The sequence below is a fragment of the Roseomonas sp. CAU 1739 genome (genome assembly GCF_039839775.1).
In the GTDB taxonomy this organism is placed as follows: Bacteria; Pseudomonadota; Alphaproteobacteria; order Acetobacterales; family Acetobacteraceae; genus Neoroseomonas.
The window spans coordinates 164,395-206,298 of record NZ_JBDOQQ010000010.1 but is presented as its reverse complement, the minus strand read 5'-3'; the positions used below and the strand labels follow the sequence as shown (position 1 = coordinate 206,298).

General features: G+C 69.6%; 38 protein-coding genes and 2 pseudogenes (1 of these 40 only partly in view). 21 read left to right on the top strand and 19 right to left on the bottom strand.

The window, feature by feature from the left end; genetic code table 11:
* Nucleotides 1-117 precede the first annotated feature (117 nt).
* A complete protein-coding gene (locus tag AAFN86_RS17630) occupies nucleotides 118-1,194 on the bottom strand; it encodes an amidohydrolase family protein (protein WP_347544693.1) in 1,077 nt (358 codons plus the stop codon).
* A gap of 105 nt (nucleotides 1,195-1,299) precedes the next feature.
* On the opposite strand from AAFN86_RS17630, the gene AAFN86_RS17625 reads away from it, so the two are divergent.
* From AAFN86_RS17625 to AAFN86_RS17610, 4 genes are all read left to right on the top strand, one after another.
* A complete protein-coding gene (locus AAFN86_RS17625) occupies nucleotides 1,300-1,617 on the top strand; it encodes a hypothetical protein (protein ID WP_347544692.1) in 318 nt (105 codons plus the stop codon).
* Nucleotides 1,618-1,847: 230 nt separating this feature from the next.
* A complete protein-coding gene (locus AAFN86_RS17620; RefSeq protein ID WP_347544691.1) occupies nucleotides 1,848-2,753 on the top strand; it encodes a LysR family transcriptional regulator in 906 nt (301 codons plus the stop codon).
* Nucleotides 2,754-2,833: 80 nt separating this feature from the next.
* The gene (locus AAFN86_RS17615; RefSeq protein ID WP_347544690.1) at nucleotides 2,834-3,694 is read left to right on the top strand and encodes a TauD/TfdA family dioxygenase; all 861 of its coding nucleotides are present in this window, start codon (nucleotides 2,834-2,836) and stop codon (nucleotides 3,692-3,694) included.
* Nucleotides 3,691-5,307, top strand: a complete 1,617-nt coding sequence (locus AAFN86_RS17610; RefSeq protein ID WP_347544688.1) for a GMC family oxidoreductase N-terminal domain-containing protein — start codon at nucleotides 3,691-3,693, stop codon at nucleotides 5,305-5,307. The genes AAFN86_RS17615 and AAFN86_RS17610 overlap by 4 nt, the downstream gene beginning before the upstream one ends.
* A 185-nt stretch (nucleotides 5,308-5,492) precedes the next feature.
* Here AAFN86_RS17610 and AAFN86_RS29595 read toward each other — a convergent pair.
* A pseudogene (locus AAFN86_RS29595) lies at nucleotides 5,493-5,750 on the bottom strand (helix-turn-helix domain-containing protein); the annotation flags it as partial.
* A 268-nt stretch (nucleotides 5,751-6,018) separates the two neighbouring features.
* Between AAFN86_RS29595 and AAFN86_RS17600 the strand changes: the two are divergent.
* The 4 genes and pseudogenes from AAFN86_RS17600 to AAFN86_RS17590 all read left to right on the top strand — a co-directional run bounded on the left by AAFN86_RS17600 (nucleotide 6,019) and on the right by AAFN86_RS17590 (nucleotide 13,114).
* Nucleotides 6,019-7,605, top strand: coding sequence for an ABC transporter substrate-binding protein (locus tag AAFN86_RS17600; protein ID WP_347544686.1), 1,587 nt, complete (start codon nucleotides 6,019-6,021; stop codon nucleotides 7,603-7,605).
* 223 nt (nucleotides 7,606-7,828) lie between these two features.
* Complete coding sequence (locus AAFN86_RS17595) at nucleotides 7,829-8,239, top strand: LysR family transcriptional regulator (RefSeq protein WP_347544706.1); 411 nt, start codon at nucleotides 7,829-7,831, stop codon at nucleotides 8,237-8,239.
* Nucleotides 8,240-8,635: 396 nt separating this feature from the next.
* Nucleotides 8,636-9,514 (top strand): annotated as a pseudogene (locus AAFN86_RS29590) (calcium-binding protein); the annotation flags it as partial.
* A 9-nt stretch (nucleotides 9,515-9,523) separates the two neighbouring features.
* Nucleotides 9,524-13,114, top strand: coding sequence for a hypothetical protein (locus AAFN86_RS17590; protein WP_408906611.1), 3,591 nt, complete (start codon nucleotides 9,524-9,526; stop codon nucleotides 13,112-13,114).
* A 281-nt stretch (nucleotides 13,115-13,395) separates the two neighbouring features.
* Here AAFN86_RS17590 and AAFN86_RS17585 read toward each other — a convergent pair whose 3' ends face one another.
* Genes AAFN86_RS17585 through AAFN86_RS17575 form a run of 3 tightly spaced genes read right to left on the bottom strand, consistent with a single transcriptional unit; the run spans nucleotide 13,396 to nucleotide 16,146 of the window.
* Nucleotides 13,396-14,064 (bottom strand): GntR family transcriptional regulator, encoded by a 669-nt coding sequence (locus AAFN86_RS17585; RefSeq protein ID WP_347544685.1) that lies wholly within the window; start codon nucleotides 14,062-14,064, stop codon nucleotides 13,396-13,398.
* Nucleotides 14,048-15,499: a dihydroorotase family protein gene (locus tag AAFN86_RS17580; RefSeq protein ID WP_347544684.1), complete on the bottom strand. Its 1,452-nt coding sequence runs from the start codon at nucleotides 15,497-15,499 to the stop codon at nucleotides 14,048-14,050. Before AAFN86_RS17580 ends, AAFN86_RS17585 begins: the two co-directional genes overlap by 17 nt.
* Nucleotides 15,460-16,146, bottom strand: a complete 687-nt coding sequence (locus AAFN86_RS17575; RefSeq protein ID WP_347544682.1) for an isochorismatase family protein — start codon at nucleotides 16,144-16,146, stop codon at nucleotides 15,460-15,462. The genes AAFN86_RS17580 and AAFN86_RS17575 overlap by 40 nt, the downstream gene beginning before the upstream one ends.
* Before the next feature lie 273 nt (nucleotides 16,147-16,419).
* Between AAFN86_RS17575 and AAFN86_RS17570 the strand changes: the two genes are divergently transcribed.
* Nucleotides 16,420-17,388, top strand: coding sequence for a tripartite tricarboxylate transporter substrate binding protein (locus tag AAFN86_RS17570; RefSeq protein ID WP_347544681.1), 969 nt, complete (start codon nucleotides 16,420-16,422; stop codon nucleotides 17,386-17,388).
* A gap of 243 nt (nucleotides 17,389-17,631) precedes the next feature.
* On the opposite strand, the gene AAFN86_RS17565 is transcribed toward AAFN86_RS17570, so the two are convergent.
* The 9 genes from AAFN86_RS17565 to AAFN86_RS17525 all read right to left on the bottom strand — a co-directional run bounded on the left by AAFN86_RS17565 (nucleotide 17,632) and on the right by AAFN86_RS17525 (nucleotide 27,499).
* Complete coding sequence (locus AAFN86_RS17565; protein ID WP_347544679.1) at nucleotides 17,632-18,342, bottom strand: hypothetical protein; 711 nt, start codon at nucleotides 18,340-18,342, stop codon at nucleotides 17,632-17,634.
* Nucleotides 18,339-19,673, bottom strand: coding sequence for an MFS transporter (locus AAFN86_RS17560; protein ID WP_347544677.1), 1,335 nt, complete (start codon nucleotides 19,671-19,673; stop codon nucleotides 18,339-18,341). Before AAFN86_RS17560 ends, AAFN86_RS17565 begins: the two co-directional genes overlap by 4 nt.
* Nucleotides 19,670-20,551, bottom strand: coding sequence for a dienelactone hydrolase family protein (locus AAFN86_RS17555; RefSeq protein ID WP_347544676.1), 882 nt, complete (start codon nucleotides 20,549-20,551; stop codon nucleotides 19,670-19,672). Before AAFN86_RS17555 ends, AAFN86_RS17560 begins: the two co-directional genes overlap by 4 nt.
* 819 nt (nucleotides 20,552-21,370) lie before the next feature.
* Nucleotides 21,371-22,702, bottom strand: a complete 1,332-nt coding sequence (locus AAFN86_RS17550; RefSeq protein ID WP_347544675.1) for a winged helix-turn-helix domain-containing protein — start codon at nucleotides 22,700-22,702, stop codon at nucleotides 21,371-21,373.
* 388 nt (nucleotides 22,703-23,090) lie between these two features.
* A complete protein-coding gene (locus AAFN86_RS17545) occupies nucleotides 23,091-23,525 on the bottom strand; it encodes a DUF2177 family protein (RefSeq protein WP_347544673.1) in 435 nt (144 codons plus the stop codon).
* Nucleotides 23,525-24,166 carry a DUF6134 family protein gene (locus AAFN86_RS17540; RefSeq protein ID WP_347544671.1) on the bottom strand — a complete coding sequence of 214 codons (642 nt, stop codon included), beginning with the start codon at nucleotides 24,164-24,166 and terminating at the stop codon, nucleotides 23,525-23,527. Before AAFN86_RS17540 ends, AAFN86_RS17545 begins: the two co-directional genes overlap by 1 nt.
* Entirely contained in the window at nucleotides 24,163-25,404 is a 1,242-nt protein-coding gene (locus AAFN86_RS17535; protein WP_347544669.1) for a cyclopropane-fatty-acyl-phospholipid synthase family protein, read from the bottom strand. The genes AAFN86_RS17540 and AAFN86_RS17535 overlap by 4 nt, the downstream gene beginning before the upstream one ends.
* On the bottom strand, nucleotides 25,401-26,183 hold the full coding sequence (locus tag AAFN86_RS17530; protein ID WP_347544668.1) for a DUF1365 family protein: 783 nt from the start codon (nucleotides 26,181-26,183) through the stop codon (nucleotides 25,401-25,403). Before AAFN86_RS17530 ends, AAFN86_RS17535 begins: the two co-directional genes overlap by 4 nt.
* On the bottom strand, nucleotides 26,180-27,499 hold the full coding sequence (locus AAFN86_RS17525) for an FAD-dependent oxidoreductase (protein ID WP_347544667.1): 1,320 nt from the start codon (nucleotides 27,497-27,499) through the stop codon (nucleotides 26,180-26,182). Before AAFN86_RS17525 ends, AAFN86_RS17530 begins: the two co-directional genes overlap by 4 nt.
* 114 nt (nucleotides 27,500-27,613) lie before the next feature.
* Here AAFN86_RS17525 and AAFN86_RS17520 point away from each other — a divergent pair, with 114 nt between their 5' ends.
* Genes AAFN86_RS17520 through AAFN86_RS17495 form a run of 6 tightly spaced genes read left to right on the top strand, consistent with a single transcriptional unit; the run spans nucleotide 27,614 to nucleotide 32,048 of the window.
* On the top strand, nucleotides 27,614-28,243 hold the full coding sequence (locus AAFN86_RS17520; protein WP_347544666.1) for a sigma-70 family RNA polymerase sigma factor: 630 nt from the start codon (nucleotides 27,614-27,616) through the stop codon (nucleotides 28,241-28,243).
* Nucleotides 28,240-28,857 (top strand): ChrR family anti-sigma-E factor, encoded by a 618-nt coding sequence (locus AAFN86_RS17515; RefSeq protein ID WP_347544665.1) that lies wholly within the window; start codon nucleotides 28,240-28,242, stop codon nucleotides 28,855-28,857. The genes AAFN86_RS17520 and AAFN86_RS17515 overlap by 4 nt, the downstream gene beginning before the upstream one ends.
* A 2-nt stretch (nucleotides 28,858-28,859) precedes the next feature.
* A complete protein-coding gene (locus AAFN86_RS17510; protein ID WP_347544663.1) occupies nucleotides 28,860-29,711 on the top strand; it encodes an alpha/beta hydrolase in 852 nt (283 codons plus the stop codon).
* Nucleotides 29,708-30,475, top strand: coding sequence for a DUF1295 domain-containing protein (locus tag AAFN86_RS17505; RefSeq protein ID WP_347544662.1), 768 nt, complete (start codon nucleotides 29,708-29,710; stop codon nucleotides 30,473-30,475). The genes AAFN86_RS17510 and AAFN86_RS17505 overlap by 4 nt, the downstream gene beginning before the upstream one ends.
* Nucleotides 30,472-31,497, top strand: a complete 1,026-nt coding sequence (locus AAFN86_RS17500) for a cyclopropane-fatty-acyl-phospholipid synthase family protein (RefSeq protein ID WP_347544661.1) — start codon at nucleotides 30,472-30,474, stop codon at nucleotides 31,495-31,497. The genes AAFN86_RS17505 and AAFN86_RS17500 overlap by 4 nt, the downstream gene beginning before the upstream one ends.
* 2 nt (nucleotides 31,498-31,499) lie before the next feature.
* Nucleotides 31,500-32,048 carry a hypothetical protein gene (locus tag AAFN86_RS17495; protein ID WP_347544660.1) on the top strand — a complete coding sequence of 183 codons (549 nt, stop codon included), beginning with the start codon at nucleotides 31,500-31,502 and terminating at the stop codon, nucleotides 32,046-32,048.
* A gap of 113 nt (nucleotides 32,049-32,161) precedes the next feature.
* Here the strand turns inward: AAFN86_RS17495 and AAFN86_RS17490 are convergent, their stop codons facing one another.
* Entirely contained in the window at nucleotides 32,162-32,686 is a 525-nt protein-coding gene (locus AAFN86_RS17490; RefSeq protein WP_347544659.1) for a hypothetical protein, read from the bottom strand.
* Between the two features lie 336 nt (nucleotides 32,687-33,022).
* Here AAFN86_RS17490 and AAFN86_RS17485 point away from each other — a divergent pair, with 336 nt between their 5' ends.
* Nucleotides 33,023-33,880 (top strand): alpha/beta hydrolase, encoded by an 858-nt coding sequence (locus AAFN86_RS17485; protein ID WP_347544658.1) that lies wholly within the window; start codon nucleotides 33,023-33,025, stop codon nucleotides 33,878-33,880.
* A 34-nt stretch (nucleotides 33,881-33,914) separates the two neighbouring features.
* Here the strand turns inward: AAFN86_RS17485 and AAFN86_RS17480 are convergent, their stop codons facing one another.
* Complete coding sequence (locus AAFN86_RS17480; protein ID WP_347544657.1) at nucleotides 33,915-34,244, bottom strand: hypothetical protein; 330 nt, start codon at nucleotides 34,242-34,244, stop codon at nucleotides 33,915-33,917.
* Between the two features lie 268 nt (nucleotides 34,245-34,512).
* Here AAFN86_RS17480 and AAFN86_RS17475 point away from each other — a divergent pair, with 268 nt between their 5' ends.
* The gene (locus AAFN86_RS17475) at nucleotides 34,513-35,046 is read left to right on the top strand and encodes a DUF5943 domain-containing protein (RefSeq protein WP_347544656.1); all 534 of its coding nucleotides are present in this window, start codon (nucleotides 34,513-34,515) and stop codon (nucleotides 35,044-35,046) included.
* A 136-nt stretch (nucleotides 35,047-35,182) separates the two neighbouring features.
* Here the strand turns inward: AAFN86_RS17475 and AAFN86_RS17470 are convergent, their stop codons facing one another.
* Together AAFN86_RS17470 and AAFN86_RS17465 are read right to left on the bottom strand one after the other, a co-directional pair.
* Nucleotides 35,183-35,590, bottom strand: a complete 408-nt coding sequence (locus tag AAFN86_RS17470) for a VOC family protein (RefSeq protein WP_347544655.1) — start codon at nucleotides 35,588-35,590, stop codon at nucleotides 35,183-35,185.
* Nucleotides 35,591-35,607: 17 nt separating this feature from the next.
* Complete coding sequence (locus AAFN86_RS17465; RefSeq protein ID WP_347544653.1) at nucleotides 35,608-36,813, bottom strand: acyl-CoA dehydrogenase family protein; 1,206 nt, start codon at nucleotides 36,811-36,813, stop codon at nucleotides 35,608-35,610.
* Between the two features lie 161 nt (nucleotides 36,814-36,974).
* Here AAFN86_RS17465 and AAFN86_RS17460 point away from each other — a divergent pair, with 161 nt between their 5' ends.
* Nucleotides 36,975-37,949 (top strand): tripartite tricarboxylate transporter substrate binding protein, encoded by a 975-nt coding sequence (locus AAFN86_RS17460; protein ID WP_347544652.1) that lies wholly within the window; start codon nucleotides 36,975-36,977, stop codon nucleotides 37,947-37,949.
* Nucleotides 37,950-38,177: 228 nt separating this feature from the next.
* On the opposite strand, the gene AAFN86_RS17455 is transcribed toward AAFN86_RS17460, so the two are convergent.
* Complete coding sequence (locus AAFN86_RS17455; protein WP_347544651.1) at nucleotides 38,178-39,125, bottom strand: LysR substrate-binding domain-containing protein; 948 nt, start codon at nucleotides 39,123-39,125, stop codon at nucleotides 38,178-38,180.
* Between the two features lie 79 nt (nucleotides 39,126-39,204).
* Here AAFN86_RS17455 and AAFN86_RS17450 point away from each other — a divergent pair, with 79 nt between their 5' ends.
* The 3 genes in view from AAFN86_RS17450 to AAFN86_RS17440 are tightly spaced (at most 1 nt apart) and all read left to right on the top strand, a layout consistent with a single transcriptional unit that may run on beyond the window.
* Nucleotides 39,205-40,854 (top strand): hydantoinase B/oxoprolinase family protein, encoded by a 1,650-nt coding sequence (locus AAFN86_RS17450; RefSeq protein WP_347544650.1) that lies wholly within the window; start codon nucleotides 39,205-39,207, stop codon nucleotides 40,852-40,854.
* A 1-nt stretch (nucleotide 40,855) separates the two neighbouring features.
* Complete coding sequence (locus AAFN86_RS17445; protein WP_347544648.1) at nucleotides 40,856-41,815, top strand: tripartite tricarboxylate transporter substrate binding protein; 960 nt, start codon at nucleotides 40,856-40,858, stop codon at nucleotides 41,813-41,815.
* On the top strand, nucleotides 41,812-41,904 hold the 5' end (the start) of the coding sequence (locus AAFN86_RS17440) for a hydantoinase/oxoprolinase family protein (protein ID WP_347544647.1). 1,989 nt of this gene lie beyond the right edge of the window; the window shows 93 of its 2,082 coding nt (coding positions 1-93); the start codon lies at nucleotides 41,812-41,814; the stop codon falls past the right edge of the window. Before AAFN86_RS17445 ends, AAFN86_RS17440 begins: the two co-directional genes overlap by 4 nt.

The window sequence follows — 41,904 nt, the reverse complement described above, 5'->3', positions numbered from 1 at the left end:
CCGCGCCCACGCCGCGTCATCCAGGATCAACCGATCCAGCACGCCCATCCGCCGCCTCCAAAAGGCAGCTTTGAATCATGCTTCCATCAGCCAGGGAATCCCTAGAGTCCACATGACCTAGGGGCGCAGCGCCTCGCAGCCCGGCGCCTCGTGCAGGCGATAGACGCGCGTCGCCGTGCCGACGAAGAGGGCGGCGCGCTCCGCCTCCCCCGCGCCGGCCGCGAGGCGCTTGAAGGCATTCCACAGCACGCCGTAGCCACACATCCCCTTGTCCACGGGGAAGTTGCTCTCGAACATGCAGCGGCCGGCGCCATAGGCCTCGATCAAGGTGTGGACGACCGGTCGCCAGGCCTGCTCCAGTTCGACCGAGCCCGGCGGCAGTTCGCGCAGGTGGAAGTCGTGGCCGCCCACCTCCATGGCGAGGCCACCGAGCTTCATCACCGTGTTCGGCAGGGCGGCGAGCGCCAGCACCTCGCGGCGCCACTCTGCGAAGCCTTCCTCGCGACGCCCGGCATAGGGCCCGACGCCGAGCGGGCCGCCGCAGTGATTCACGACCACGGTCAGGTCCGGCACGGCGCGCGCGACCGCCGCAACCAGCGGCAGCTGCGTCTGGTAGGCCCAGATGTCGAGCACGAGGCCGTGCGCGGCGAGCCGGCGTGCGCCGTCGACGAAGCGCGGATCCTCGAGCGGTCCCGGTGGCGGTCCGAGCAGGTTCGAGCGAACCGCGGGCGAGGGATGCCAGGCGGTGCGGTTGCGCACGCCCCGGAAGCGGGCGCTCGCCGTCGCGACATGCGCTTCGAGCAGAGGCGCCACGCGGTCGCCGAGGGTCAGGTCCACGAAGCCAATGATGCCTGCGCAGGCGCGTACCGGCCCGTAGGTGCCGCTGGCACTCGCCGCCGCGATACCGTTGACGAATTCCGTCTCGCCAAGGGAACGCGCTTCCTCGGGGCCGCTCGCGCGGTACATGGCGCCGCACTGGATGAAGACCGTCGCGCGCACGTCGTGGCCCTCGGCGGTGTCGCGCAGCAGGTCGTCGAGGAGGTAGCACTCGGCTTCCCGATCCCAGAGGTGATGGTGCGGATCCACGATCGGCAGCGCCGGGTCCAGCGGTTCCTCCCGCCGCTGCGCGAGCCATGCGGGACGAACGGCGATCTGGCGTGACGGTGTGAAGTCTGGGGCGGCGGGGGAGGTCATGAGGTGGAGAGTGCCTGCCGTCGGGAGAGCAGGGCAAGCCGAGGCTTGCCGGGAACGGGGTTCTTACCCTGTGTTGCACTCGGGCACCGGAAGCACGCGGCGCGAGTGGCTGTTTTTGGGCTCGGGCCGATCTTCCTCTCTGCACTTGCGGAAGCGGGCATCGGGCTGTTCTTCGGCGGTGTGGTGGTGACAATGATGCCCATGATCGTTGGACTTTATTTTGGACGCTACGAGCTGAGGATGAACCCAATCCTGCTCCTCGGGGGGCTCGCCGGTGCACAGACCATGACGGCGACAATGGCTGCAGTGCAGGAACGCTCAGGCAGTCCGGTCGCGGTTCTCGGCTACACGCCGGCGGTGCCGATCGGGCACATCCTGCTAACCACTAGGGGAACCGTTATCGTCGGCGTCATCGCTTTGTGACCAGTCCGAACTGGATGCGTCTGGGCCACCAGAAAATCCTGACCGCAATCTCGCCCATGCCGCCCCGGTGCCCGGCATGTTCCGCGGCGCTCAGCTCGCGTCGCTGCATGTGCAGCATCGTCAGGGGGCGGCCCCAAGGCGTCCGGATGGCTGGCCACTCGGCACACCCCGGGGCCGCGTTGCGATCAACCCCGCTTCCGGCGCAGGCGTGGCCGCCCTAGCGTTGCACCATGGACCGGCTGACCACTCTCCGGCTTTTCCTGCGCACCCTCGATCGGGGCGGCATCGCCGCGGCGGGTCGCTCGCTCGGACTGTCGGCAACGGCCGCATCGCGGGCGCTGCGGGAACTGGAGGAAGATCTCGCGCTGCGGCTGTTCGACCGCACGACGCGCCATGTCGCGCCGACCGAGGCGGGGGGGCGCCTGGCAGCCCGTATCACGCCCCTGCTTGAGGGCCTCGACGCCGCGATGATCGAGGCGCGCGAGATGCACGAGGAAGCGACCGGCACGCTGCGCATCGTCGCGCGGCGCTCCTATGCGCTGCGTCATGTGGTGCCGCATCTCGCCGGCTTCCGCGCCGCGCATCCGCGGGTCGAGATCGACCTGGAACTGACCGAGCAGACCGGACTGGTGCCGGCGCATGGGGTGGACCTCGTCATCCGCCTCGGCATGCCGGCCGGAAAGTCGTTCACCGGGCACCGGTTGGCATCCGGCCGGCGAATCCTGTGCGCCAGCCCCGGCTACATCGCCCGGCACGGCGCCCCGGCCACGCCCGATGCCGTGCTGCACCACCCCTGCCTGACCTATCGCGAGGCCGATGAGGCGCCGGTCTGGGTCTTCACCACCACCGACGGCGCGCGGCAGGATTTCGCGGTGGCCGGGCCGTTCCGCTCCAACAGCGGGGAGGCGCTGCGCCAGGCCGCGCTGGACAGCATGGGCCTGGTGCTGCTGCCCGAATGGATGCTCGGCGAGGACGTCGCCACCGGCCGCCTGACGCCGCTGCTGCCCGGCCTTCCGGCCTGGCCCGGGCGCTACCAGGCCGAGATCCTTGCCGTGCATGCCCGTGCCGATCGCCTTCCGGCCAAGATCGCGGCCTTCGTCATGCATCTGCTGGCCGTCGCGGATCCTGCCGCCTGACGGCAGAGTGTTTTGCGAAGATGCCGGCTGGCGCGGGAATACAACGCGGCGCCAAGGTGGGCGCAGGAGGAAATGCACCCATGATCGAGACAACCCCACTCACCCCCGTTCTAGGTGCCCGCATCGCCGGCATCGACATCGCCCGCGGCGTGGACGCGGTGCAGATGGCCGGACTGCGGGACGCGCTCGATCGCTTCTCGGTGCTGGTCTTCCCCGACCAACAGATCGACGACGCGGCGCAGATCGCCTTCAGCGAGGGGTTCGGGCCGCTGGAACGCACCCGCGCCGGCGCCCCAGGGGCGGGCAGTCCGGTCATCATCCTGTCCAATATCGGCCCGGACGGCACGATCACGCCGCCCACCGACAAGCAGGTGCTGAACAACAAGGCGAACCGGTTCTGGCACCATGATTCCTCCTTCAAGCCGATGCCGGCGCGGACCTCGCTGCTGTCGGCGCGGGAGATTCCCTCGGCCGGCGGGGATACCGAATTCGCCTCCATGCGCGCGGCCTTCGCGGCGCTCGACCAGGCCGAGCAGGACGCATTGCGGGGTCGCGTCGCCATCCATGACTTCGGCTGGTCGCGCAGCCGCGTCGATCCGGCGCTGGTGACCGAGGCCGAACGCCACCAGCACCCGCCGGTGCGCCAGGCGCTGGTGCTTGAGGAGAACCCCTATGGCCCGGCCCTGTATCTCGGCGCGCATGCCCGCAGCATCGAGGGGATGGGCGAGGCGGAGTCGCGTGCGCTGATCGATCGGCTGATGGCGCTGGCGATGCAGTCTGCCTTCACCTACGCGCACAAATGGCGGCCGCATGACCTGGTCATGTGGGACAATCGTGCCGTGCTGCATCGGGCCACCCCCTTCGCGACGACGACGGAACGCCGCACCATGGTGCGCACCTGCGTCGCCGGCACGGCACCGACCATCGCCGTGGCGGCATGACGGCGGAGACTTTCGAGGGCGACTGGGACCACATCATCGTCGGCGCGGGCAGCGCCGGCTGCGTGCTGGCCAACCGCCTTTCGGCCGATCCGCGCCGCCGCGTGTTGCTGCTGGAAGCGGGCGGGGAGGCACGGCATCCGTACCTTCGTGTGCCCGCCGGCTTTCTCAAGACCTTCCGCGACCCGCGCTTCAACTGGAACTTCGTCACCGAGCCCGGCCCCGGCGTGGACGGGCGGGCGATCCATACGCCACGCGGGCGGGTGCTCGGCGGGTCCTCGGCGATCAACGGGCATCTGTGGGTGCGCGGATCGGCGCGGGATTTCGACGATTGGGCGCAGGCTGGCTGCCGGGGCTGGTCGCATGCGGATGTGCTGCCGCATTTCCGCGGCCTCGAGGACTACCGCGACGATGCGCATCGCGGCGCCGGGGGGGCGCAGCATGTCTCCGACATCCCCGCGCTGCATCCGATCGTCGCCGACTTCCTGGAGGGCGGCGCCGAATGCGGCCTCGCGCGCAACCTTGACTACAACGGTGCGGCGCAGGAGGGCGTCTTCACCTACCAGCGCAGCATCCGCCGCGGCAGTCGCTTCAGCGCGGCGAGCGCTTTCCTCGCACCGGTGCGTCGCCGCGCCAATCTGCGCATCGTCACCGACGCGACGGTGCTGCGCATCGAGACGGCTGCGGGGCGCGCCAACGGCGTCACCTTCGCCCGTGACGGCCGTACGCTGACGGCGCATGCGAAGGGCGACATCGTGCTGGCCGCGGGCGCGATCGGGACGCCGCACCTGCTGCAGGTCTCGGGCCTGGGTCCGGCGGCGCTGTCGCGGGCGCTCGGCCTGCCGGTCATCGCCGATAATCCGGGTGTCGGCGAGAACCTGCAGGACCACTACGCCATGCGGGTGGTCCATCGCGTCACCCGTCCCGTCACGCTGAACGAGCAGGCGCGGCCGCCGCGCCTGTGGTGGGAGATGGCGCGCTGGCTGCTGACGCGGCGCGGCATGCTCGCCTTCAGCCCGGCCCATGCCGGCGCCTTCGCCCGGTCGCGCGACACGCTCGACGAGCCCGACCTGCAATTCGTCTTCACCCCCGCCTCCTATTCCGAGGAAGGCGTGACGGGGCGCCTGCAGGACGTGCCGGGCATGACCATCGGCGTCTGGCAGTGCCGGCCGGAAAGCCGTGGTTCCGTGCGTGCCACCAGCGCTGATCCGCGCCAGGCGCCGGCCATCCAGCCGAGCTACCTGATGGCGCCGGAGGATCGCGCAGCGGCCATCGCCGGGCTGCGCATGGCGCGGCAACTGCTGGGCACGCGCGCCCTCGCGCCGTGGTCGGCGGGAGAGACCGCACCTGGTGCGGAGCAGGTCAGCGACGATGCGCTGCTGGCCTATGCGCAGGCGAAGGGATCGACCGTCTATCACCTGTGCGGCACGTGCCGCATGGGTGGCGACGGTGCGCCGGTGACGCCGGAGCTTCGGTTGCGCGGCATCGACGCGTTGCGCGTGGCCGATGCCTCGGTCATGCCGCGGATCGTCTCCGCCAATACGAATGCGACGACGATGATGATCGCTGCGAAGGCTGCGGCGATGATGCTTGATCAGTCCACCACGAAGCCGTAGGTCAGGCACACGCCGCCGACGCTGCGCAGGCGGGCCGATTTGCCGATGCGGGTGGGCCTGGGTGTGCAGTCTGACCGTACTCTGCTTGATCGGGGCGTCCGAGTCCGCTGGCCGGCTCGGGCAAAGCCATCGCCCGAGCAGCGCCCAGCGAGAGTTGGTCTCCGGTTCCCAGCGCTGCTACCATCGGTCAGCAACGGCGAGGGGCCGGGCCCCCTGCGGTCGCGCAGCCCCGCCGGCCCCTCGGCGTTGAAGCGCACCACCCAGTCCCTGACGATCTGCAGGGTGACATTGCCGATCCGCGCCGCCTCTGAGCGCGTGCCGTCATCATAGATCGCCGCCAGCGCCGGCAGGCGCCTGGCCTGGGCCGCATCCTTGCTCCGCCGCGCCAGGCGGCGCAGCTCGGCAGCGCTGAAGTCGTAACGCAGGGCGATGGCACGTGCCATGGTGAGCCTCCGATGCTCACCAGTTTGAATCACATCGCCGCCGCGTCGGGGAATCCCGCTCGTGAGCCACCGATCATGGGAGTTGGTATGAGCTCGGATGGGGTCACTCCCGCACGCCCGGCGAAGGCATCGGCGATGATCCCCTCAGCCAGAACCAGCCGATCAGGCGGTGCGCGATGGGCCTCTGCTACCATACGCGCATTTGACCCGGGCTCACCGAGGCTCATACGCTTTCGGCCAAGCTGCGAGCACAAGAACAGGAAACGCCATGAAACGTCGCACTTTTCTGCAGGCCGCCGCCGCCGGCACCTTCGCCGCCGCGGCACCCGCCGTCGCCCAGCCGGCCCGCACGGCGACGCTGCGCTTCGTGCCGCAGGCCAACCTCACCGCGCTCGATCCGATCTGGACCAGCGCGATCGTCACGCAGATGCATGGCTACCACGTCTACGACACGCTCTACGCCGTGGACGGGAACCAGCAGCCGCGTCCGCAGATGGCCGAAGGCCACACCGTCAGCCCGGATGGCCGCGTCTGGACCATCCGCCTGCGGGAAGGCCTTCGCTTCCACGACGGCGAACCCGTCCGTGCACAGGATTGTGCCGCAAGCCTCGAGCGATGGTCGAAGCGCGACGCCTTCGGGCAGATCCTCGCCGCGGTGGTCGATCGCTGGGCCGCGACCGACGACCGCACGCTCGAGATCCGCCTGAAGCGCCCCTTCCCCTTGCTGCTCGACGCGCTCGCCAAGCCGGACGCCAACGTCCCCTTCATCATGCCCGAGCGCCTGGCCCGGACCGACGCCAATACGCAGGTGGCCGAGGTGGTCGGCTCCGGCCCCTATCGCTTCCTGCGCGACGAGTTCGTCTCCGGCAGCCGCGTCGTCTATGCGAAGAACGATGCCTATGTGCCGCGGCAGGAAGCCTCGGACTGGGCCTCGGGCGGCAAGGTCGCGCATTTCCCGCGCATCGAGTGGCACATCCTGCCCGACCCTGCGACCGCCGCCGCGGCGTTGCAGAGCGGGGAGATCGACTGGCTCGAGCAGCCGCTATCGGACCTCATCCCGACGCTGCAGCGCAATCGCAACATCGCGGTGGACATCCTGAACCCCGCGGGCCTGCTCTCCATCATGCGGCTCAATCACCTGCAGGCGCCGTTCAATGATGTGAAGACGCGCCAGGCGGTTGCGCTCTCGGTCGACCAGCCGGAATACATGCAGGCGACGCTCGGCACCGATCGGTCGGTCTGGCGGGAATGCCGCAGCCTGTTTCCCTGCGGCACGCCTCTCGGCGTCGAGGACCTGTCGGAGTTCAACAGCCCGCCGCGCAGCCTCGACCGCGCGCGCGCCGCGCTGCAGGCTTCGGGCTACAAGGGCGAGAAGGTCGTCATCATCAACCCGACGGACTTCCCGCTGATCGGCCCGCATGGCCAGGTCACGGCGGACCGCCTGCGGCGCATCGGCATGAATGTCGAACTGGCCGACACCGACTGGGGCACCGTGGTGCAGCGCCGCGTGCGGCGCGAACCGGTGGAGCAGGGCGGCTGGAGCATCTTCCACACCTACGGCTCCTCGCTCGCCTACCTGAATCCGGGGGTGTCCTCCCTGGTCAAGGGACCGGGTGCGAGCGGCTGGTTCGGCTGGTACACGAGCCCGCGGGCGGAAGAACTGGTCCAGGCGTGGCTTGATGCGGCGGAACCGGAGCGGCAGCGCAGCCTGGCGAACGAGATCAACAAGCTTGCGCAGGACGACGTCGCGACCATTCCGCTCGGCCAGTTCTTCATCCGCACGGCGCACCGGCGGAGCATCACCGGTTTGGCAAAAGGGAGCATGCCGTACCCCTGGGGCGTGCGTCCGTCCTGACGGTGAGGCGGGTGGCGCCGGCTATGCCATGCCGTCAGGCCTTCGGTTGTACAGGCCTGGCGTGTGGGGCGTGGCGACCGCACCGAAGGTTGTCCGGAGCAGGGCGCGTACTGCCTTTCGCAGGGGGCGTGACGCATGATGGAAGCTCCGGCAACTTCTCCGCGGAGGAGAGCCGCCATCGTAGGATCGCATAGGCTCGAGTTGAGCCGCTCTCGGCCTCGATCTGGTCACGCTGCGGTCCTTCGCCGCGGCTGCCGGAGAGTGCAGGCTCGCTCGTGCGGCGGAGCGCGAGCACATCGCGCAGTCGGCCGTCAGTCGGCGCATCGCGACGCTCGAGGCCTGCGCGGGCGTGCAACTGCTGCGCCGGCACGACCGCGGCGTGGAACCGAGTGAACCGCCCCGGCTTCGTCGGAGACTCCAACTCTTGAGAGGCTGGAGCGGTGACGATCAAGACGACGAACAGGTCTTCGCCACCTACTCCCCGTTTCGCCCCGGACCATTCGCTCTCGGCTGGCGCGCAGCGAAACGAAGGCGGCTATCATCCCGCTGCTTTGTCCCGCGTTCACCGAGATCGGCATCGTCGGTCACTGCTGGCAGATTGAAGTTGCGGCACGCGGCCCTGCGGCCTGCCTGAAGATGCGTAGGCGGTGCTCTGCGGCTGCCCCTAGATGCCGGTGGGGGCGCGGACGCTCGCGGTGGAGACCAGTTGGGACCTGTCGAACCCTTGCCCCGGCGCGACGGCCGGGTCGTGGTGTTCGACCAGCCGATCCGCCGAGGCGATGGGGACGCACGGTTCACGCCCGGACCTTGGGCGCGGGAGCAGCCATGGGACTTGCCCATTGTATGCAAATTGGCGTCACTATGAATTGACTCGTAACCGCTTGGTGGTTCCGGGGCCAAGGTCGCCGGACCTGCTTGACGCGTCGGGGGTATGTATCCTGGTCGTGGATTGATCACTGAGGCCTGGCATCGCCTGGGACTCAACGCGCTTCGGAGGCCGCAGATGGCTCTGTTCTAGGGTGATAGCTTCAAAAACACCCTGGTCGGCGGCGCGGACGCCGATATGGTCGTCGGCTATGCCGGCGCCGACAGCCTGTTGGGCGGAGCCGGCAACGACTCGATCTTCGGCGGCATCCTGGACCCGCTCAGTGATGCCGCAACGGGCCCCTATGCCGATTTTCTGTTCGGGCAGGACGGCAACGACCTGATCTTTGGCGGCTTCGGCGGCGACCGGATCGACGGCGGTGCCGATAACGACACGATCTATGGCGACCTGCAGGTCTTCGTCACGCCGCCCAACAACATCAGTTCGAACGACACGCTGCTCGGCGCTGCGGGCGACGACGTGATCCATGGCGGCATCGGCAATGACCTGCTGGTCGGCGAGGCCGGCTCGGACGCGCTGTATGGTGGCGATGGCAACGACACGCTGAAGGCGGCCGGCGCCGTGGTGGAGACCACGGCGAACACGCTTGACGGCGGGGCCGGTCATGACCTGCTGGAAGGGTCGAACGGCAACGACGCGATCTACGCGCTGGTCGGCGGCGACACGGTCTACGTCTTCGCCGGCAACGATACCGTCTCCATCTCGGATCAATCATTGTCGTCGGTGACAAACGTCGGCAACTATGATGGCGGTGATGGCCGGGACGCGCTCAGCGCCATCAATGTCGCGACGGTTGGCCTCGACATCGAGCAGATCGGGCGCGAATACGATAACGCCTACCTGGCGGATGCGGAATTCCATCTGGCCCTCGCCGCCGTGATCAAGTCGATCGAGGACTTCGAGGGCACGAACGCCGCCGATTTCCTTCAGCTGTTCAACGATGTGAACAATGCTGTCCTGGCTGCCGGCGGCGATGACACGGTCACCGCGTCCGGGGGCAGCGACACGCTGGTGGGCGGTGAGGGCCAGGATATGGTCCGGCTCGACTGGAACATCGGGGTGGAGCGTGTCGATGTGCGGATCAGCGCCGGCAAGACGGGCTCCGCCAAGAAATACGACGCGCTTGGCGCGACGATCGGCACCGATCTGCTGGCGCAATTCGAAACCTACTACCTGACCAATGGCAACGACACCTTCATCGGCGGCAGTTCGGCCGACACCACCGACCCTTCGCTGTTCGGAGAGATCGCCTTCGGCGCTGGCGGCCAGGACAGCATGCAGGGCGGGTCCGGGGCGGATTCGCTGCATGGCGGTGCCGGCAACGACACGATCTGGGGCGGCGCGGCCGGCACCCAGGTCGATGGGCGCGACATGCTGTTTGGCGATGCCGGCAACGACACCATCTCCGGCAACCAGGATGGCGACACGCTGTATGGCGGCGCCGACAATGACTGGCTGGTCGGCGGCGACAGCGGTGCGGCGACGGTGGGCAGCGGTACCCGCGTCGACGGCGCAGACCTGCTGTTTGGCGAGGCCGGCGCCGACACGCTGATCGGCGACGACGACGCTGACACACTCGATGGCGGCAGCGAGGCGGATTCGCTGCTCGGCGGCGCCGGGGCTGATTCCCTGCTCGGCGCGGCTGGCGCCGACACGCTGCTGGGCGGCGACGACGCGGACACGCTCGATGGTGACCAGGATGCGGATTCGCTGCTGGGCGGTGCCGGCACGGATTTCCTGCTCGGCGGGGCTGGCGTGGACACGCTGCTGGGCGGCGACGAAACCGATATCCTCGACGGCGGCAGCGAGAATGATTCGCTACTCGGCGGCGGCGGCGACGATTCCCTATTCGGCGGCGCGGGCGCGGATACGATCGATGGCGGCGCCGGCAGCGACATCGTCGAGGGTGGCGCTGGCGCCGACAGCCTGCTGGGCGGCAGCGAGGACGTCCTCTCCTATACCAACGACACGGGGGGTGTGACGATCGACCTCGCGGCGCGCAGCGCCGCCGGCGGCGCTGCGCTGGGCGACACCTTCAGTGCCGGCTTCGACAGCGTCACCGGCGGCTCCGGCAACGATGTCCTGCGCGGCGACGGGGACGCCAACAACCTCACCGGCGGGGAGGGCAATGACCTCATCGAGGGTCGCGCCGGCGCCAGTGACCAGCTCAACGGCGGGGGCGGCGAGGACACCGCCTCCTATGTCGGTTCGACCGCCGGGGTGACGGTGGATCTCGCCACCGCGGACACCACGCCGGGCTTCACCTTCGGCAAGGTCGCCGGGCATGGCGGCGACGCCGAAGGCGACGTGCTGTCGCAGTTCGAGCATCTGGAAGGGTCCTCCCTCGGCGACTGGCTGGGTGGCGACACGCTCGACAACGCGCTCTATGGCCTGGCGGGCAACGACACGCTGACCGGCGGCGGCGGCAACGACACGCTGGTCGGCGGCACCGGCGCGAACAGCCTGCTCGGCGGCGACGGTGCCGATTCGATCCTCGCCGGCGGGGACAACGACACCATCGACGGCGGCACCGGCAACGACACGATCGACGGCGACAAGGGCGACAACAGCCTGTCGGGCGGCGACGGTGCGGACTTCATCCACTCCGGCAGCGGCAACGACACCGTGCTGGGCGGTGCCGGCAACGACACGCTGACCGCCGTCGCGGGCGCCAACAGCGTCATGGGCGGCAACGGTGCGGATCGCATCGTCAGCGGTGGCGGGAATGACAGCATCGATGGCGGCGCGGACGACGACACGATCGACGCCGGCTATGGCGCGAATGGCATCCTCGGCGGCGACGGCGCCGATTCCATCGTCGCGGGCACGGGCAACGACACGGTGCAGGGCGGCGCCGGCAATGACACGCTGACCGACAGCGGGGGCGCGAACAGCCTGGCTGGCGGCGACGGCGCGGACCGCATCACTACGGGGTCCGGCAACGACACCATCGATGGCGGCGCCGACGACGACCGCATCACGGCCGGAGCGGGGGCGAACAGCGTCATCGGCGGCACTGGCGACGACACCATCATCCTCGCCGCCGGCAATGATACCGCCGATGCCGGGTCCGGCCAGGACAGCATCGTCGCCGCGGGCGGAACCGCGCGCATCCTGGCCGGGGCTGGCGACGACACCATCGTCGGCGGCACCGGCGCCATGACAGTCGACGGCGGTGCCGGTGCGGACCGCTTCAGCGATACGGGCGGGACCGACTGGTTGTCCTACGCCGGCGACACCGCTGGCGTGACGGTATCCCTGGCCGGCGGCACGGGCATCGGCGGCGATGCCGCGGGCGATGTCGTCGGCGCGGGGTTCGAGGTGCTGCAGGGCGGCACGGGCCATGACTCACTGACAGGCGGGCTCGGCAATGACACCATCATCGGCGGCGCCGGGCGCGACACCATCACCGGCGGCGCGGGCGGTGCGGACAGCCTGGCCGGCGGCGCCGACAACGACTTCTACATCGTCAACGACGCCGCCGACGCGGTGTTCGAGGATGCCGCGGGCGGCATCGACATGGTGCGCACGACGCTCGCGGCCTACGCGCTCGGCGCCAATGTCGAGAACGTCACCGCCGGCAATGCCGTGGCGCACAACTTCACCGGCAATGCGCTGAACAACCTGATGACCGGCGCGCTGGGTGCCGACACGCTGGTTGGCGGGGAAGGCAACGACCAGTTGAACGGCCTCGGCGGTGCCGACAGCCTGGTGGGCGGCGGCGGCAACGACATCTACTTCGTCGACAATGCCGGCGACGTGGTGGTGGAACTGGCCGGTGGCGGCACGGCCGATGTGGTGCGGACGACGCTCGCCAGCTTCTCCCTCGCGGCGCTGGCGCAGGTCGAGAACCTGATCGACCAGGACAGCATCGCCAGCGCGCTGACCGGCAATGACCTCGCCAACCTGATCACCGGCAACCTGGGCGACGACACGCTGGTGGGTGCGGGCGGGGCCGATACGCTGATCGGCGGCGACGGCAATGACAGCCTGTATGGCGGCGCGGATGCCGACCGGATGAATGGCGGCGACGGCAACGATTCCTATCTGGTCGACAGCGCGGGCGACATCATCACCGAGTTCGCCAATGATGGCATCGACACACTGCGCACCACGCTCGCCTCGCAGATCCTCGCCGCCAATGTGGAACATCTGATCGGCCTGAACGGCACGGGCCAGGCGCTGGTGGGCAATGGCCTCGACAACAGCATCATCGGCGGTGGGGGTGCGGACACCATCACGGCCGGCGACGGCCGCGACACGATCGATGGCGGCGGCGGGGGCGGACCAGTTCCGTCTGGGCGCCGTGTCGGACAGCACGCCCGGGCAGCGGGATGTGGTGCTGGACTTCACCTTCGATGCGACGAACGGCTTCGACCGCGTGGACCTGCGGCTGATCGACACGGACCCGGTCGCACCGCTGGACCAGGGTTTCACCTATATCGGCGGTGCTGCCTTCGGTGCGACCGGTGTGGCGCAGCTGCGGGTGACGGCGGTCGCAGCGGGCGTGCAGTTGGCCGAAGGCGATTTGAATGGCGACGGCACAACGGACCTCGCGGTCGAGATCCATGCAGCCGCCACACCCGTCGCGGGGTGGTTCCTGTTGTGACGTCGCACCACTGAGCGAAGCGTGGGCGCAACTGCGGCGGAAGGGGGGAGACGGTTCGAATCCGGGCGCGCTCCTTCCGCCACCGTTTGCCGCCAAGTCCACTGACCGACAATGGCGTCCCCATCACGCCCCGGCACGGACCACGGCGCGCCGTGTCCGAGACTGAACCGGCCGGTCCCGGTTCCATGCGGCGGTAAAGCAGATCGCGCCCGATGGACTCATCTGGACGCGCGAAGATGCTCTCAAGACAATAGGCTGGAGCATGTGGCGTGAGCGAAAGCGAACGGACCCTGCTCTACGCGCTCAAGCCGGTTGGCAGGACCGCCGCCAACGCCATGTCGCGGTCGGCGCGCAGGTGCTCGCGCATCAGAACCTCGGCCGTCGCACCGTCCCGCGCGAGGATCGCGACGATGATCCCGCCATGTTCCTCCAGCGCGCGTGGCGCGCGGCCGTGGCGCAGAGTCATCAGGCCGAAGCGGTGCACCTGGTCACCGAGTTGGCTCATGAACCTGGCAAGTCGCGCATTGCGGGTCAGCGCGATGATGTGGGTGTGCAGCCGGACGGAGGCCTCGTAGGCTGCCTGAAGGCGCCCGGCGGCGGCATGAGCCAGCGCCTCGGTGTGGTCGGCCGTGAGGGTCTGCGCATCGGCAGGCGTCAGGTGCTCGGCTGCCAGCCGCGCGGCGAAGCATTCAAGCTGCTCGCGCAGCTGGTACACCTCGACGATGTCCTGGACCGACGGTTCCGACACCACGACGCCCCGCTGTGGCAGGATGCGGACCAGCCCGCCGGCGGCGAGCTCGCGCAGCGCCTCGCGGATCGGCGTCCGGCTGATGCCGAGCTCCTCCGCAAGTTGGTTCTCTGAAAGCAGACTGCCGGGCGGGTATCGCAGGTCGAGGATGCGCTCCCGGATCGTGTCGAGCGCCTGCTCCCGGAGGTTGCCGGCCGGCCTACGCGCGCGCCCCATGCCTCAACCTGCGTCGTACGTATTGTCCGATCCCAACGGCGGAATCGTCGAATGCGCCATCGCGCATGACGAAGCGTCCGCGCACGAGCGTGTGGATCACGCGCCCCGTCAGCTCCCAGCCCTCATAGATCGAGTAGCCGGCCGAACTCACGACCGACTCCCGCGTGACGGTCCAGCGCGCGGCAGGGTCCACGATAGCGAAGTCGGCATCCATGCCGGGCACGATGGCGCCCTTCGCGTGCGCCAGTCCCATGGCACGCGCCGGATTGGTCGCCGTCAGCGCCGCGATGCGCGCAAGGCTGAGACCGCGCTTCGCATGCCCCTCGCTCAGCAGCACGGGCAGCATCGTCTCCATCCCGGGACAGCCGGGCGATGCGGACCAGATGTCGCCGTCCTTCGAGGTGATATCGCGATGCACATGGTCCGTCGCGACGGTGTCGATGCTGCCGTCGAGCAGTCCGCGCCACAGTGCCTCGCGATCCGTGGCCTCGCGCAGGGGCGGGTTGATCTTGCCGATCATCCCACCCGGCCAGGTCACGTCATGCGTCAGGTAGTGCGGGCAGGTTTCGACGAACACGCGTGTGCCCGCTGCGCGCTGGCGCAGGGCGGCGTCGAGTGCTTCGGCCGAGGAGGTGTGCACGACATAGAGCGGTGCGCCGGTGATCCTGGCGACATAGGCCGCACGCTGCACCGCGTCGGCCTCGACGAAGGGTGGGCGCGTGGCGTTCCAGCTCGCCAGCCCGCCGGCGCCCTGCGGATCGGCACGCATCACGCGCTCGCGCATCACCCAGGCCATCTCGATCGTCTCGGGGTGCGGGCAGACCATGCCGCCATGGGCGGCCGCGGCCTCGCACAGCCGCAGCAGGAACCCGTCGTCGATGTCGGGCAGGCCGAGGCGCTTTCCCTCGCCGCCCCGGTTGTTCATGAAGATCTTGAAGCTCGGCGCGCCCCAGTCGCGGATGCAGGCCTCCACCTCGCCGAGCTGCTCCTCCGTGGAGATGATCGGGTGGTAGCCGAAATCAATTCGGGCGCCGGCCGCCGTCACGGCGATCACGTCGCCGAGGATGGTATCGAACGGCTCGGTCGCCATCAGGTACGGGATGAAGCAGGTGATGCCGCCAGCCGCGGCGGCGGCCGTCTCGCGGTCGGCATCGGCGGGCACCCGCGGGCGGGAGATGTCCTTGGCGTGGCCGAGATGCAGGTGCGCGTCGATCGCGCCCGGCAACACGACGAGACCGTTCAGCGAAACAACTTCGCGTGCCGGCACTTCGGTGCCTGGCGCGAGCAGGGCCGCGATGCGGCCGCCCTCGACCGCGATGTCGCAGGGTGTCGGTTCGGCAGCACCGGGCAGCACTACGGTTGCGCCCGTCAGCAGCAGGTCGCAGGCCATCGCCGTCACGCCGCCGCCGGCAGCGCCTGCAGCGCGGCGGCGCATTCCTCGGTGCTCATCACGTCGGCGTATTTGGAAGCCATGTCGAACAGGTTCACGGCGTGGGATACGCGGCTGCGGTCGTAGACCGCGTCGTGCGGGACGACGACCTTGAAGTTATAGGCGAATCCATCGACCACGGAGCCGCGCACGCAGCCGCTCGTGGTGCAGCCGGTGACGACGAGCGTGTCGGCGCCGAGGTCGATCAGGTAGCTCGCCAGCGGCGTGCCGAAGAAGGCGCTGGGATGCTTCTTCGGCAGCAGGATGTCCTTCGGCTGTGGGCGGATTTCCTCGACGAAGTCGTAGCCGCTGCGCGCGACGGTCATCAAGGCCGGCACCTTCTCGGCCAGCCGCCCCTGGTCGAAGCTCTCCTTCGGCGAGACATGAGGGTAGAGGACCGGCCAGCCGCGCGCACGAAACAGCGCGAGCAGCGTCTCGATGCGGTGCACGGCCTCCCAGCCCACTTCGCCGCAGGAGGTGGGGAATTCCTTGATGGCCTCCCAGAACGGCATCGGGCGCGTTCCGACCGTGCGGTACTGCACGTCGATGATCAGCAGCGCCGGCCGCTGCCCGAGCCCGGAGGCGCGGCCGAAGCCCGCCGCGCCGTAGGCTTGCTGCTCCTCGGCTGGAATGATGCCGTCCCAGGGTTTCATGGCGCGCGCTCCGATGCGGGTCGGCGTGATGGTAGCGAGGAAGCGTTCTGCCACACAAGTGGGATCCCAGTGTCTTGACAGGCGTACCGGTGCCGGATGAAGTGTTCTGGGCGTCCTGTCCCGAACTTTCGTCGCATCGAGGCAGATGGGCAGGCCGCTGAATGACAGGACTGCGACCCACGAACGACGTCCATGCGGATGCCTGGGGCGGGACACCCCGGTAGCCTGGCCTGTGACGCACGCAACCGCCGCGCCTTTGGAGGAACGCACCCGATGAGGACACCGATCGCGCGCCGCGCCATGCTGGGCGCAGGCGCTACGCTGGCCATCGCCACGCCGGCCTTTGCCTTTCCGGACCAGCCTGTTCGCATCGTCGTCCCCTGGAACGCGGGCGGCGCCACGGATGTCATCTCGCGCGCCCTCGCATCGGCGATGGCGCCGCTGCTCGGTCAGCCGGTGGTCGTGGACAATCGGCCCGGCGCCAACGGCGCCGTCGGCGCGCAGTTCGTGGCCAGCGCGCGGCCGGACGGGCACACGCTGTTCGTCGCCAGCGCGGAGACGCATTCGGTCAACCCGCTGGTGTATTCGCGTCTCGCCTATGACCCGGTCGCGGGCTTCGAGCCGGTCACCGTATTCGCCAACGGGCCATTCGCCCTCGTCGTTCGCTCGGGGCTCGGTGCGGACACGCTCGATGCCTTCGTCACCCTCGCGCGGAGCCGGCCAGGCCAGCTGACCTACGCATCCTGGGGCATCGGGTCCACGTCGCAGCTGGCCGCGGCGAGTGTGATCCAGCACGCCGGGCTCGATCTCCTCCACGTGCCCTTCACCGGAGCGGCTCCGGCCTATACGGCGCTGGTGGCCGCCCAGGTCGATGCAATGTTCATGAATGCGGGGCCGGCCGAGGCGCTGGCACGCGACGGGCGCGTCAAGATCCTCGGCATCGGTTCCGCCCAACGCGTGCCGCTGCTGCCCGCGGTTCCGACCCTGCGGGAACTCGGCATGCCGCTCGATGCCGCGAACTGGTTCGCCCTGCTCGGCCCGGCCCGGACGCCGCCTGCGGCGGTGGCGCGCATCGCCGCGACTTCGTCCGAGGCTCTCCGCACGCCGTCGGTACTGGAAGTTTTCCGCGCCCAGGGCATCGTGCCTGTCGGATTGTCACCAGAAGAAACGCGCACCTTCATCACCGCCGATCGCGAGCACCTTGGCCCGATCGTGCGCAGCCTCAATATCCGCTTGGATTGAAGGTGGCTCGGCCGGGGCAGGACGGGCCGGTTGAACCGGCCGTCTCTGGAGCGTGATGGCTGCAGGTGCGAATGCACCGGAGGTCTGAATCACGCGATCAAACAATAGGCTGGAGCGTGATGGGTGAACGAATGTGCACCAATCATGCTCTGGCCCGCGCGTCATGCAGGGTTCTCCGGACGTGTCCGCAAGCTGCCCGACCGCTTCGGGCAGGCTTGCCGGGATGGTTGGGGGACGGAGGCGTCAGTCGATGCTCATCGATCGCCCAGCGACCGTGGCCCCCGGGAAAACCGACCCGGCCATTGTCGCACGGCAGGTCTCCGCAGCCATGATCGGCGCGTCACGCTCCAGCGTCGAGCCCATGCCGCCCGCCGAGAACGTCAGCGCGTCGCACAGCGCGGCGAGACGCGTTCGTACCTGACCCTCCTCCCGCGACGGCGACCGGACCACGAAAGTCGGTGCTCCGTCACCGAGCGCGATCGCCGCGACATATCGCGGCCCATTCGCGCCGAGCAGGCTGGCGGCCGGTTCCCTCGCGACGTCCAGCACTGCCCCACCGCCTCGCCCGTAACCGATCACCACGACCGGCCCCGCGCCGACCGTGGTGGTCATGGCGTCGAGTGCGCCGAGCGCAGCGGCCGTGACGGTATCCTGTCCTGTCCGTATGGACCCGCAGGAGGGCGGCACGAATTCGAGCACAGCCGCGTGTTCACCGAGCAGCGCCGCCACGAGCTGGTCGCGCGCCGCATCGCGCATGGGTTCCGGCGTCAGCAGAACCACCGCCCCATCGCCGATGCTCCAAGCCGGCGGCAGGCTCAACAGCGCTGGCGCATGGCATCGCGGTGCTGCCGGCATGATGACGTCCAGCGCCTCGAAGGTCGTGAATTCGTAGGCGGTGGCCGGGCGAACGGTGAGGCCAATGGCGAACGCCATCGCAATGAGGCAGGGCTTCATCCTGGGGTTCCTCCTGTCGTGACCGTGACGTCATGGCCCCGCGCGGCGCGGGGAACTGGCTTGATCGCGGCGAAGTCCATCGCGCCTCGCCACGTGCGTGCCACGCACCCGGCGTCATCGCCGCCGTGTCGTCCGACCAGCCGAAATTGCCCCGTCCCCACGCCGGCGCGAGCCAACGCGCCATGCAGAATCGCGCAGCCCATGAGCCCGCACAGGCCCGCCAGGGTGATTGCCAGTGCCTGACCCCACAGCGCGCTCGCCTGCACGACGCCGGGAATGACGACGAGCACCGCCAGGCCGCGTCCGGTCAGCAGCAGGCCGCTGGTGCCGGCGGCGGAGCGGCGGCCGAAAAGGTCCACCGCCACGGCGGGCGAGAGCGCGACGAACGCGCCCTGGAAGAATCCGAAGACCAGGGCGAAAGGTATCAGCGCCCCATTTCCGGCGCACGCCCACACCAGCATGGCGAGGCTGATCCCGGTGCAGGAGAGCAGCAGCGTGGCACCGCGGCCGATGCGGTCGGCAACATGGCTGAGCAGGACGCGGCCGCATATCGAACCGATGCCCACGGCGCTCAGCAACGCCAGTGCCTTCTCCTGCGACAGTCCCGCTAGCGTGGCCGAGCGCGGTAGCCATGCGAAGGGCAGCGAAACCGGGATCGAGACCAGCAACACTGCAACGTAAAGCCGCAGGAAGGCAGGGCTGCGGCGCACCGCCTCCAGCTGCGGTCCTTCCGTCGACAGGCCATGCACGGTCGAGCCGGGCAGCAGCGGCGCTCCGGCCAGGCCCAGGACCAACACCATCACGGCCAGGACACGCATCTGCACGCGCCAATCGCCGAGCGGGGCGAACAGCGTGGCGACGACCGGCACCAGCAGCGTCGCCACCCCGATCCCCATCGCCGCGATGCCCGAGGCGAGGCCACGCCGCGCGGTGAAGCAGCACTGTACCGCCGCCATGGCCGGGATGTAGGCGAGGCCCACACCGGTCCCGACCATCAGCCCATAGGTCAGCGTCATCATCGCGAGGCTGTGGCTCTCGGCCGCGAGCAGCAGGCCCGTGACGATCAGCGCGATGCCGGCCAGTGCCGGGAGCCGGGCACCGATGCGATCGGCGAGCCGGCCCGCTATCGCCCCGATGAAGAAGCAGCCGCCGCCTGCCACGGCATAGACGAGGCACAGCGTAGCGTCCGTGACGCCGAGGGAGGCTGCCATCGCAGGAGCGAGGGCCGCATAGGCGTAGATCGCGCTCCACCCGCCGAACAGGACAAGGAAGGTACCACCCACCACGCGCCAGCCTTGAGGGTGATCCTGCACGGTCATCGTCGAAGTCATCGCGGCGTCCTAAAGGACGCGCTGAAAAACGATGCGACCTGGGTGGCGGCCAGCGCCGTGAGCTCGGGCCACGGCCTCGCGACAACGCGGCCAGGCCCGTCAGGTCGTGGCACCAGTTGCCGTTGCTCCAGGCCGTAGCTCGGTTGGTCCCAGGCGTAGCCCGCATGGGCGAAGACGGTGTGCCGGACCGCCATGCCCGCGCGCGACAGCCGTGACGCTACCGCTGTGCAGTCCAGCGCGGGATTCGCATCGTCCTCCGCGCCGTGCATCAGCAGCACCGGTGCGGTCGGCGGAACGTCCGCGACGGCCAGCGTCCGGCAGCCCGGATAGAGCAGCGCGCGCGCCACGAGCGGCGCCTGTAGCCGTGCCGCGAACCGCGCACCAGTACCGAAGCCGAGCACGCCGACGGCGCGGTGGTGACTCTTCAGTTCCTCGACAATCTGCGCGAAGACGTCGATCCCAGCCTCGGACCTGCCGTTCTCGTGCCGGATGTCGAGCACGGCGATGCGGGCGTCGAGCAACTGGTCGACATACGGTTCGCTGCGAGGATCCGGTGCCAGCGCGTCGTGCAGAACAAGCACGATACCCATCGCCGGCCCGATTGAGGCAGCCGGCATCGTCAGGATGCCCTGGACGCCGTGACGCTCAAACGCGACGACCTCACCCGTAGGACCCGCAGACGGTTCCTGTCTGGAGCCCGGACCCGCGTCGGCGAGACCGTGCCCGGGCAGCAGCATGATCGCGAGAGCGGCGGCGATGACCGCACCAGCGATTGTCCGCTTGGCTTCCCGCGCGGCGCAGATCATCGCGACGAGGCGCCACTGCCGATCGAACCAGACCGCCATGGCACCGCGCCCGAATGGGTAGGCATCGCGCAATCGCGCATCTCCTGGCCTTGGCATGGCCAGCGGTCGGCGCGGGCCATTTCCGAACGTCCCTCCGGTGCGCATCGGGCACCATTTCCCGAGGCCATCGCGCGGAGGCACTGCGATCCCTTCAACGCGGGGCGTCGCCGCCTTGCGCACCTTACCGACCGCTCCGAGAGCCCGGACGGGGTTTGCTGTCGCCGAGACAAGGAGTGGGCGGGCAAGGCCTCCTCGTCCCCAACCCGAGGCGTTGGGGCGGGGCTTCCTCGCCTGGCCGGACACGTTGGAGGTCTCGAATCGCTTCATCCGGCGATGAGGGCGGGATCGAGCGGCATCAGTCCTGAAGCCGGGACGAAATCGGCTCCAGAAGGTCCGAAAACTTCCGAACTCGGTCCGAAACTCAATTATATCAGTAGATTATCAACATCTCATCATGGCGTCGTCCTGCCCTTCGGAAGGTCGACCAAGCTCCGGGAGGTTTCGAGGTCTGGCGCCGTAGGCGTCAGCTCCTCGCGGCCGGGTTCCGACCGCAATGGCCAGATCAGGGTTGGGAGCTGAAGGGAGCCGCAACTCCCAGGGGACGAGAAACCCGATACGCCCGATCGCCCGCCGCTGTCGCCCGAGGGGGGGAGGAATCCGATTGAGCGCCCGGAAGGAGGCGGAGATCGATCACATGGAGGCCTGGAACCGCGCGACCGGCCCGGGCGCACGCGCCGAAAAGCCGGCCGCTAGAGCAGATCCCGATCAGGTGGGATCACCTGATCGGGTGGAGATGCCCGAAAAAGCCGAAGGCTAAAGCCGCTGCCGTGAGCCTAGGCGAACGGGAGCGGCTCAGCGGCCGACCTCGTCCCAGCCCATTCGGTGCAGGGGTTCCAGCACCGCAGATGCGAAACGGGCGCGATAGGCGGCCTCATCCGACACGCTCAGCGCCCTTAGCGGCCGCGCCAGCAGAGCGCGATCCCGCTGACGTAGATCGGCATTCAACGCCTCAGCCTCGGCGAAGCGGCCGGCTGAGTGTAAGGCCACCAGACGATACAGCAACCGTTCCTCGAGTGGAAAACGGGAGTCGCCATTCGGCGCCAGAAAGTCATAGGCCGCCTGATCCGGCTGCCCCGTCATCAACTTCGCCAGGCCAAGATAGACCTGCCAGTTTCCGGCGAACTCGTGGAGCGGCCGCTCCTGCAATGCGGCGCGCAACCATGGCAGGGCGGCTTCGGCATCGCCCAGCAGCAGATGTATGATGCCGATATTGGCCCGGTCCACCGGCCTCCCGGCGCGCTCGTAGAAAACGATCGCTTCGGCGAAGCGGCTCTGCTGGCGTAGGACCGCCGCCTGGGCTGCCAGCGCCATGGACGCGTCAGGCTTAGCGGCCAATGCCAGCGCTGCCAGGCGCTCGGCCTCACGCAAGTCCTGCGCAGGGTCCTGGCTGGCATTGTAGCTGCGCAGATTCGTATGGACGAAGGACGCCTCGGCCGCCGCATCCGCCAGGCTCGGGTCGAGTTCGAGCGCGCGGATGAACAGCGGAAGGCTCGCGCGCAGGCGTACCGGAAATGGCTCGGCGCCCTGCTGAGCAAGGCGGCCTTCTGCCAGCAATTGCCTCGCCTGCGCCCAGGGGGAAAGGTCGCCTGGCGCAACCATGTCCAGCGCAGCCGGGTCAGGTGCGCGGACTGCGCCCATCAAGGCCGCGACGGAAAGCCCGAGGCCGCAGCCCGCGACGACCAGGGCCACCCAAGCCAAGCGACTGCGTAGCAGATTGCTGGCCGGCTTCAGGACGTCCGCAGCCGAACCCGGGGCAAGCGGCGGCGCTGGATTGGCAGCGGGCACGACCGGGCGCGACCTGGTGGCCATCATATAGCCCCGCCGCGCATGAGTGCGCAGCAGGCTTGTTCCGCTTGGGCCCAGCGCGCGCCGGATCTCGGAGATGCATTGCGTCAGGCTGTCATCGGTGACCGCGACATCGCCCCAGACGGCCGTCAGCAAGGCGTCACGCGACACGACTTGGCCAGCGTGCGCCAGAAGATGCGCGAGCACCGCCGTGGTCTTGGGGCGCAACACCACTTCCCGCGCCTCAGCAGTAAGGACCCCGCGCGCAGGGTCGAAGGTGAAGCCCTCGAAGGTGAGGAGTGGGAGATGATGCGGCGGCAACTGGTCAGCGATGACCAAATAGGCGTCCCTCCGCATATCCGAATGCAAGACGCTTCGTAACAGGGGACTGCGGCGAGCGTCTATGGCGGAACAGTCTGGGCTCGCCATCGGGCGTGGTTCGGCGGTAGCGGCGCTTGATATTGATTGCGCAACGCGCCGGGCCATGGCGCGGCGTCTATCTGAGTCATGGCCGGTCGGGCGACGGCAACGATCGCGCCGGTCGCCGGGGGAGAGGCGCAAGCGGGACCGTCTGACCGTGGCAAGGGCACATCCGGCTGTAGTTTTCAGCGCTCCTTGAAGCAGATCCCCATCAGGTCGGATCACCTGATCGGGTCAAGATGCTCGATCTGGCAGAAGACTGGAGCGGCTTGTGTTACGCCGAACGCAAACGGCATCCGGCCACTGGTCAGACGGGATCGCCCGGCCGGTTCACGCCGCTCGCAGGCCCGGCGCCCATCCGCCCCAGCACATGGCCGAGTGCCGCGACACTCGCCGTCAGCACGCTGCCCCAGGCCAGGTCGATCGCCGTCACGATCCACGGCCAATCCCGCAGCGTGGCCTGGTTGGTCAGGTCATAGGTGCCATAGGCGCACAGCCCGAACACCGCGCCGCGCCACAACGCCCCTTGCCAGCGCGATGCCGGCCATTGGGCGAGCAGCAGGATGCCCAGCAGATACAGCAGGTAGAAGGCGATGGCCGGCACCAGCAGGAACCCATCCGCCCGCATCAGATGGCCGATCTGCGGCCGGTACATCGATTCCGCCGTCAGGGTCAGCCAGGCGGCATCGATCGGCAGCATCACCAGGCCGCTCATCAGGTAGGTGCGCAGCAGGCGCGGCATCAGGTGACCTCATAGTGGATGGCGGACCCGTCGCTGCCGCGGAACCGAAGGCCAAGCCATGCCGGGGACGCGTCGTACCAGGTCTCGAGGTCGACATCGCCGCTCAGCACGAAGCGGTCGCCCCGGCGCTGCGGGGCCCATGGCAGGGCCTCGGGACCGACGCGGCGCACAGCGGGGCGCATGACCTCGCCGGTCTGCGTGTTGATGAAGGGTCCATCGAGCATGCGCCGGTTCCAATGCGTCGCAGGCACGGCACCGGGCGGCGCGACGTAGCGGCCGGCCCGGCTGCTGTCGACGGCCAGGGTATCGCCCTGCGGCACCATCGTGATGGTGCTGCGGCTGCCATCGTCGTTGGTCTGCGCCTCGAAGCCGGTGATCCGGCCGTCCTCCCAGCGTTCCACCGCGCGGTGGCTGTAGCGGTACAGCGTGATCGGCCCGAAGCCGACCGCCAGGTCCACCGAGATGCGCACCGTCAGGCGCGTGCCATCGGGTTCGAAGGCCAGGACGTGCCGGCCGATGCCGCTGCCCTCGCGAATGACGCGAAACGACAGCTGCCGCGCCGGCGGGATCGGCAGGGATGCGCCGGCGTCCAAGGCGGGCAGCGTCGCCACGCCGGCGAGCAGGGTCCGCCGGGCGATCATGCCGCATCCTCCGCCCGGTGCAGCCGGTAGAAGCCGACATCGATCGCCCCGGCGCGAAAGCCCCCCTCGCAATAGGCCAGGTAGTATCGCCACAGGCGCTGGAACCGTTCGTCGAGGCCGCAGCGCGCGACCTCGGGCAGGGCATGGAGGAAGCGCCGGTGCCAATCGCCCAGGGTGCGCGCATAGCTGGCCCCGAAGGTCTCCTCATGGTCGAGGCGGAAACCTGCCGCGGCGGCCATGTCCCGCACGATGCGCGGTGTCGGCAGCATGCCGCCGGGGAAGATGTGGCGTTGGATGAAATCGGCGCTGCGGCGATAGGTGGCGTAGCGGTCCTCGGCGATGGTGATCACCTGCAGCACGGCGACGCCGCCGGGGGCCAGGCGTTCGCGCAGGGTGCGGAAATAGGTCGGCCAATAGGCCTCCCCCACGGCTTCCAGCATCTCGATCGACACGATGCGGTCGAAGGTCCCTCGAACATCGCGGTAGTCCTGCAGGCGGAGGTCGGCGCGCGCCGCGAGGCCGGCCCGCCCCATCCGCTCCTGCGCCCAGGCGAGCTGCGCGGGCGACAGAGTGACGCCGGTGAGGCGACCGCCATGGGCGGCAAGGATGCGCTCGGCGAGCCCGCCCCAGCCGATGCCGATCTCGAGCACGCTTTCCCCGCCGTGCAGGTCCAGCAGCGCGATCGCGCGGTCCTGCTTGGCGGTCTGCGCCTCCGCCAGCGTCGTATCGGCGGAGCGGTAGATGCCGGAGGAATACGACATGCCGGCATCGAGCCAGCCGGCGAAGAAATCGTTTCCCAGGTCGTAATGCGCGATGATGTTGCGGGCGCTGCCGCTGCGTGTGTTGGCGCGCCGCAGATGCGCCAGGCGGTTGCCGATGCGCGACAATGCCGTGCCGGCGATCCGGCGTTCCAGTTCCGGCCCGTTCACCGCGCCGAGTTCGATGACAGCCGCGAGGTCGGGGCTGGACCAGTCGCCGTCGCCATAGGCTTCGGCCAGCGCGATGTCGCCGCCGAAGGCCAGCCGCCGCAGCGTCCGCCAGCGGTGCAGCACGACGCTCGCCTCGGGGCCCGGCAGCGACGCGCGATGCACCACGCGTACCCCGTCGGGGGTCGTCACTTCAAGGCTGCCGCGGGTCAGTCCGGCCATGACGCGCCGGAGCGGCGCCGCGCGCATCCGGGCGAGGCCAGCGATGGGGAGGGCGAGTGCGATGCGCGGGATGCGCAGGGCCTGGCTCATGGTGTGTGTCCCTGGCTGGAAATGGTGACCGGCTCGGCAGGGGGGGCGGGCCGTGGGCGCGGGCGCATGCCCTTCCACCACAGCTTCAGTGCTTCCCAGTGGATGCCGCCGAGCACGCGGGCGGCGAGAAGAGGGTGCGAAAGGAAGGCGGCAAGCAGCCGCGCATCGGTGAGCGGCCGCCGTCGGCCGGCGAAGGCCGCGAACAACAGCGGGCCCGTCGCGTCATGCACATCGATGCCGAGGCTGAGCGCTTCATCGGGCAGGGTGACGCGGAAGTTGTAGGTCAGGCCCATCTCCATGAAGGGCGAGACATAGAAGCGCTTGTCGCAGCGCTGCCGCAGTGCGCCACGCACATCCCCGGTCACCGGGATCAGGTAGGAATGGCGCTGTCCGAAGGTGTTGTTCACCTCGTAGAGCATCGCCTGCAGCGCGCCGTCGGCGCCGTGGCAGAAATAGACGGTGATCGGATTGAACACCATGCCGAGCACGCGCGGCATGCACAGCACGCGGATGCGCCCGCCAGCGGGATCGAGCCCCGCCCGGCGTAGAAGCGCCTCGATCTGCGCGCGCAGCGGCGTGGCAGACCCGTCGCCGTGGTCGGCATCGTGGAAGGAGAACAGCGCGCCCCTGTTGTGCCCGAACAGCACCAGTCGCCGCCCAAGCGCCGCGACCTCATCCAGGTCGAGCAGGATGTTCAGCATGCGGTAGCGCAGCCGGTGCCGCACCGGGCGCAGCCGCGCATGCACCACCGCGCCGAGGTAGAGCGCCGATGCGCTCATGCCGCCATCACGACAGGCACCGGCGGCGCATGGATGCGGGAGCTGCCCGGCGGCACCTGCCACGGGCGCCGCACGCCGCCCAGTTGTTCGGCCACGGCGAGGCCCGCCTGCAACCCGTCCTCATGGAACCCCGCGCCGAACCAGGCGCCGCAATACCAGGTGCGCCGCGTACCCTGCAGCGTCCACAGCGCGCGCTGGGCGCGTATGGCGGCGGCATCGAACTGCGGATGGGCGAAGGTTTCTTCATGCAGGATATGCGCGGGATCTTCCGAGGGATTGAGCGTGACGAAATGCGGCCCGGAATCCCGCGGCAGCGACTGCAGCCGGTCCATCCAGTAACTGATGCACAACCCGCCATCGGCGCGGCCGATGTAGTTCCAGCTCGCCCAGGCGGCGCGCCGGCGGGGCATGAAGCGCGGGTCGCGGTGCAGCACCACGCGGCTCGGTTCGGTGCGCAGCGCGCCGAGCAGGGCGCGCTCGCTGTCCGACGCATCCTCCAGCATCGCGAGGGCCTGTGGGGCGTGGGTGGCGATCACCACCTCGTCGAAGCGCTCCGCGCGCCCATCGGTGTCATGCAGCAGCACGCCATCGTCTTCGCGCCTGATCGCGGTGACGCCGCAGCCCAGGCGCACGCCATGCGCGAAGGGTTCGGCGAGGCGGCGCACATAGGCGCGGCTGCCGCCCGTGACGGTGCGCCAGACCGGACGGTCGCGCAGTTTCAGCAGACCGTGATTCTCGCAGAAGCGAATGAAGGCGGTGGCGGGATAGGCGCCGACCTCGGCCGCCGGCGTGGACCAGATCGCCGCCGCCATGGGCAGCAGGTGGTCCTGCACGAAGCCTGGCCCATAGCCTTCCCGTGCCAGATAGGCATCGAGCGTGACCAGGTCGCGTTCCATGGCCGCGGCATCGCGCGGCGCCTGCCGGTAGAAGCGCAGCAGGTCGCGCAGCATCGACCAGAAGCGCGGCCGCAGCGCATTGCGCGGCTGCGCGAGCAATCCGCGCAGGTCGGTTCCGGCATATTCCAGCCGGCCGTCATCGATGGAGACGGCGAAGGACATCTCCGAGGCCTGGGTTTCCACCTCCAGGTGGCGAAACAAGGCGACCAGGTTGGGATAGGTGGCTTCATTGTAGACGATGAACCCCATATCCACCGGCGGCCCCCCGGCGCCGGCCTGCACCGTGCGGCTGTGCCCGCCGAGGCGGTCCGACCGCTCATAGACCGTCACGTCATGCGCGCGGGACAGCAACCAGGCGGCGGACAGCCCGGAGATTCCGCTGCCGATCACGGCAACCCGCTTGCGATGATGCCCTGCCATCCGACCTACCGGCTCCCGCGACACTGTTGACCGAGGTGAAAACGAAGGGGCCGCCCGTTTGGATCACTCGCCGATGGGAGTGATCCGATCCGTCCCTCGCTTCGTTATGAGGTTATGCTTGAACTGCTCATGCATCATGGCAGCCGGCTGCGCGGGGCCTGCCGCGACACCGGCCGCGAGGGGACGATGACCGACGGACAACAACCCGTCGATGGCGGCGCGCTGCTCGCGGCCATTGCCATGCGTGGCGACCGTGACGCCTTCGCGGCGCTGTTCGGCCATTTCGCACCCCGCGTGAAGGGATACCTGCTGCGCATGGGCCTCCCGGATGCGCAGGCCGAGGAACTCGCGCAGGAGACCATGCTGACGGTGTGGCGCCGGGCCGAACAATTCGACCCTGCGACCGGCGGCGCTTCCGCCTGGATCTTCACCATTGCGCGCAACCTGCGGGTGGACGCGGCACGTCGCGACCGCCTGGCGCCGCGGATCGAACTGATGGCGGACCAGCCACCGCCGCCGCCCGGCGCCGATGCGCTGATGCAGTCCAGCCAGCACGCCGATCGCGTGCGCCAGGCGCTGGCGCGCCTGCCGGCCGACCAGGCGGAGGTGGTCCGCCTGTCCTTCTTCGACGACCGCCCGCATGCGGAGATCGAGCGCGCGCTCGGCATTCCGCTCGGCACGGTGAAATCCCGCCTGCGCCTCGCCATGACGCGCCTGCGGGCCATCCTGGACGACATCCGATGACCCTTCGCCACCCGTCCGAGGCGACGCTACTGGCCTATGTCGCCGGCACCCTGCCTGCGCCCCACGGCATCGTCATCCGCACCCACCTCGCGGTGTGCGGCGCGTGCCGGGACAGCATCCGCCTCGCAACCGCGCTGGGCGGTGCGCTGCTCGCGGACGCGCCGCCCGCCGCGATGGCCGGCAACGCGCTGGAGCGCACCCTCGCGCGGCTGGGCGAGCCGGAACGCGCGCCGTCCCCCGCCCGCATCCCAACCACCGTCGCCGATTTCGCGACCGGCCGCTGGTGGTGGCTTGGCCCGGGCATCCACCTCATGCCGCTGATCCGCCGCGACCGCCAGGATGCGCGGCTGGACCTGATCCGCGTCGCGCCCGGCGTGGCCCTGCCTGGTCATGGCCATACCGGTGACGAGGTCACCTGCGTGCTGGAAGGCGCCTTCGGCGACGAGACCGGCGAATATCACGCCGGCGACGTGGCCGAAGGCGACGAGACCCTGGACCACCAGCCGGTGGCGCTCGACACCGGGCGCCCCTGCATCTGCCTGATCGCGACCACCGGCCGGCTGCGCGGCCATTCCTGGCTGGCGCGGCTGGTGCAGCCCGTGTTTGGCATCTGAGCGTGGTGCGCCGCCCGATGCTCGCCGCCCTTGGTGCCCTGGTCGCCGGAGCCTGCTCGCCGGTGGCGGTGCTGAACGCCCTGGCGCCACGCGTCGGCGTGCGCGAGACCACCGGTCTCGCCTATGCCGATGGCGCGCGACACGGCATCGACGTCTATGCGCCCAAGGATGCGCAGGCCGCGCCGGTGGTGCTGTTCCTCTATGGCGGATCCTGGGAAAGCGGGGATCGCGGGATGTACCGCTTCCTCGGCGCCTCGCTCGCCTCGGCCGGTGTCGTCTGCATGGTGCCGGACTACCGGGTTTGGCCTGAGGTGCGCTTCCCGGCCTTCATGGAGGATGCCGCGAAGGCCGTGGCCTGGGCGCGCCGCAACGCCGCCCCGCACGGCGGCGATGCCGACCGGCTGGTGCTGATGGGCCATTCCGCCGGCGCGCAGATGGCGACGCTGCTCGCGCTTGACGGCGCATACCTGGCCGATGCGGGGCTGCCGCCCGGCGGCGCGCTGCGCGGGGTGGTCGGCCTCGCCGGCCCATACGATTTCCTGCCGCTGCGCAGCCCGACCCTGCGCGCGATCTTCGGGCAGGAGAGCGCGTGGCCGGCCTCCCAGCCGGTCAACCACGTTCATCCGGGCGCGCCGCCGATGCTGCTGGCGACGGGGGACCAGGATTCCACGGTGCTGCCGCGCAACACCGCGAGCCTGGCGGCTCGGCTGCGCGCGTCCGGCAATGACGTGCAGGCCGTCACCTATGCCGGGATCGGCCATCGCGAGATCCTCGGCGCCTTCGCACCGCCGCTGCGCCTGCTGGCCCCCGTTCGTCAGGACGTGCTGCGTTTCATCGGCGAGGCGACAGCATGATCCTTCTTGTCGCGACGCTATTCCTGTCGGCCGTCATGGCCGCGGCCTGGGTGACACAGAACCGGCTGCGCAATGCGGGCTGGGTGGATGCCTTCTGGACCTTTGGGCTGGGGGCAGCCGGTGCCGGCATCGCGCTGGCTGGCGGGGCCGGGCCGCGTCGCTTCATCGTGGCCGCGCTGATCGGCGCCTGGGCGATCCGGCTCGGCGGTCACATCGTCGCGCGCAGCCGCGGCGCGGCGGAGGATTCCCGCTACGCCCATTTCCGCCAGGAATGGGGCGACGCCTTCGAAGGGCGCATGTTCGGCTTCCTGCAGATCCAGGCCGCCGCGGCCGCGCTGCTGCTGGTGCCGGTGCTGCTCGCCGCCGGTTCGCCGCGCGCGCTCGGCTGGATCGACGCCGTGGCGGTCGCGATCGGGCTGCTCGCCTTCGTCGGCGAGGGTATTGCCGACCGCCAGCTGCAGGCCTTCCGGTCCGACCCGCGCAACCATGGCCGTGTATGCGACAGCGGCCTGTGGGCACTGTCGCGCCATCCGAACTATGTCTTCGAATGGCTGCACTGGTGCGCCTATCCCGTGCTGGCGATCGGGGCGCCCTGGGCGGCGCTGGCGCTGGTCGGTCCCACCTTCATGTACTGTCTGTTGGTGCATGTGTCCGGCATTCCGCCGCTTGAGGCGCAGATGCTGCGCAGCCGCGGCGATGCCTATCGCGCCTATCAACACCGCGTCAGCGCGTTCCTGCCACTGCCCAAGGGATGGTCGAGATGAGCCTCGTCGCCGCCGCGGTCTCGGCCGCCGAACGCATGCCCCTGCCCGACACCGTCATGCGCGCGGGCATCGCAGCGCTGGTCGGGCGCACCGCGCGCAGGCTGCGCAGCGCCCCCGCCGAGACCGAGCGCAGCTTCGCCGAGGCGATGCGCAGCCATCCGATCGCGCTGTTCCCCGTCGATGCCAATGCGCAGCACTACGAGGTGCCGCCCGGCTTCTTCGAACATGTCCTCGGCCCGCGGTTGAAATATTCCAGCTGCCTGTATCCCGAACCGGGCACGACGCTGGCCGAGGCGGAGGACCTGGCGCTCGCCGAAACCGTCGCGCATGCGGACCTCGCCGACGGGCAGGACATCCTGGAACTCGGCTGCGGCTGGGGATCGCTGACGCTGTGGATGGCCGAGCGCTTCCCGGCGGCGCGCATCACCGCGGTATCGAACTCCGCGCCGCAGCGCGAGCATATCGAGACGCAGGCGGCGCGCCGCGGCCTGGTGAATGTCGAGGTCATCACCGCCGACATGAACCGCTTTTCCATCGACCGGCGCTTCGACCGTGTCGTCTCGGTGGAGATGTTCGAGCACATGTCGAACTGGCCGCAGCTGCTGGCCAACATCCATGGCTGGGTGCGGCCGGGCGGGTTGCTGTTCCTGCATGTGTTCAGCCACCAGGCGACGCCGTACCGCTTCGACCATGCCGACCGCGCCGACTGGATCGCGCAGCACTTCTTCACCGGCGGCATCATGCCGAGCCACAACCTGATCCGCCATTGCGCCGAGCTCTTCGCGCTCGAAGCCGAGTGGCGCTGGTCCGGCACGCATTACGAACGCACGGCGCTGGACTGGCTCGCGCGCTTCGATGGCCATGCCGCCGCGATCGAACCCGTTCTGCGCGCGACATACGGCGCGGACTGGCAGCTCTGGCGGCGGCGGTGGCGGCTGTTCTTCCTGGCCACTGCGGGCCTGTTCGGTGCGATGGGTGGGCAGGAATGGGGCGTGAGCCATTATCGGCTGCGACCGAGGTGACGATGCTCGCCAGGCTGCGCGCCTATGCCGCGCATCCCGATGCGGCAACGCGCGTGGTGAATGCGATCGCGCTGCTCGTGGGCTTCAACGGGCCGTTCTACCCGGCCTATGTCTGGTTCCTCGCTCCGGAAGCCGGGCCGGCCGCGCTCGCCACCATGGCGGCGAGCCCGTTCTTCCTCGCCATCCCGTGGCTCGCGCGGCGCCATGCTGCGGCGGCGCGCGCCGCGTTGCCGGTCATCGGCATCGCGAACACGGTCTGGACCGCCGCCCTGCTGGGGCGCGGTACCGGCGTGGACGTGTTCCTGTTCCCCTGCCTGGTGCTGGCGTTGCTGTGCTGGCGGGAGAGGTGGACCATGCTCGGCCTGCTCGGCGCGGGGCTGCTGGCGCAGCAAGTGCTGCTGCGCTGGGCCTGGGCGCCGATCGCCAGCCTCGCGATGGACGGCCAGGTCGCCCTGCAGAGCCTCAACACCATGAGTGTCGGCGCGCTGCTGGCGGTCATCGCGCTCAACATCGCAAGTCTGCTGCCATGCCAGCGGACGCGGGCGGGATGATGCCGCACTTGCCGCCGGGATGAACCGGATCGTTCAGATGCAACGGCGGAGCATGGTCCGGGCAGCCATCCGGCGGCACGCGGCGCGGAGCCGCCGCCGGAGTATCGGCGGCGCTATCCGCACTCCGCGCAGGTCATCAGCCCGCGCTTTTCCCGCGCCGGGGTGATCGCATAGCCGCAGCGCAGGCAGTTCGCGCCGTCATCCTCGGCGTCGAACGGGTCGGCGACACGCCGCGCCGACCTGTGCATCGACGGCTGGCGGGCCGGCATCGCCACCGCGACCGGCGCCTCGGCGACATCGTCCGGAGGGGCCGCCATGGGCTCGGGTGACGCAGGCTCCCAGGCGGGCATCACATGGGTGACCGGCTGCGTCACTTCCGTCGCAGCCGGCTCGATCGGCTGGAACAATTGCGGCTTTTGCCGCACGGGAAAGCCCCCATCCCAGGATGCGGAGCGGACATGGGCGTCGAGCCGCCGAGGCCTTTCCTTGGCGGAAGCCCCGGCCCGCACATGGACAACCTCGACGACCCTGCTGCCGGTCGCGCCCGCGCGGCCTGGGATGGTCAATCTTTCGCGCCGTTCGGCGGCTGCGGGCTTGTCGTCCTTGAAGCGGGCGAAGACGTGGTCCTTGTCGTCCATTGGACTCCAGGCGTGTTGAAAGGCGTTCAGCGGAGCCGACGCCGCCAGGGGGAAGCCAGGGCTGCGTCGGAGCCTAGTGGCCATGACGGGCCGTCTGCCCGGTCCAAACGTTGCAATCCGGACAGGGTTGCCGGTCACGGGCCATGCCAAGTCGGCAAAGGAATCAATAGGATGGAATTGGTCCGTCTTCAAGGTTCCGCGGCTGCCCCGACCCGCTGCCGGTGCGGGCTGTCGGCCCGGTCGAGGTCCACGCCGCGCCCTCCGCGGCGGCTTGCGCGATGGCCGCGAGGCGCGCAGCAGTAAGGGGGTTGCAGGCCTGAAGCCAGGGGGGAAAGTATGATCGAGGATCGGCGGATCGAAGTGCAGCCGGGACTGGTGTTCGACGTCTCGGTGGCCGGCGGCGCGGACGCGCCGCTCGTGCTTCTGCTGCATGGCTTCGCCGTCTCGCGGCATCTCTTTGATGCGCAACTGCCTGCGCTGGCGTCGGCCGGGTATCTGGCCGTGGCGCCGAACCAGCGTGGCTATTCCCCCGGTGCGCGCCCCGACCCGTCGGACGTCGCCGCGTATGACATCAACCTGCTGATCGGCGACGCGATGGCGCTGGCCGCTGCCATGGGCTGTGACGATCGCCGCTTCCACCTCGTCGGGCATGATTGGGGCGGCAGCCTGGCGTGGGATATCGCGTTTCGATTCCCGCAACGGCTGGCGTCTCTGACGATGCTGTCGAGGCCGCATCCCGCCGCCTTCGCCCGCGCCCTCGAGGAGGACCCGCAACAGGCGCACCGATCCCGCCATCACAAGGCCTTCCAGGACCCGGGCGCCGCGACGCAGTTGCTGAAGCAGGATGCGGCTTGGCTGCGGGCGCGGCACGCCGCCAACGGCGTGCCCGCCGCGGCGACCGAGAAGCATCTGTCCGTGCTCGGGTCACCGCCGGCGATGGAAGCGGCGCTCGCCTGGTATCGCGCGCGCGGCAAGGTCTATCGGCCCATCGGCGCGGTGACGGTGCCGACCCTGTTCATCTGGGGCGATGCCGATGACACGGTGGGCCGCATGGCGGCGGAGGGCACCGCCGTCTTCGTCGATGCGCCGTACCGGTTCGAAGTGCTGCCCGGCGTGGGTCACTACGCGCCGGATCAGATGCCTGATCGGGTGACGGCGTTGCTGCTCGCGCATCTGGCCATGCACGCGGCGTAGCACGGGCTGGAGTCGGCCCGAGGCGCCGCCCCCATCAGCCCGCCGTCGCCAGCATGCCGGTGTCGAAGTGCTCGACTTCAAGACCCTGCAAGGACGCGCTGACGATGCGGCATTCCCGCACGATAGTCTGCCCGCGATAGATCACGAGGCGCACGCAGTCGCCCGGGCGCAGCCCCGTGATGCCCCCGATCACGGCGCGCGTGCTGGACAGCGCCCGCAGCACGGCGTCGCGCCGCTTCCATCCGATCAGGACGGAGCAGGTTTCCTGGAGGGTGAGGTCGAGCGGTGGCCGGGACCCTGGGTGGACACCCGACACATGCGGGCGTTCCGGGCGCAGCGCCTCGGCTGCGGGTATCATCGTCATCGGGGCCTCCTGCCACCAGTCGCGCCACGCGCGGCGCGCATGGTCAGCCTGCGGCGGAAAGATTGATGAAGTGCTTACAACGGCGCGATTCATCCGCAGCGCTCGCCTTGGCGGCGCTGCCCCGCGCCCAAGCCCGACCGCATTCGCCGCGCGGGACAACCGCCGTCACGTCGCGCCAAGTGGCGGTGCCGCATTGCCAGCGGGGCGCCTTCCCGGTCAGCCTGGGACCCGCCGGCTGGACTGCGCGCCAGTCGCCACAGGAGAAGCCATGACCAAGCCAGAAGTCCCCATCGACGTGGATCCCGAAACGGGCATCTGGCGCACCGATGGCCTGCCGATGATCTACCTGCCTCGCCATTTCCTGGTGAACATGCAGAAGGGCGTGGAGACCGCCATCGGCGCCGAGGCCTATCGGGCGATCCTCTACGCGTCGAGCGACCTGTCCGCGCTGCAATGGTGTCGGGCGGAGGCCAGGACGCACGGCCTGACGCCGGTGGACACCTTCCGCCACTATCTCAAGCGGCTGTCGCAGCGCGGCTATGGGCAGATGGAGATCACCGCGCTCGACGAGGAGGCAGGCACCGCGGCCATCGTCGTGCGCCATTCCGCCTTCGCCCTCGGCTACGGGCCCGAGACCGGCAGGCATGTCTGCTACACTTTCGAGGGCAGCTTCGCCGGCGGCATGCGCTACATCCTGGAGATGGCAGGGCGGGCGGGCGTGCCGCAGTGCAGCGAGGTCGCCTGCGCCGCGGCCGGACAGCCCGAATGCCGCTTCGAACTGCGCTGCGACGCGGTCGCATGACGGGTCACCCCGCTGGCGGCTGAAGCGGGCCGTAGCGCGGCGTCGATGGCGGCCGGCACGGCAGCGTGGCTCGGTGTATCCGACCGACGCCGTGCGCGACCGTCCCTCGGCGTGCGGCGAACCGCCGGCCGCGACATCAAGCCGGCGCGGTTTCCGACGGCGGGTAGTTCAGTTCCACAGCCACCCCGTCCGGATCGTGCAGGAACAGCTGCGTCTGACGGTCGCGCGGGATGACCCGCTCCTCATAGGTCACGCCGCTTTTCGCCAGCCGGTCGCGCATCTCGGCAAGGCCGGTGCAGGAGAAGGCGATGTGGTCCAATAGCCCGGTGGGGCCGACGACGCGTTCTGGCCAGCCGGCCTCACGCTGCGGGCGCGGGCCGATCAGATGCACGGTCGGGTTGCCACCGCAGTAGAGCCAGTGGCCCTCGAAGCCGAGCGGCGGGCGGTAGCCTTCCTCGAGGCCCAGCAGGTTGACGTAGAAGTCGCGCGTCTTCGCGAGATCGACCGGGCGGATGGTATAGTGGTTCAGGCCTTCCAGCGGCATGGCGTGCTCTCCCAGGGTCAGAGGAAACGGGGGTGTGGCGCGAGGCCCATCAGATGCTGGCCCACTGTCTCGAAGTGGTTGCGGCGGCCCTGGATCTGCTGTGTCACGGCGTGGATGTCGCGGAAGCGCCGCTCGAAGGGCTGGCTTTCGAAGATGGCGGTCGCGCCGGCCTCGGCCCAGGCGAAATCCGCAACTTCCTTCGCCTGGTGGATCGCGAAGGTGCCGGCGAGCCGGATCGCCACCTTCTGGTCGGTGGTCATCGGATGGCCGGCGGCCAGGCTGTCCTGGGTTTCGCGCAGCGCGGTGTGCAGCCCGGCGCGGGCGGCGCGCCACTTGCCCTCGGCCCAGGCCAGGCCGCTTTGCAGCACCGGGCTGTCGCGCAGCATGCGCGTGGTGGACATCGGCGTCTTCCCATTCGCCAGGGTGACGAAGCTGTCGAGCATGCCGCGCGCGATGCCCAGCGCGACCGACGCGAAGCCCGACGCGTACAGATGCGTCGTGGTGAACCTGTACAGCGTGCCATGGCCCAGCGCCTGGCGCTCGTCGTCGCGATCGCGACGCACCGTGAAGGCTTCGGGCACGAACAGGTTCGTGACGCCGTAGGTGTCGCTGCCGGTGCCGCGCAGGCCCATCACCTGCCAGTTCTCCTCCATCGCGACGGCGCTGCGCGGGAACAGCATCGTGCGCTCATACGGGCTGCCATCGGCATTGCTGCGCAGGGTGCCGTCGCGCTCGCGCACCCGGCAATGGCCGCCGAACCAGGTTGCGTGCCGGCCGCCGCTGGCAAAGGGCCAGGTGCCGGTCACCCGGTATCCGCCCTCCACAACCTCGGCGACCTGGTCCGGCCCCACCGCACCCCAGGCGAGCGAAGCATCGGCCGGGCCCCAGATGGTGCGCGCCACCTCCGGCGTCACATACGCCGCGGACATCGAGCAGCCCGAAGCCTGGCCAATGCACCAGGCGGTGGACGCATCGGCGCGGGCGATCACCTCCATCATCCGGCAATAGGTCTCCGGCGTGGTCTCGTCACCGCCGATCGCGCGCGGCAAAAGGGTACGCACCAGCCGGGCGCCATGGATGGCGTCAAGCAATTCCGGCGGCAATTGCCGTTCCGCCTCGATGCGCGATGCGGCCGCTTCGATCAGCGGGGCCACGGCGCGGGCGCGGGCGACCGGATCCTCGGTGAGCGCTGTGGCGCGCACAATGGGGCTGGCTGCGCTCATGACGCCGTTTCCTCAGGCTTGTTATGCGGATTTCGTGTCGGACAAGTCTCGCGCGCGCTCGCTTGCCGCGTCAATCGGCCGCTTGACGCCCATCTCCGCGAATGGCCCGATCAGCGGCTGAATGCCGCTGGAGCCAAACTGGCGGTGATGGGAGTGTGACCATGTCCAACGCCATCCCGCGTCGCCTGGCGCTGACGCTGCCCATTGTCGCGCCCACGGCGCCGGCGCTGGCGCAATCCGCCTGGCCCAGTCGTCCGATCCGCATCGTCGTCCCGAGCGCCGCCGGTGGCTACGACACCTATGCGCGACTGATGGCGCCGCGCCTCGCCGAGCTGCTGGGCCAGCCGGTGGTGATCGACAACAGGCCCGGTGCCAACGGCAACATCGGCATGGCCGAGGTGCAGCGCAGCCCGGCCGACGGGCATGTCCTGCTGTTCGGCCATATCGGCGCCATCACCGTAAACAGTTCCCTTTATCGCAACATGCCGCTCGACCCGGTTGAGGACCTCGCGCCGATCGCGGTGGCGGTCACCTCGCCGCTGGTCTGGGTGGTGAATCCGGCCACGCCGTTCCAGGACATGGCGGGGCTGATCGCCCGCGTGCAGGCGGAGCCGGACAAGTGGAACTACGCCAATCCGAGTTCGGGTTCGATCAACCACCTGCTGGTCGAGGATTTCAAGTTGCGCCACAGGCTGGTGATGCCCGGCGTGCCGTATCGCGGAACACCACAGGCGCAGATGGACGTGGTGTCCGGACAGGTGCCGATCATGGTGGACAGCCTGGGAGCCGGATGGGGCCATATCTCCGCCGGGCGGGTGCGTGCCCTGGCGGTGACCGGGGCCACGCGCTCGGAACGCCTGCCCGATGTGCCGACCATGGTCGAGCTTGGGCTGGATCCGCAGCCCGTCGTCGCCTGGTACGCCTTCATGGCGCCGCAGGCGACGCCGCGCGCCGTCCTGCAGCGCGTGAACGACACGGTGAATGTGGTGCTGCGGGAGGACGCGATCATCGGCAAGCTGCGCGACCTGGGCGCCGCGCCGCGCATCACCACCGCCGACGACACGCTGACCTTCATGCGGGCGGAGCGGGCAAAGTGGGGCGCCGTGGTGCGCGCCGGCAACATCGCGGTGGAGTGAGCCGCGCCATCGTGCCGAAAGGGGCACGGCTATGCGGCGTGCTTCGATGGCGCCGCGCTGGCTGAAGCGCGGACCGCTTCCACTGGCCGGGCCCGCCGTCGCTGGCTTGCCGTGATGCCCGCCACGGCGCGTCAGAGCCGATCGCGTCCGGCCGGACTCAGCGAGACGATGGTGGTTCGAATGCAAGGTCGGGGCGATGGGCGTGACCGTAGTCAGCCGCAAATGGCTCTATGAATCCGCGCCAGCCGCAGTGCCATCGTCGCCGCGGCCACGACCATCATCGTGCAGGCTGCGCCTCAGCCACGATGCGAAGGCGCGCACCGTGGATCGACCGGCCGCGATCTCGGTCATGACCAGGTGGTACCCGGTGCCGTCATCCATGACGGCGGCGAAGGGGCGGATCAGGCGACCCTCGGCAATGGCCTGGTGCAGCAGCACGCCCCAGGCCACCGCCAGCCCCTGGCCCGCCTCGGCGGCAGCCAGCGCCAGGGCGGTTTCGTCGAAGCGCGGCCCTGACGCGGCCAATGCCGGATCGAGCCCGGCCGCCCGCAGCCAGTTCGTCCAATGTGGTCGCTCGGCGTAATGCAGCAGGGTCTGGCGCGACAGGAACTCCGCCATCGGCAGGCTGCGCGCCTGGGGCGTCCACAGGCGCGGCGCGCAGACCGGGAACATCACCTCCTGCGTGAGGGGTTCGACGACATGGCCGGGCCAGTCGCCATTGCCCATGCGGATGGCGACGTCCACGTCCGATCCATGAAGTTGCACGAAATACCGATGGCTCTCGAGCCGGACATCGATCCAGGGATGATGCCTGACGAAATCGTCGATGCGCGGGGCCAGCACGCGCATGGCGAAGGTGCGCGGCGCGTTGACCACCAGGGTGGTGCGGCTGCGCGGCTGGCCGATGCGCATCAATCCGGTTTCCAACTGGTCGAGGCCGCGACGCACATAGTCGGCCAGCAGGTCGCCGGCTTCGGTCAGGCGCAGCCCGCGCGGCCCGCGCCGGAACAGTGGCTCGCGCAGCCGTTCCTCCAGCGCCTTGATCTGGCGGCTGACCGCGCCCTGGGTGATGCCCAGCTCGGCGGCCGCCCGACCCATGTTCAGGTGGCGCGCCGCCGCGTCGAAGATCCGCAGAGAGGCCAGGGGCAGCCCGGCCACGCCATTACCTGGGCTCATGGCTCGGCACCATAATCCGCTGCTGCACCGGCCGCCAGGGATGCGGGCAGACTGCATCGAACCGCAGGACCAGCATTGCATGACCGACGCCGGCCGTTTCGACCCCGTCACCCTCCAGATCCTCTGGAGCCGGTTGATCTCCATCGCCGACGAGGCCGCCGCGGCGCTGCACCGCACCTCCTTCTCGACCATCGTGCGGGAATCGAACGACTTCGCGACCGTGCTGATGGATGCCGAGGGCGCCAGCCTCGCCGAGAACTCCATCGGCATCCCGAGCTTCGTCGGATTGCTGCCACGCACGCTGAAGCACATGCTGGCCGAGATCCCGAAGGAGGAATTGAAGCCCGGGGACGTGCTGATCACCAACGACCCGTGGATGGCGACGGGACATCTGCTCGACATCACCACGGTATCGCCGGTGTTCCGCGGCGACAGGCTGGTCGGCTTCGCCGGCGCCACCTCTCACATGCCCGACATTGGCGGCGTGCTGTGGTCGGCCGATTGCCAGGAGGTGCTGGAGGAAGGCATCCGCATCCTGCCGACCAAACTATACGATGGCGGGCGCGAGAACCGCGAGTTGACGCGCATGATCCGCGCCAATGTGCGCGTCGCCGATCAGGTGATGGGCGACATCGCCGCGCAGGTCACGGCGCAGTCAGTCTGCGCCAGACGGCTGCTCGAATTCCTGGACGATACCGGGCTTGAGGACCTGACGGAACTGTCCGCGACCCTGCAGGCGCGCGCCGATGCGGCGATGCGCAAGGCGATCAGCGCCCTGCCCGACGGCAGCTGGCACCACGTCATCCACGCCGATGGCTATGAGGATCTGGAAACGCGCATCGCCTGCACCGTGACGGTGAAAGGCGACACGCTGACGGTGGACTACGACGGGACCTCGGCGCAGATCGCGCGCGGGCTGAACAGCGTGATGAACTACACCTATGCGTATTCGGTCTATCCGCTGAAATGTGCGCTCGATCCCGATACGCCGCGCAACGAGGGCAGCTACCGCGCGGTGAGCGTGACGGCGCCGGAAGGGTCGATCCTGAACCCGCGCTATCCGGCCGCGGTGAATGCCCGGCATCTGACGGGGCTGTTCCTGTCCGGCGCCATCTATGGCTGCCTGGCGCAGGTGGTGCCGGAGAAGGTGATCGCGGATAGCGCCTCGCCATCGCCGCGCCCCGTCACCACGGGCCGCGACCGCAAGGGCGAGCGGTTCTCGCAGGTGCTGTTCGGCAGCGGTGGCATGGGTGCCGGCGCGGGGCGCGATGGGCTCAACGCCACCGCCTTCCCCACGAATTCGGGTTCCGGTTCCATCGAGGCCTTCGAATCCTCCACCCCTGTCGTGGTGTGGCGCAAGGACCTGCTGGCCGATAGCGGCGGGGCCGGCGAATGGCGCGGCGGGCTGGGCCAGGAGGTCGAGCTGGAAGTTATGAGCGACGAGCCGGTGCGCCTGTCGCTGATCGCCGACCGCATGAAGCATCCGGCGGGCGGGCTGGCGGGGGGCGAATCTGGTGCGCCGGCTTTGGTGACGTTGCAGGACGGCACGAAGCCGCACCCCAAGGGCCGGTCCATGCTGCAACCCGGCGACCGGCTGCTGATGCATTACGGCGGTGGCGGCGGCTATGGCGATCCGGCGAAGCGCGATCCGGCCGCGCTGGAGCGCGATCTGGAGGACGGGTATGTCACACAGGACGCCGCCCGCCGGCTCTATGGCCAGGGGCGCTGAGATGCGAATTGCGCGCCGCGCCCTGCTGGCGGCCTCCGTCGCGACGCCGGCGGTGGCGCAGGCGCCCAGGCCGATCCGCCTGATCGTCCCCTTCGCGCCCGGCGGCGGTTCGGACACGCTGGCGCGGCTGTTGGCATCGGCCCTGGGCACGGCGCTCGGCACCTCGGTCGTCGTCGAGAACCGTGCCGGTGCCGGCAGCCAGATCGGCGCCGAGGCCGTGATGCGCAGCCCGCCGGACGGCACCACGCTGCTGCTCGGCGACACACCGCTCGTCACCATTCCCGCCTTGCAAGCCGCAGCGGGGCGGCCGGTACCCTTCGAGGCCGCCGTCGATTTCACGCCCATCGCCGCCTTGGCCGCTGCGCCTGCGCTCATCGTGGTGGCGCAGGCGTCGCCCTATCGCGATACGCGCGACCTTCTCGCTGCCGCGCGCGCGCAGCCGGGCGCGATCAACTTCGCCTCGGGCGGCGTGGCCACCAGCACGCATCTGATGATCGAGCTGCTGCAACTGCGCAGCGGCGTGCGCGTGACACATGTCCCCTATCGCGGCACCGGCGCAGCCATCCAGGACCTGTTGTCGGGGCAGGTGCAGGCGATGATCCAGGCCATGGCGACGGCCGCACCGCTGATCACGGGCGGGCAGATGCGTGTCGTCGGCGTGGCGGCCGAACGCCGCATGGCGGACCTGCCGGATGCGCCGACGCTGCGCGAACAGGGGATCGATCTCGTTTCCGCCTTCTGGTGGGGCGCCCTTGGGCCACCGGGCATGCCCGGGCCGCTCGTCGAAGCATTGAGCACCGCGTTGCAGGCGGCGATGGCGTCGGAGGCCGTCGCCTCGCGCCTTCCCGCGCTTGGCCTTGAGCGCCTCGCCCTCGGGCCTGCGGCGTTCCGCGAGATGCTGGCGGCAGAGACGGCCAGGTGGCGCGACGTTGTCCAGACAGCAGGAATCAAGCCTGAATGACTTCTCCTTCCATGCGCATCGGTGTCGATGTCGGCGGCACCTTCACTGATTTCGTCCTGGTGGATGAAGCGCAGTCGCGCGTCCTGACC

Bases quoted from the DNA above. Each gene is read 5' to 3' on its own strand.
- AAFN86_RS17630 (WP_347544693.1), bottom strand. From the start codon at position 1,194: ATGACCTCCCCCGCCGCCCCAGACTTCACACCGTCACGCCAGATCGCC.
- AAFN86_RS17620 (WP_347544691.1), top strand. From the start codon at position 1,848: ATGGACCGGCTGACCACTCTCCGGCTTTTCCTGCGCACCCTCGATCGG.
- AAFN86_RS17615 (WP_347544690.1), top strand. From the start codon at position 2,834: ATGATCGAGACAACCCCACTCACCCCCGTTCTAGGTGCCCGCATCGCC.
- AAFN86_RS17610 (WP_347544688.1), top strand. From the start codon at position 3,691: ATGACGGCGGAGACTTTCGAGGGCGACTGGGACCACATCATCGTCGGC.
- AAFN86_RS17600 (WP_347544686.1), top strand. From the start codon at position 6,019: ATGAAACGTCGCACTTTTCTGCAGGCCGCCGCCGCCGGCACCTTCGCC.
- AAFN86_RS17590 (WP_408906611.1), top strand. From the start codon at position 9,524: ATGGTCCGGCTCGACTGGAACATCGGGGTGGAGCGTGTCGATGTGCGG.
- AAFN86_RS17585 (WP_347544685.1), bottom strand. From the start codon at position 14,064: ATGGGGCGCGCGCGTAGGCCGGCCGGCAACCTCCGGGAGCAGGCGCTC.
- AAFN86_RS17580 (WP_347544684.1), bottom strand. From the start codon at position 15,499: ATGCGCCGCCGCGCTGCAGGCGCTGCCGGCGGCGGCGTGACGGCGATG.
- AAFN86_RS17575 (WP_347544682.1), bottom strand. From the start codon at position 16,146: ATGAAACCCTGGGACGGCATCATTCCAGCCGAGGAGCAGCAAGCCTAC.
- AAFN86_RS17570 (WP_347544681.1), top strand. From the start codon at position 16,420: ATGAGGACACCGATCGCGCGCCGCGCCATGCTGGGCGCAGGCGCTACG.
- AAFN86_RS17565 (WP_347544679.1), bottom strand. From the start codon at position 18,342: ATGAAGCCCTGCCTCATTGCGATGGCGTTCGCCATTGGCCTCACCGTT.
- AAFN86_RS17560 (WP_347544677.1), bottom strand. From the start codon at position 19,673: ATGACTTCGACGATGACCGTGCAGGATCACCCTCAAGGCTGGCGCGTG.
- AAFN86_RS17545 (WP_347544673.1), bottom strand. From the start codon at position 23,525: ATGCCGCGCCTGCTGCGCACCTACCTGATGAGCGGCCTGGTGATGCTG.
- AAFN86_RS17540 (WP_347544671.1), bottom strand. From the start codon at position 24,166: ATGATCGCCCGGCGGACCCTGCTCGCCGGCGTGGCGACGCTGCCCGCC.
- AAFN86_RS17535 (WP_347544669.1), bottom strand. From the start codon at position 25,404: ATGAGCCAGGCCCTGCGCATCCCGCGCATCGCACTCGCCCTCCCCATC.
- AAFN86_RS17530 (WP_347544668.1), bottom strand. From the start codon at position 26,183: ATGAGCGCATCGGCGCTCTACCTCGGCGCGGTGGTGCATGCGCGGCTG.
- AAFN86_RS17525 (WP_347544667.1), bottom strand. From the start codon at position 27,499: ATGGCAGGGCATCATCGCAAGCGGGTTGCCGTGATCGGCAGCGGAATC.
- AAFN86_RS17520 (WP_347544666.1), top strand. From the start codon at position 27,614: ATGCTTGAACTGCTCATGCATCATGGCAGCCGGCTGCGCGGGGCCTGC.
- AAFN86_RS17515 (WP_347544665.1), top strand. From the start codon at position 28,240: ATGACCCTTCGCCACCCGTCCGAGGCGACGCTACTGGCCTATGTCGCC.
- AAFN86_RS17505 (WP_347544662.1), top strand. From the start codon at position 29,708: ATGATCCTTCTTGTCGCGACGCTATTCCTGTCGGCCGTCATGGCCGCG.
- AAFN86_RS17500 (WP_347544661.1), top strand. From the start codon at position 30,472: ATGAGCCTCGTCGCCGCCGCGGTCTCGGCCGCCGAACGCATGCCCCTG.
- AAFN86_RS17495 (WP_347544660.1), top strand. From the start codon at position 31,500: ATGCTCGCCAGGCTGCGCGCCTATGCCGCGCATCCCGATGCGGCAACG.
- AAFN86_RS17490 (WP_347544659.1), bottom strand. From the start codon at position 32,686: ATGGACGACAAGGACCACGTCTTCGCCCGCTTCAAGGACGACAAGCCC.
- AAFN86_RS17485 (WP_347544658.1), top strand. From the start codon at position 33,023: ATGATCGAGGATCGGCGGATCGAAGTGCAGCCGGGACTGGTGTTCGAC.
- AAFN86_RS17480 (WP_347544657.1), bottom strand. From the start codon at position 34,244: ATGACGATGATACCCGCAGCCGAGGCGCTGCGCCCGGAACGCCCGCAT.
- AAFN86_RS17475 (WP_347544656.1), top strand. From the start codon at position 34,513: ATGACCAAGCCAGAAGTCCCCATCGACGTGGATCCCGAAACGGGCATC.
- AAFN86_RS17470 (WP_347544655.1), bottom strand. From the start codon at position 35,590: ATGCCGCTGGAAGGCCTGAACCACTATACCATCCGCCCGGTCGATCTC.
- AAFN86_RS17465 (WP_347544653.1), bottom strand. From the start codon at position 36,813: ATGAGCGCAGCCAGCCCCATTGTGCGCGCCACAGCGCTCACCGAGGAT.
- AAFN86_RS17460 (WP_347544652.1), top strand. From the start codon at position 36,975: ATGTCCAACGCCATCCCGCGTCGCCTGGCGCTGACGCTGCCCATTGTC.
- AAFN86_RS17455 (WP_347544651.1), bottom strand. From the start codon at position 39,125: ATGAGCCCAGGTAATGGCGTGGCCGGGCTGCCCCTGGCCTCTCTGCGG.
- AAFN86_RS17450 (WP_347544650.1), top strand. From the start codon at position 39,205: ATGACCGACGCCGGCCGTTTCGACCCCGTCACCCTCCAGATCCTCTGG.
- AAFN86_RS17445 (WP_347544648.1), top strand. From the start codon at position 40,856: ATGCGAATTGCGCGCCGCGCCCTGCTGGCGGCCTCCGTCGCGACGCCG.